This window comes from Finegoldia sp. BIOML-A1, assembly GCF_009678325.1.
Taxonomy (GTDB): domain Bacteria; phylum Bacillota; class Clostridia; order Tissierellales; family Peptoniphilaceae; genus Finegoldia; species Finegoldia magna.
In genome coordinates, this window is record NZ_WKZF01000010.1 from 1 (window position 1) to 51,953 (window position 51,953).

A 51,953-nucleotide genomic window follows, 5' to 3' on the forward strand; every position below is an offset into this window, starting at 1 on the left:
GCATTAGAAGAAGGCGTAGAAATGGTAATGCCAGGAGATAACGCAAAATTCATAATCGAATTAATCACTCCAATCGCAATCGAAGAAGGATTAAGATTTGCCATCAGAGAAGGCGGAAGAACAGTAGGAGCAGGCGTTGTTTCTAAAATTATAGAATAATATTTAACTAGATTAATTTGACAAGCTGAGCATCCGTTTTTAATGGATGCTCTCATTTTTTAAAGGAGGATTTTATGAACGATTTAACAAAAATATTATTTGACTATTTTAAGGATAACGATATAGACCCAAATAAAGTTGCAAATATGATTGAAGATGCAAAAATCAATGTACTTGATGAAATGTTCGGAGAAGAAGGAGAATGGGTGCTTAAAAAACTTGGCAGCGTTGAAAGCTTTGATAAGGAAAAAATCTTCCATTCAATAGCCCAAACATCCGATTCTGCAGAAGCAAAGATGAATACTTCTGATGTGAACATTATCGTTGAAGATGTGTTGAAGAAAATGAAATCTATCAAAAGAAATGTATATCCAACAATAGAAATCAGAAAATATGTTGAAGAAGCATTGGAAGAAGAAGGCTACAAAAAAGTATTAGAAGCATACAAGAACAACTAATTTGAGGTAAAAATGAACACGAAATTATTGAAAAAAGTCTTGGCATCTACGCTTGCGCTTTCCATGGTACTACCAATTGGAGTTGTCAATGCTGACAAACAAAATACACAACAACAAGAAAAATCACAACAAGTTACAAGAATTTCAGGCAAGGATAGAATCACAACATCTGTAGAAATATCCAAATCAGCATATACTACATCAGAAAATGTCGTACTTGCAAGTGGATTCAACTTCGCAGATGCATTATCAGCAGGTCAACTTGCATCAGCACTTAACGCACCACTTTTATTATCATCACAAAATAAACTTGACTCACAAACAAAAAACGAAATCGAACGTTTGAAAGCAAAAAAAGTCTACGTAGTAGGTGGAGACAATGCGATCAGCAAAACTGGAGTTGACAAAAACTTACAATCATCAAACATAAATGTAACAAGACTCGAAGGACAAGACAGATACTCTACATCCCAAAAAGTAATGGAAAAAACAAAAGAAATCATCAACCCAGAATATTTGTTGATAGCAAGTGGAAAGAACTTCCCAGATGCACTAGCAGCGACATCTTTCTTTGTCAATCACAAATCAGTAATGGTTTTAAGTGATGGAGTAACTTATCCACAATCAAATCTACAAGAAATCGCAATCGGTGGAGTTAACCAACTACCACTAAAAGGCTTCACAGGAAGAAGAGTTTCCGGAAAAGACAGATACGAAACAGCACTAGAAATCGCAAAGCTTTCATTTGACAAGAACAACAACGCAATCCTTGCAAGTGGACAAGTATCCGCAGACAGCTTGTCAGCAGTAAGCTTAACTAAAAAACACAGCGCGCCAATCATACTTACACAATCAGATAACTTGACAGAAAATGCTAAGAAGTATTTGAATGGCAAGAATGTGTTTATAGTTGGTGGAGAAAAGACTGTTGTTAAGGATATAATGACTAGAAAAAAACCTGTTGTTAAAAAAGAAGATAAGAATTTGCACACAAAAACTGGTCAATATTATTCAAGTTTAATAAGTTCAAAGCTATCATCATCACAAGCTAAGGAGTCTAGTCAAGCATACAATGTAGGTATAAATGGAGATTACTTGGTGGTTTCTGGATATGTTTCATATAATAATGATCCTAATTCTCCTTCTTCTGGGAAAAACATCGGTCACAGCAAAAATCATACTTTCAAGATCACAGACAAAACAGTGTTCAGAGCAGTGAGTGGACTTGCAAGGCCAAGTTATTTTAACAGAGCAGAGTTTTTGAATTACTATAAGTTATGCAAGAACACTGGACTTGGTTTGGTAATTACTGTGGAAAACGGAGTTGCCATAAGCGTTGAAATAATTTCATAAAAATATAATTCAAACACACAAGGGTGTAGATTGTTCTACACTCTTTTTTGATGAAATAATATATCAAATAATTCTCAAATAGGATATAATGATATTAAATATAGGAGGGAGTTTATGAACAAAACGAAGAACAAAAGCTTGTGGACACTTATCATTGGCGTGGTGTGTCTTGTGGTTAGTTTTATATTGAAGGATTTTCAGTTCGATTTCTTAGGGAATCTGAGACCTATTGGATTAGTGACGGTATATATTTGCCCGATTTTAGGAATAATTGGAATTGTTTTTTCTTTGATTGAAAAAAGTGTAGTGAGGGCTATTTTGAATTTTTTGTTAGTATTAGCATTTCCAATAGTTATGTTCGTGGGAAATATGCTAATTAGGTAGTATTTGATAATAAAATTTTTTATAAATTTATTAGTTATTATGGTATCATAGTAGTATATTAAATTAATGGAGGAGAAAATGTTTATTAAAAATTTGAAAAAACTTACACTAGCCGCATTGGTTATTTCTTTTATGATTCCAGCTGGTGTGTCTAGCGCGAATGTTGAAAATGTGTCGAGAATTGCAGGAGAAGATAGGATTGCAACTTCTATTGAAATCTCAAAAGAAATGTTCAGTGAATCGGACAATGTTGTACTTGCTAGTGGGTTTAACTTTGCTGATGCTTTATCAGCTGGTCAACTTGCTGCGGCGTTAAATGCGCCACTTATTTTGTCAAAAGATCAATTGGACAGTAGAACTAGCGATGAAATTGCTAAGCTAAAACCAAAAAATATCTACATTGTTGGCGGAGAAACGGCGTTGAGTTCAAATATTGAAGAATCCGTAAAATCTGTTGTAAATGATATTAACATTGAAAGACTTAAGGGAAACGATAGATACGAAACTTCAGTGAAGGTTATGGAAAAAACCAAAGAGTTTGTCGATGCAGAATACTTATTGATAGCAAGCGGCAAAAACTTCCCTGACGCTCTTAGCGCTACTAGTTTCATGGCAGATCACAAGGCGTTGATGGTTCTTAGTGATGGTAATTCTTATCCGAAATCCGATTTACAAGAAATCGCAATTGGTGGAGTTAACCAACTTCCGTTGAACGGTTTTACTGGGGAAAGAATAGCAGGAAATGACAGATATCAAACAGCATTGGCTATAGCAAGACGTTCATTTGAAAATAATGAAAATGCTATATTGGCAAATTCAAAAGTTTTTGCAGATAGTTTGTCTGCGGTAAGCGTTGCGAAAAATTACAAGGCGCCTATTATTTTGACTGACAATGAAAATTTGACACAATTAACTAAGAGTTATCTAGAAAATATGAATTCTGTAACTATTATTGGTGGAGAAAAGTCTGTAGCTAGCAATATATTTTCTAATCCTACTGCTGAAGAAGTAAATGAGATGAAAAGACTTGAAAATGAAAGAAAAGCTAGGGAAGAACAAGCTAGAAAGCAAAGGGAATTAGAACTTAAAAAGCAAGAACAAGCCAAAAAAGAAGCTTCCAAACCAACCAAACCTAACTACATCTACCAAGATGGATATGGTCCTGTTGGAGAAGGAAGAATTAAAGGAAATATGAATTCGATGATTTATCATCTTCCTGGACAAAGAGACTACAACAAGATTAAACCAAGTCATATAAGATATTTTAGAACAGAAAAAGAAGCTCGTGCTGCTGGTTTCAGAAGAGCTTTAAGATAATATAGAATGCTTCGTCATAGACGGGGCATTTTTTATTGTGTAAGTTTTTTCAAAAGGGAGATAAATTATAATTATCAAATTATATGATTGCAGAATTTTGATGGAGTATGAGTCAATATGAGATTTCAAAAAATCTGAATAATATGTTATAATCAATGAAGAATATATATAGATATATGAACATAGAGGAGTATTTATGAGAGTTAATTATAATGGTTTATGGAAAATACTTATAGATAATAATATGAAAAAAACAGACTTACAAGAAATAGCTAATATTGCACCAGCAACAATAGCAAAAATGGGTAAAGGAGAATTTGTAAGTATGGAAACATTGTATAAGGTTTGCAAAGCATTTAATGTTGATTTTGGAGATATTGTATCAATTTGTTAAGTATTTTTGTTTCTATATGAGTCATAGTAAATATATTACTTAGGAGAGTTTATGAAAAATAATATAAAATTACTTATTGTTGAAGATAACGAAGAAATAATTGATTTAATTAAATTGTATAAACCAGATAATTTTTATATAAAAGAGGCTAAGGATGGTAAGGAAGGATTAAAAGAATTTTCAAAAGAAATATTTGATATCATAGTATTAGATTTAATGTTACCGATAGCAGATGGTTATGAAGTTTTAGAAAAAATACGAGAAAAAAGTAATATTCCAGTTATAATATTGTCTTCTAAAAACTTAGATTTTGAAATTATTTTAGGACTCGATAAAGGTGCTGACGATTATATTGTAAAACCATTTAATCCGATGGAGCTTTTTGCTCGAGTTAATGCTTTGTTAAGGAGACTAAGTTTTTCAGAAAAAGATAATAAAATAATTACTTGTGACAATTTAGAATTAAATAGGGACTCTTGTGAAGTTTTTAAAAATGGAAAAAAGATAGATTTAACGGGTCAAGAATTTAAATTACTCGAGTTTTTTATGATAAATAAAAATATAGTTTTCACGAAAAATATAATAATGGAAAGAGTTTGGGAAAATGACTATTATGATGAAAATGTTGTGTCAGTTTATATAAGTCGTATTCGAGAAAAAATAGGAAAAAATTCAGATGGAGAAAACTATATTGTAACAATTCGAGGATTGGGGTATAAATTCGATGATTAAGTTTAGAAGAGAAATTAAGTTTAATAGGTTTTTATTTTTAAACTTAATAATAATAGTGTCGATTGTATATGTATACTACATTATTTCTTCAATTACCTTGGATTCAATAGGAAGTAATATGTTTTCAAAAGTAGCAAATCAATATTCAGCAGACTATATTTTTGATAATAATAGAGTAGACAAAGAGAATCTTAATAGAATAATAGGTATAGATGGATGGATTTTTATTATTAACGAAGACTTAAGTTTAGATTATACCTCTAATGATGCAACTCCAAATAATTATAATTTTAAAGATATTATAAACTTAAACAAAGGTATTTATGAATACAATGGGAAAAAGTATTTTGGATCTGTTAAAAGTCTAGCCGATAATAAATACGGAGTTGTGGTAGTACCTTCTAAATATATTAAGAATCAAATTTTACTTACCCCTCAAAAACAAAATCTTAATCTTTTTATTTTATTTTTTGTAATAAGAATTTTGATTTTTATATTAGGAACTTTTATTGTATTATTTTTGTTTTCAAGATTACTATTCGATAGATTGCATAAACCATTAGAAGAATTAGAATGTGGATTTTCAAAACTAAAAGAAGAGAAATATTCTTTTATTGAAGATTCGAAAAATAGAATAAAAATCATTGAATTTTCTTATATTAGAGATACATTTAATTCAACGGTTGAATCTTTAAGAGAACTGAAAAATGAAAGGATAGAAAATAAAGCTAGAAGAATGCAATTATTTATAGACATAAGGCATGATTTAAAAACTCCTATAACAGTGATCAAGGGGTTTTCCGAAGCGCTTATTAGCAAGAAAATATCAGAAAATGACTTAAATAAATACTTAACAGCTATAAATAAAAATGCAATTATTATTGATTCATTATTAAATCAGATGTCAGAAATAATTGAGTATGAAGACTATAAGTATAAATTAAATCTTGAAATCATAGATGTTTGTGAATATATGAGACAATTAATTATAGATTTTCTACCCGTTTTTGAACAACATAATATAGAGATAGAAATAGAAATCCCAGAAGAACAATTATTTGTAGAAATTGATAAGAATATATTTAATAGAGCTATAAAAAATCTAATGCAGAATTTAGTGGATCATAATTCTGAGGGTATAAAAGCATACTTTGAAATAAAGTGTTGTAGTAATAAAATATTAGTGATAATTGGAGATACAGGATATAAAATAAACGAAAACATAGCTCAAAGTATATTTGATCCATTTGTAACCGATGATAGTTCTAGAAACAGTGCGAATAAAAACAAAGGCTTAGGGTTAGCTATTACAAAGAAGATTGTCGATTTACATCATGGAAGAATATACTTAACTCAACAGAATTCAAAAAGTTATACTAAATACTTTACAATTGAGCTAACATCGTATAATTATAATTAAATAAAACGCTTAAAGACGAGAGCTAGTAACCATCTAGGATATGTCTCTTCCTTACTGAGGATTCAATAAAGGAGGGGCTTATCAGGTTGCTAGCTCTATATTTTTATTTAAGATATTTATGTTAGAGTAAAGCAGATTTAATTTTATGTAAGGTTGTTGTTATATAAGAGAAATAATTACCTGATATTATGTAAATATAAAAGACAAGGAGGTGAATTAAATGCTATTTAGAAGCAAAAAAGCTTTAGCACCAGGTTGTATTAGCGTTGGTCCTTTTGGTGTATGTATAAGCTATGGAAAGAATTGGTAAACATTATAACTAAGCAATTATTTAACATTGAATAATAATTGCAAAAAATTACTTAATGGTTGCTATATAGATAATAAATCGTTTCGATTATCAGGTATTAAATATTAAGGTACAAGGTTAATCTTCATTTATGATTTGAGACGTAGAGATCATAGAGTGATTTCTAACTTTATAGTTAATTCGTGATTATTGAGTTCGATTTATTATTTGTAGCAACCAGTTTAATTTATTTATGGGGGGAAATATGAATAAAAATATAAAAATATTTAATGTTAATGGAATTAATATTATTGGTAACTTCAATAATGGTGCGGTTATAGGGCTTGAAGAGGATGCACTAAATTACTTAGAAAAAGGTTCTCCATATAATAAAGATAAAGCATTAGAATTAGAAAGAGCATTAATAGAATTAGGTTATTATGATGAGGACTATTTTCGAGTGGACTCTGCTTACTTACATGTTAATGATAGATGCAATCTACATTGTATCGGATGTTATTCTTATGTCGAAAATAGGAATAACAAGAAGGAGTTGTCCTATGAAGAAATCTGCAATATTCTAAAAAAATTAAAGGAATCAGGGGTTAAAGGGATTGTAATATCTGGGGGAGAACCATTTTTAAGGGATGACATGGGCAAGATTTGTAGATATATAAAAGAAGAACTAAGAATAGAGAAACTGTGTACCATAACAAATGGAACTTTAGATATTGATAGGTATGCTTCAGCGATAGACTATATAGATGAGTTTAATATTTCTATTGATGGATATAATGAACAAGTTCAATATATTAGAGATAAGGGGATAATGCCTTTAGTTCTCTCAAATATAAAGAGAATAAAAGAATTAACACCAAATATTAATTTGATAGTAACTTTACATAAGAAAAACTATAAAGACATGGGGAAATACAATGAACTTGCAGAAGGATTAGGAGTAAGTTATTCTTTCAGTATTTTTACAAATGAATTTGGAGATGAAGTGTATAAAGATTATATTCTAGAGGATGATGATTTAATAAAAATAGAAAAGATACTTATGGATTTAAATGTAAATACTAAAATATCGGATACACCAATAGGGTCTTTTGGCATTAACTGTAGAAAAAGCTGTGAAGCTGGTAAGAAACTTATAAGCATAGATTCAAAAGGAGATATTTATCCATGTCATATGTTGCATTATAGCAGATTCAAATTGGGAAATGCTTTAGAGACAGAAGATATTAAAGAATTATTAAAAAGTCCAAACAATATGTTCTTAGGAATTGAAGTTAGCGAAATCAATAAATGTAAAGAGTGTGAGTACAAATATCTGTGTGGTGGTGGATGTAGAGGAAGAAGTTTTCTTAAGTATGATAGTTTGCAAGAAAAAGACGCATATTGTGCATTAAATTATAGATATTTTAAAAATATATTCGAAAATATAATTTAACTAGAGGGGTTAGGAATGTGTTTATTAAAGATAGATTCTCTTACTAAAAATTATGGGGATAAAAAAGGTTTATTTAATTTTTCAATGGAATTAAATAGTGGAGATATTGTTGGTCTAATTGGAGTTAATGGAGCGGGTAAGACTACTTTATTAAATATGATATCAGGAAATACACTACCAGATTCTGGAGAACTCTTTTATAAAGAGAATAAGATGGAAATAGACTCTTCATATAGAAAAAATTTTGGAATTTCAGTTAATCCAGGATTCTATGATTATATGAATACTTATGAGAATTTAAGTTCAATATTATTTCTAGGCGAAGAGAAAGATAAAAATGAAATAGACGAAAAGATAAGAAATGTTTTGAATGTAGTTGGTCTTAATAATGTAGAAGGGAAAAAGATAAAGGAATTTTCCTTCGGAATGAAACAAAGACTTGGTTTTGCACAAGCGATTTTGAATACAAAATCTATAATGCTTTTAGATGAGCCATTTGTTGGACTTGATATTAATGGAAGATCAATGGTTAAGGAATACATAAAAAAAATGGTTAAAAACAAAAATTTAGCTGTTATTTTTTCAGACCATAATTTAGATGAAGTTAAATCACTTTGCAATAGACTTATAGTAATAAGAGGAGGAGAAAAAATATATGATGGGGATTTAGACATTAAGAGTTCAGTATTGATTAAGGTTAAAAGTACAATTGATTTGGATGAAAACTATGTAGAGATTCTAGATGATTTTACTGTAAAAATATCAAACCAAAATTTAAATAAAAAACTTGAATATATAGCTAAATTGACTGAAATTACAAAAATAGAAAGAATAATAAATCCGTTAGAAAAAATGTTAGAGGTGAGAACAGATGCTAAAAATAATAAAATTTGAATTAATTAAACAGTTAAAAAGAAAAGAAAACTTTATTCTTCTTTTTATGTTTTTAATTCCACTACTTTATTCTATTGGTGTTTATAACAACTCAAGTGTTATAACTTACAATAGCAATGAAGCAGTGAATGGGTTAGCTTTTGCAAATAGTATGTATGTTTTCGTTTATATGGTGTTTGTGTTTTATTTGATTATAGCTATAAATAGTTCTAACATATTGAGAGGAGAGATAGACAACGGTAGTACTTCAATTATGTTAACAAGAATAAATAATAGAAAGAAGATTTATAATGCAAAACTATATGAACAAATTATTTATTGGGCGATAGTGACAATTCTGTTCATTCTATTTTCAATAATTTGCTACTATATTTTTGTTTCAAGATTAGATATATCTGATGGTAGACTAATAGGAACAAATTGGGCTAACGAGTTATTAGCAATTATCGCTATTTATTCATCATATATTTTCGTGATAAGCATGGTTCAAAGTATGAGTATGTATTTTAAATCTTATGTTTCCATAGGGATATTTATTGTAGTTTGGATAATATTGTTATATTTTAAAGAGTTTCCTGGTGTTAAAATCATTTCGCCAATATACTATCTTGAAAGTCTAATAGATTCTGGGAGATTTTTAGATTTTATTAAGTTTATGATTATAAACTGGGGTCTGGTTATTATTTTTTCATTTATCGGAAGTAGAAAATTCACAAGGAGTGACATATAAATGCTTGAAAAAATTAAAAAACTTGATTTAAGTCGTTTTATATTTTTGAGTATTTTACCACAAATTTTAGTGTTTGCAATTAGCTTAGTTTTTATAGCTTTAGATTTGCAGTTAGATAAGTATGGCGTTGTACAAACTTTTCTAATATTACCATTATCTTTTGTAATACTACCATACTTATTTTTGGTAAAATCAGGAGAAGAAATAAACTTGAAGAACATCGGAATTAGAAATTTTACTTCTAAAACAATATGTATTTTTTCTTTATTAATAATACTGATAACCGCTGTCATATATAGTTTAGGAAAATGGGATTACTCGATTATATTTTTTGCATTGCAAACATTAGTGGTATCAATATCTGAAGAATTATGGGCTAGGGGTATGCTTATTAATGAGTTAAAAAAAAGTAAGTTTTCTCAAATTATTTGTGTTTTAGTCTCAAGCCTAATATTTGCATTTATAACACATCAAAATCGACCTGTATATGAAAATCTAACTAATAGATTTCCTTTTGCCATTATTATGGGTCTAATATATTACAGGACTCAAAAAATTGAATTGCCAATTCTAATACATTTTGCGAACAATATGATAGGAGGTATTTAATGTCAAAGATTATTAGGAAAAATCTGATTGGATCTTTATTTGTAAATGTTACAATGATAATTGCTCTATCACTGTTAAAAGAAAAGTTAGAAGTAATAAGTTTTATGCTTATTGTGATAAGTCCGGTTTTACTTAGTGTTATAATGTGTTATTTTCTAAATAAGGGCTATAACATTAATCAAAAAGATAAGGCTAAGATAAATGTACTCTATTTTTCTATGAACTTTATATTTTATGTATTCCTTTTTATAATATTACGAGATGGCACAATAATTAATGACATAGTATTAAAAGCACAAACATTACAAACAGAATATATAACAGTTTCGAAAAATTCAAACTTTTCACTGTCATTTGTTATATTTCTTGTATTATCATATGTTGGTCATAAATTAGTGCTTGATAGAATTAGAGAAAAGTAACTATGAAATTATATAAAGGTAAAGGAAAAATAATAATTCTGATTATATTCCAGATTATTTATTCCTTATTAAATTCTGGATTTGCTATCTCAATAAAAAATATTACAGATTCAATAACGATAGGAAATTATGATGTATTTAAACATAATATTATTAAAACAACTACTTTAGTTGTGCTGTTAATATTTGTATTGTTGATATCTATAGTGCTAAAAAATAGTATTTCATCAGGATATATGAAGACGATTAGATTTAACGCATTAAAATATTTTTACAATACTGATACTATAGAGGTTAAAGAAGATGATAAATCTGAATTTTTTAGTTTTTTAACAAATCAATTAGACATATTAGAAGAATCATACATTAAAATAAGATTAGAAATCATTAGTGACTTAATATTGCTGGTAATTTCTACAATAACGATAATCTATTTTAATGTATTATTTTTACCCCTTGTATTAATAATAGGACTAGTTTTATGTATTGCGCCAATGATCTTAAAAAAATGGATAAATACAGAAAGTGAATATAGAATTAAAAACTATGAAAAATACATGTCTATTAGCAAAAATTATATAGATTTGTTTTATTTAATAAAATCTTTTAATATCATGGATAAAATATTGACTAATTTTAAATTTGTAGTTGATAATTCTACGGAATCAAAAAAACGTTTAGAAAGTAAGATAGGCATAGCTAATGGAGTTATATCATTCTTGAATTTAATTGTAACATTAATTATATATATACTAGGAGGGTATTTAGTTTTTGAAAAAACTATAAGTATTGGGATGTTGATAGCAGTAGCTCAACTTATGGCGAATGTAACTTTTCCCTTAACTAATATTATTTCGGCAATAAATGAAATAAATTCATCTAAGCCTATTATAGAGCGTTATAACGCTTTGTTGAATAATGGTAATAATGCAAAATCAAATACAAAAAAAGATATATTTCCAATAAAACTACAAAATATATCATTTTCTAGCGAAGATAAAAACATATTAGATAAAGTGAATTTAAAGATAGATAGGGGTAAAAATTATTTGCTTTTAGGAACTAATGGATCAGGAAAAAGTACATTAGCTAAGATTATATCTGGAATTATAGATAACTATGAAGGAGAAATAATTAGTGGAGACAGTTACCATTTGTCAGAAATAATATATATATCTAAAGATAATCAGATATTTGATGATACAGTTAAAAATAATTTAGGATTATATGGGCATTTTAAAATTGATGAGTCATACATAAAACTATTTAATTTAAAAGATGACTTTTTAAAGAAAAATGCTAATGATTTATCGGATGGTGAAAAACAAAAATTGATATATCTCAGAAGTTTAAAAGCAAATAAACAATTAATGATATATGATGAACCTGATTCATCCTTGGATGAACAATCAAGAAAATGTATCATAAATGATATATTAGATAATGGATTGACAAATATAGTGATATCACATCATCCATTTAGAATTATAGATAAATTTGATGAAATTTGGTCTGTAGAAAATGGCAGTATAAGGATATACAATAGTAGCTCTGAATATCTGAATAAACAAAGTAATCTATAAATATATCGGTGATAATTGACTTCCGTTAATTGGAAGTCTTTTTTCTTTGCAAACTAATCTCATTTGGGTATATATATGTAAGGAAGTGATTAAATGAGAATTTTTTATGCGATTAAAAATATGGAAATTTGCATCAACAGTGTTGGTGCTGGTATCGAATATTTCAGGATAAATGGTGCGGATGCGATTGATGATTTGAAAATCTGTATTCCAAATTATGGTGTGGACAAGACTTTTCGTTATCCGACTGATGGGCTTTTCGTAGATGAAGAATACGATGTTGTGAGCAAATCTGAGGATATGTGCGTTCTAAGATGTGTCAGTGAGGGGATTGAAAGTTTTGTTGTGTATCAATTCACAAATGACAGTGTGAGTGTTAATGTGAATGTGATTAACAATTCCGACCACACAATTAAGATGAATCCAGCAGTTGTGATTGATTGGAAAAATAATTTGGAAAGTCAAAATATTGTAAGTGAGATTTCTGGATACAAATTAGAATCTGCAAGTGATTTTGTGGACGGAAATTGTTCTTATTATGTGTCTAATTTGAACAGGGATTCAGTTGGTTCAAAGTTTGCTTTGAAAAGCGGTCAGAAATGTTCTATTTCTGCTAAGATTAGGATAGTTTCGTGATTTATGAGAGTTGCAGCTCATAAATTTCTTCAAGATTTATGATATAATAATATGATAACGGAGGTGGGATTATTAATACGATTGATTATAAATCTTTAATGAAAATTTCATTAAAAGCTCTGATGGTTTATGTTGTGAGCTTATTTTTATTTCCATTTGGATTTATTGTGTTGCCTTCTTATTTTATTAAGTTAGGATTGGAAAAAGATAACAGATTGGCTCTGATATCTTTCGGGATATTTTTTGTGTTGAGTTTGGTTGTGTCGACTCCTTTGATTGCTATTCCTGTCGGATTGTACATAATTTTGGTATTTTATTCGATTTTGAATTTGCTAAGTTCTGGATTTTCTGACACACAGGCTATAACGATTAGTTTCGTTGGAATTTGTGTTTTTGTTTTGTTGACGAATTTGCTTTTGAAACTAAATGCAGATATGTCGATTGCAGATGTGATTAACGTAAAGTTGAATGATTTCATGAAGGTTTTGAGTTCTGTGAAGATGGACGAGGAAATGATGAAGTCTGTTAAAATTATGTTTGAACAATCATCTAAGCTTATTGTAAGAGCTGTGTATGCAATTTTGGGACTTATCGCTTTTTATACAAGTGTGTTGAATGTGTATATTCCACAAAAATCTAAGGAACATCAGTTTCACGATTTCAGAATAGATACGAAATTCACAATCACAATTGTTGGCTTGGTGTTGATTTCGGGAATTGTTTATTTTGTGAATAAGGATTTGGGAAATTATTTGTTGTATAATTTGTCGGTTTTCGGAATTAGTTCGTACTTATTGGGAGGAATTGCTTTGATGTTTTCGTATTTGAAATCATTATCGACTCCTTTTAAGGTGTTGACTGTGCTGGTTTCTGTTACAATTCAACCATTTATTTATATTTTGGCATTCTTAGGGGCTTTGAATAGCTTTAAAGATTTGAGAAAGAAGGAAAACAATGAAAGAGCTTAAATATTCGCTGAAACATTTGATTGTACAAGCAGTTTTGTTGGTGATACTTTCTGCGATTTTGTTTTATTTTCAAAATATCATAGGAACTTTGGCCTTTATTGCTTCGGCTTTTATGATTGTGGATCAATACACATACATCAATAATAAGAATAAAAAGGTTGAGGAGAAGATTATTAATCTTAATAATGAGTTTACAGATATTACAAAAAATGCTGTATTCAAGGTTCCTTTTCCACTTTTGATTCTCAATGATAAGAATAAAATTAGTTGGTTTAACACTTATTTTAAGAATTTGGCTGATGATGAGATTGAGATTTTCAACAATGAAGTCGAAAAAATTCTGGATTTGAAGACTGTAAAAGACGATGAAGATAACTTGGATTATTATGAAACTCAAGTTGATGGTAAATATTACAGATTTTATCCTGTTACTATAAAAGATAGTGAAGACAAGGATTTGACTTTGCTTTATGGAATCGACAACACTGCTTTCATGGATGTTGTGACGCTTTTGGATGAAAAAAGACTGGGACTTGTCGATATTTTCATAGATAATTACGACGAAGCACGTAACAGCATTAAGGAAGAAGAAAGAACAAGAGTGTTCTCAGATGTTGAAAATATTTTGCAAGATTTTGCGAGAGAACACAATGCGTATATCAGAAAATACGAATCGGATAAGTTCTCAATGATTGTCGAAAAGCACGAGCTTGAAAATATTATGCAACAAAAATTCTCTGTGTTAGATATGATTAAGGAAATTCAAAACACTAATAATGTTCCTGTTACTTTGAGTATTGGAGCATCAATTATTGGAGATAATCCTTATGAAATTCACGAGAAATCCAGATCTTGTTTGGATGTTGCATTAGGCCGTGGTGGTGACCAAGCAGTGGTTGACACAGGTGAATTAAAATATTTCGGTGGCAAGAACAAGGCCGTTGAAAAACGTAACAAGGTTAAGGCAAGAGTTGTGTCACACGCATTGAAGCAACTTATAGTACAAAGCTCCAATGTGTTTATTATGGGACACAGAAATCCAGACATGGACTCTATTGGATCTAGTTTGGGAATGTTGGAAGCGTGCAGGATTAACAACAAGGAATGCTACATTATTTTGAATGAGGTTGGCCCTCAAATCGAAAATATTTATAATTCAGTTCTTGAAGAAAAACCGGATTACAAGAAATATTTTGTGAAGAATGCATTTGCTAAGGAAAATTGCAACAGCAATAGTTTGGTGATTATTTGCGATAATCACAGAAGAAACTCTGTTGAATGCCAAGAAATTATGGATATTGCGAAAAATATCGTGGTCATCGATCACCATAGAAGAAGTTCCGATTATATTAAAGAAACGTCGTTGACTTATTTGGAACCTTACGCATCTAGTGCATCTGAAATGGTGACAGAAGTGTTATTCTATATGACAGAAAAGCTAGAGATTCCAAAAATTGTTGCAGAGGCATTACTTGCAGGAATAACTGTGGATACGAAGAATTTCTTCTATCAAACAGGCGTTAGAACTTTTGAAGCGGCGTCTATCTTGAAAAGACAAGGTGCAGATAGTGTCAAGGTTAAGAAACTTTTCAAGGACGATGAGAGAACTATCAAGCTAAAATCAGATGTTATCGCTTCATCGAAAATGTATAAAGATAATATCGCCATCGGAAGATTGGAAGAAGAAGTGGACGAATCCATTTTGGTTGCGGCACAATCAGCAGATGATTTGCTCAACATTTTGGGAGTGGAAGCTTCGTTTGTGTTGGCGAAGATAAAGGATAAAATCCATGTTAGTGCGAGAAGTTTGGGCAAAATCTCCGTACAATTGATTTTGGAAAAAGTCGGGGGCGGAGGTCACCTTACAAGTGCAGGTGCGCAATTAGAATGCAGCATGGATGAAGCAGAAGAAAAGATAAAACAAGCAATTGATGAATATATCAAGGAGGATACGGATGAAAGTTATATTGACTAGTGATGTAGAAAAACTTGGAAAAGCTGGAGAAATGGTTAATGCAAAGACTGGTTTTGCGAGAAATTTTCTACTACCAAATAAATTAGCAGTACAAGCGACAAAAGAAAACATCAAAATTTGGGAAGAAAAACAAGCAGAACTAAGAGCGATTGAAAGAGAAAACATCAAAAACGCTAATGAATTAAAAGAAAAAATCGAAAACACAAAAGTTAAGATTATCGCCAAAACAGGTGAAGGCGACAGACTTTTCGGTTCAATCACTTCAATGGATATCGAAAAAGCATTGAAGGAGCAACACGGTTTGGATGTTGATAAGAAAAAAATTGAAATGAAAGACAACATCAAATCTTTGGGAACATTTAACGTTATAGTTAAGGTATACCCAGATATTAACGCTAACTTGGAAGTAATTGTAGACAAAGAATAATTTTAGAATACACGACAGAAAGGCGGTGAGGTAATGGAAAATCAACAAAATATTATGCCGTGCGATTTGGAAGCTGAGAGAAGTGTAATCGGTGCGATGATAATCGACGAGAGAGCTGTGGATGATGCGGCAGAAATTGTGGAGCCAGTGGATTTTTATTCTACGAAATACCAAGAAATCTACAAGGCGATTTTGCAAGTAATTGACGAGAAAAAGCCTGTGGATTATATTACATTGGAAGACAAATTAAAATCCAATAATATGTACGAAATTATCGGCGGGATTGATGAACTTATAAGCATTTCAGAAGCTGTAGGAAGTGCTGTGAATGTAAAATACTATGCAGATATTATCAAAAGCAAGGCGATTATCAGAAATTTGATGCGCGTGTCACAAGATGTGATTGATATGTCCATTGCCAACAATTCCGTTGGCGAAGTTTTAGAATACGCTGAAAGCAATATTTTCAAAATCAGTCAGAACAGAAACCACCAAGATTTGGTTAAAATTCAAGAAATGTTGGAACCAACTCTTGCAAAGATCGGCGAAATGAGTATGAGCCAAGGACAATTAACTGGCGTTACTACTGGGTTGATTGACTTGGATAGACAACTTTCGGGGTTACAAAACTCGGATTTGATTTTACTTGCAGCGCGTCCTGCGATGGGTAAAACATCACTTGCACTTAACATTGCATACAAGGCGAGTGTCAAACACCACGTCGCGATTTTTTCTCTTGAAATGAGCAAGATGCAATTGACTCAAAGATTATTGTCCGCACTTAGCAACATTAACTTGTCAGAACTTGTGTCTGGTAGAGTTACTGAGTGGACAAATTTGGGACAAGCAGCACAATTATTAGCAGAAACAAATATGCATGTCGATGATACTTCGTCGATTTCATTGAATGAGCTTCGTTCCAAATGCAGAAAATTAAAAGCGCGTGGCGAATTGGATTTGGTGATTATAGATTATTTGCAACTTATGACGACAAACTCCAGAAGTGAGAACAGACAACAAGAAATTTCCACGATTTCAAGAGGACTCAAAGGATTGGCGAAGGAATTAAATTGTCCGATTCTAGCGTTGAGTCAGTTGTCACGTGCGCCTGACCAAAGACCAAACCACAGACCGGTCATGAGTGACCTTCGTGAATCTGGGGCGATCGAACAAGATGCGGATGTTGTGTTGATGTTGTATCGTGATGATTATTACGATCCTGAAACTGACAAGCCAAACATCGCAGAAATTATCGTCGCAAAACACAGAAATGGTCCAACGGGAACTGTGGATACTTTGTTCGACAAGGAACACACGAAGTTTATGGATTTGGACAAGCAAATGCCCGATGTAGGAGCGTTTGACAAATGATAACTACTGAGAGGTTAACGTTAGAAGATTTTACATTGGACGATGCATTTGAGATCAAACAATGGGGAAAACACACAGACGAACGACTAATCGATTACAACTTGTCCGATTTGGACGATTTTGAAATAAAAATGTGGTATCGCCAAAAAAGAGAAATGAAAACTCAGAAATATTTTGCGATTAGAGATAAATCCCGAAAATTGGTGGGATATGTGGGGCTGAAACAATACGACAAGTTCACCAAAACGGCGTTTTTGGGTATCGTTTTGGATCCAAATGAAATGGACAAATCATACGGCGAAGAATCCATAAAGGCTTTGATTAACATGGGATTTACAGTTTACGGGCTGGACAGGATTTTCTTAAATGTGAATAATTTCAACAAAAGAGCGATAAAATGTTACGAAAAATGTGGATTCAGGAAGTTTTGTAGTTACGAAGAAGTGTTCGAAAATCAAAGATTGGACACGCACGACGAAGAATTCGATGAGTTTTTCACGGTGAAAGACGGTACGATTTTTTCGAAGAACACTACGATGGCGATTGATAATAAGAGGTGATTTTATGAAATATAGTGTAGAAAAATTTAAAATAGATTTGGGCGAAACACCTATTGAAAATATATTTTTGAATCAATATCTTCAAGTGGCCACAGGAAATCAACTAAAAGTGTATTTGTACGCGTACAAGCTTGCCAAGGATACTTCGGCAAACGTGGATATTTCAGACGAAGAAATCGCGAAGGCGTTGGATTTGACTGAAAGCGAAGTATCTGAGTGTTGGAATTATTGGTTGGACGAGGGAATTATCAAGCGATACACTGACGCAGAGACTCAAACTAATCACACGGTTTTTTTGAGTTTGAGACAATTGTATCTTGGAATTACAAATCCTGAGCCAGAAGAATCTCAGAAGACTTATATTCCACAAAATAGTCAAGAAATCAAAGAAATGTTCAGAGACATTGAAGACATCAGAGATATGGAATTATCCAAATCAGAAATGGAGAGAATTTTGGAACACATTTCCACTTATCATCAAACACCAGAGTTGGTGGTGACGGCTTTTCATTATTGCACGACTAATCCGAACACGAAAAACAACACGAATTACGTTTTGCAAGTTCTCAGAAATTGGAAGCTTGACGGTATCATGACGTTGGAACAATGGCAAGAAGAAAACAACAAAAAGCAACAAAGAAAAACGAAGAAGAGAACTTACTACAGACCGAAAACTAACGATATTGAAAACAAGGCTACAAATATTAACTCAAAATTTTTGAACGATTTTATCAAGAAATCGAAAGAACAAAAGGATAAGGAATAATGAGCTACGCAAAAGAAGCCAACAGAATATTGGAAGATTACAGAAATCAATCCAAAAAAGAATTGGATATGAGATTTGAGGAAGTTTTTCGAAATGTTAATGGATATGAGGATTTGCTCCAACATAGAAATGAGCTTGGATACGAGTATTTGAAAAAAAGCATCGGCGGTGACAAGGAAGAATTAAAAAACTTGGAAGATGAAATCAAATCCATTGAAGAAAAAATGCACAAAATGCTCATACTAAGTGGATATCCAAGTGATTATTTGGAATTGAAGCATCACTGCGACAAGTGCGAGGATACTGGAGTTTACAACGGCAAAATGTGTTCTTGTAAGAAGACCATTATGGTCAACATTGCACGTGAGAAAAGTTCACTTAATGAGCAAATGAAACAACAAAACTTTGATAGATTTGACATCAACGTGTTTGACACGAAAAAAGACAGCTCACAAGGAATGACCCAACGTGAAAACATGGAAGCAATCAGCGAGAATTTGAAATACTATTCCAAAAATTACACGAAAAACGCGAAGTCGCTGTTATTGTACGGACAAGTTGGGACTGGAAAAACATATTTGTTATCGTGTATGGCGAAAGAAATCATTGAAAACGGATATTCTGTGATTTATTTGTCCGCGATGCAATTGTTGAAGCAACTTTTTTCGATAAGATATCAGAATTTCAACGAAAAACCACAACCAGAAGTTGAGGATATTATTTACAACTGTGATGTGCTTATGATTGACGATTTGGGAACGGAAAATTCCACAGAAACCAACATCAGTTTATTGTTTGATCTGTTAAATTACAGAATTCAAAACCAAAAAACTACGATAATTTCGACAAATATCGACCTTGATGATTTGACAACACAATACGATCAGAGAATTTCATCCAGAATCAAGGGCGAGTTTATACCGATACAATTTTTCGGCAGGGATATAAGAGAAGAGAGGTTCAAAAACGGACTATGATTTATGTAACAGCTGAACAAATGAGACAAATCGACCATTACACGATAAATGAAATCGGAATTCCATCGATTGTGTTGATGGAAAATGCCAAGGCACAAATCTCCAAACATATTTTGGATAAAAAGTTTGCCAAAGCGTACGTGTTCGCATCTGTTGGAAACAACGGTGGAGATGGCTTGGCAGTTGCAAGAGACATTTACAACGCAGAAAAGTATGTGAAAGTGTATGTGATTGGAAAACTAGAAAAAGCGTCGACGGATTTTAAAATCAACTACGATATTTTGAAAAAATTAGAAGTGGAGATAGAATTTGTAGACGAAAACACGAAATTCGACATAACAGAAAATGATTTGATAGTCGACAGCATTTTTGGAACGGGACTCAAAAGAGATATCGAAGGAATTTACAAAGATGTAATCGATATGATTAACGACACACAAGCATTTGTTGTGAGCGTGGACATGCCATCGGGACTGGATTCTGACGAAAATATAATCCACAACGTAGCAGTGAAGGCTGACCTTATGGTGACATTGCAATTACCGAAAAAGTCGTTACAAGAGTATGAGGGAGAATATGTTGTGGAAAATATAGGCATACCAGAAAAATCAATTAAACATGTATTAAATAACGCTTCGTAAGAGGCGTTTTTTATGTTTTATGGCAAACTCTTGCCGTCGAATATCTGTCTACAAAAACAAAGAAATTCAAAACTTGTGAACCTAAAATCTCAAGCGCAAGCTCCGCTTTGGCGCGAGTGAGATTTTTTAACGGTTCCCTTCGTTAGAATTTCTAATTGTTTTTTCCGAATGATATTCTCAGGCAAAGATGTTTGCCCATGGTGCCAACAACGCCTCACGAAGCTTTACGCAGCACATGTTTAATTGATAGAGAAAAAAAGGGGAGAAAAGAAGAAAATAAAAGTTGCAAAACGTTTAATCGACTACGAAAATTGGTAAATTCTAATCTTGAAATCCTAAAATTTGAAGCACGCTTCGCTTACGCGGTCAAATTTTAGCCGGATTTCTTCGATTGAATTTACTGCAATTTTCTCCGTATGATACGCTTATTTGCAATCTTTTATTTGCTCACAAGTGAAAACGCCTCACGAAGCTTTGCGTAGTACATTTTTAATTGATTATTTTCTACTCTGATGAGCGATTTACGAGTTTTTGAGGTTAACTTTTTTTACCGACAAACAAATCGGTTTCTACTTTTTTGCAATTACTTTTTTGTAACAAACTAATTTGCAATGAGTTTAATTATTTGGTAAAATTACTGTTGCCTAGTTAAAGCTGAAATTTATTTCAGGACTTGTTTGAGAGCTCCAAGTATAAAAAAACAAGGCGTTATTTTTGAGTTCTCCTATATTTTATTAGGAGGTTTTTTTATTGAGAAAAACGAATACGAAATTGTTGACTACTATAGCGATTTGCATTGCAATCAACTGCCTTGGTGCTTTTATCGCTGTTAGTACGAAGGTTCCTTTGTTATTGGATCACATAGGATCTTTATTGGTGTGTATGTTATTTGGATGGAAATACGGTGTTGTGACTGCGCTTTTATCGTCTGTTATGAACCAAATTCTTTTCGATCCATTTGCACTTCCATTTGCACCTACGGGTATGCTTATGGTGTTTATGGTTGGTATTTTATATGAAAAGGGATACTTCAAGAAGTTGCACACTATTCCTGCACTATTATTGGCTGTACTTCCGGGTGCTATTTTAGGTGCTATTATTCAAGGTTATATTTTTGGCGGGGTTACAAGCTCAGGAAGTGATGTTATCGTAAGATTTATGATTAACAAGGGAGTAAATCCTGCTGCGGCATCTTTTATCAATCAATATTTTATGGAATTTGTGGACAGACTTATTTCATTTACTGTTGTGATGACTGCTGTTAAGAGGATTAAGCTTGAATCGATACGCTAAGATTGAGGAAAAATTAAAACGCGAGATTGTGCTATTAAAAGGCAGACCATGTTTTTGTGGCAAATGCACTTTTTGCGATTACATTGAAGACAATACGGTGGATATAGATGATGCTGTTCGTGAAAATCTTGAGATTCTTCAAAATGTGACTGGTGAATTCGGTGTTTTGGAATGTATAAATTCTGGAAATGTGTTCGAACTTCCAGAACAGACGAAAATCGACATCAGAAATTTAATTCACGAGAAGAATATTCACACTTTGGTATTCGAAGCACATTATATTTTCAAGAATAGACTTCACGAAATCAGGGAATTTTTCGGATGCGAGGTTTTGTTTAAGACTGGAATTGAAACGTTCGATTACGATTTTAGAGAAAATGTCTTAAACAAAAATGCAAAATTCACTGATGTAAAAGAGGTGTCCGATTATTTTGATTCGGCGTGTTTGATGGTTGGAATCAAGGGTCAAACGAAGGAAATGATTAAGCGCGATATTGAGATTGGCCTTTCGAATTTCAAATGGATTACTATTAATATTTTCATAAATAATTCCACGCCGATTAAGAGAGATGATGAGCTTGTGAAGTGGTTTTTGGAAAATCACTACGATTTGAAAGACCATCCGAAGGTTGAAATGTTAGTTGAAAACACTGATTTGGGAGTTGGTTAAACTTCCGTCAGTGTTTTTTTGTTGGGTTTTAATATATAATAAGATTGGAGGGGTTATGAAGGATAAATTATTTAAAATCGTACTTGTGGTTTTGAGTGTCGTATTTGTTGCGTCTTGTTCGAAGAAAATACCAGAAATGCCTGAAGAAAAAAAGGCGTATGTGGCAGATTATTTGAACGATGGGTTCAAGGGTGTGGACATTTCAAAAGACGGTAGATTGGAAAAATCCGATGTCGAAAAAATCTCGGCGAACTTTAACAAGCCGTACGATTATAATGGCGAAGAGGTTGTAAATTCGTTGGATACATTTTTCTACGGGGAGAGCTTCGCATCACCACAAGATATTACGCTGAAAAATTTCGTCGCGAATTTTCCAAGCAAAGCGCTGGATCCAGAAAAGGATAAATCCCAAATAGATGAACTTAAAAAACAAAATCCAAATGCACTCAAACAAACAAGAGATGATGCTAAGATTTTGAAAGTTGACAAGAATTTGGTGGATGCGGTTTTATTGGAATACGCAAATATTTCATCAGATGATGTTACAAACAAAGAAAGTGTCGTGTATTCTAAGGATGACAATTCGTATTATGTAATGGAAAATGATGAAGAATGGGCGTTTGAGCCAGTGGTGTGTAAAGTCAATTCTAAGGAAATTATCTTGGAAGATGATATCAAATCAGAACTTAAACTGATACAAAAAGGTGGCAAGTTTTTTATAAAATCTTTTGAATTATCTCCTAATGCTTGTTGTGAATAAGGGATTATTGTGCTATAATGTAATAAAAGGTACTATACAAAGCAAAGGGAGGCAGTTATGATTACTTTAGCATTCGTAACGTTGATAGTTATTCTATCAATAGTTTTCGCAGCTATTTTGGGAACTTTTGGTTTGATATTGGGATTAGGCGGCGCAATTGTAGGAATTTTGGTAGCGATTGGAGCTGTTGCCTACTCATTTTTGAAAGTTTTCATTAAAATAGCGTTAGCAGTGTTGGTAATTAGATTTATTTACAGAAGATTTTTCGCAAAAGAAGAAGTATAAAGGAAGTGGAGTATGGATAACAAATATTTAAAATACATTTTGTACATATTCTTGGCTATTTTAGCTTTGAATATTTTGATGGGAATTATGGGAATAACTGTTAGTATTTTGAAATTCTTGATGAAAGTATTCTTGGTTTTAGTTGTAATAGGATATGTGGCAAAATTTTTCCAAAATGCAGACAAAGATATTTAACTAATAACACTGAGCAAATCTTGTGAGATGAGCTTGGTGTTTTTTGTTTTCTTGGAAGGTTAGTAATAGTGTTGCTTGGGTTTGGAATAGACATAAAAAACAGATTAGCATTTTGCACGAACATCCGACTACAAAAACAAAGAAATTCATCGCTTGTGAACCTAAAATCTCAAGCGCAAGCTTCGCTTTGGCGCGAGTGAGATTTTTTGACGGTTCACTTCGCTTGAATTTCTGATTGTTTTTTCCGTATGATGTTCTTAACAAAAAAGCTAATCTTATTATGAATCTATGAACAAATTTCTAAATGCAAAATGCTAATTTGCAAATTAAATGCCAATCTGTATAAAAAAATCTAAAAAACGTTGTAATTACGCTATACATTGACACAACAAGATTGTTTGTGGTAAAATATACATTAATATAGTTGAATATTGCAGTTGATGAAGAAATAGTAATTATTGGAGTAATTCAGAGAGCTTATGTGTGGTGAGAATAAGTATATGAAAATAATGAATCTAACTTCTATGCGTTATTAGTTGAGAGAGCTTATGCTAATTAGGGTGGCAGTCGCGGAAACGTAATTTTCGTCCCTTGGTATGAGTTTTTTTATTGTTTTATAAGGAGAAAGTTATGTTAGATATTAAAAGAATTAGAAACAATCCAGAAGAAATTGTTGAGGCGCTTAAAAAAAGAAGAGGAGAATATCCTATTCAAAAACTTTTGGATACTGATGAAAAAAGACGTGAAGTTATTCAAAAAGTAGAATCAATGAAGGCGGAACAAAACAAGCTTTCTAAACAAGTTCCACAAATGAAGAAAAACGGAGAAGATACTACAGAACTTTTCAAAAACTTGAAGAAGTTGTCTGATGATATCAAATCTATGGATGATGATTTGAAAAACATCGACGAAGAAATCAGAGAATATTTGATGGAAATCCCAAACACTCCTAACAAAGATGTTCCGGTTGGTTTGGATGATACTGAAAACTTGGAAATGAGAAAATGGGGAGAACCTCGTAAATTTGATTTTGATATAAAAGCTCACTGGGATTTGGGCGTTGATTTGGATATATTAGATTTCGAAAGAGCAACTAAGATTTCTAAATCAAGATTTAGTGTATTCAAAGGAAAAGGCGCACGACTTGAAAGAGCTTTGATGAATTTCATGGTTGATCTTCACACTGACAAGCAAGGTTACACTGAAATGAATACTCCAGTGCTTATGAGTCCAAGTGCGATGATGGGTACAGGTCAAATTCCAAAATTCAAAGAAGATATGTTTTATTGCGAAAAAGACGATATGTATCTTGCTCCTACTGCAGAAGTTCCTGTAACTAATTTATTGGGAGGAGAAATTTTGGAACAAGGAAGCTTGCCAATTTACTACACAGCATTTACTCAATGTTTTAGAAGAGAAGCCGGAAGTGCTGGACGTGACACAAGAGGTTTGATTAGAAATCACCAATTTGAAAAAGTTGAAATGGTAAAATTCGTTGAACCAGCTACAAGTTATGATGAATTAGAAAAACTTACAAATAACGCAGAAGAAATCTTGCAATTATTGGAAATTCCATACAGAGTTGTTAGACTTTGCTCTGGGGATTTGGGATTCTCATCAGCAATGACTTACGACATTGAAGTGTGGATGCCAAGTTATAATAGATACGTTGAAATCTCAAGCTGTTCTAACTTTGAAGATTTCCAAGCAAGACGTGCAAATATTAGATATCGTGACGAAAATAATAAGCCACAATACGTTCACACATTAAACGGTTCAGGACTTGCTATTGGACGTTGCTTTGCAGCTGTAATCGAAAACTATCAACAAGCTGACGGAAGTATAAAAATTCCTGAAGTGCTACAAAAATACACAGGATTTGATATAATAGACTAGTAAACTAAAATTAAGATAGGAAAAGAAATGAAGGCTTATATAATCGCTAGAGGATATCCGACGGATAAATACAAAATGAACGGAATATTTGAATTGGATCAGGCAATTGCACTAGCCAAAAAAGGCGTCGAAGTTGTGTTGATTGCACTTGATTTCAGATCACTTAGACGTTTTCGCAAATATAAAAGTGAATATTTTATAAAAGATAATGTCAAAGTGTATTCCTTTCATTTTCCGATTGGAAGATATATCTTCAAAAGCCTTTATGACTTTTCTTATTTGGTACTTAGACATTTCTATAAAAAAGTGGAGCGAATCGAAGGAAGACCGGATGTAATTCACACTTATTTTACAGACCAGGGATATTACACATCCAAACTTGCAAAAGAGTTGAACATTCCATTCGTACTAACTGAATGCAATTCCGTTGTAAACCAAGACACTATCAAGCCTTCTTACAGAAGAATCGCCGAAGAAACTTACGATAGGACAGACGGACTTATAACTGTAAGCCCCAAATTCAAAGAGAAAATCAAAGAAGAATTTGGGAAAGATTCTACAGAAATTGCAATTATTCCAAATCTTACGATTTTCAAAAATAATGAGAATTTCAAAAGGGGAGATATTTTCAACATAGTTTCCACTGGAAATGTAATAACGACAAAAGGTCCGAAAGAATTGATCGAAGCGTTTAACATAGCTTTTTCAAACGATAAAAATGTGAAGCTTACGATTTACGGGGATGGATTTTTGAGAAAACCGCTACTTAAAATGGTCGAAGAGTTGAATTTGACAGACCAAGTATTTCTTCCTGGACTTACTAAAAGAGAAAAAATCGTTGAGGGCTACAATAATGCGGATATGTTTTGCTTGTATTCGTATTCAGAAACTTTTGGGTTGGCGTATTTGGAAGCACTATCTGCAGGACTTCCTGTAGTTGCGAGCAAATGCGGTGGGCCAGAACATTTAATAAATGAAGAAAATGGAATATTGGTTGATAGATTTAACGTTGAGAAGTTAGCCGAAGCGTTAAGATATATGCACGATAATATTGAAAAATACGACAGGGAAAAAATATCACACGATATCAAAAAAGTATATTCCGAAGAAAAAATTACAGATGATGTAATAAAAGTGTACGAAGAAGTTATATCGAAAAGATGAGGTGAGAAATGAAGAGTATTAAAAAAATAATACCCTTAATGTTAATACTTGCTATTGTATTTCAACCTGCATTATCTAAAGCGGACTCGAAGTTGGGATTTGAAGACAAAGTAAACTCGTATTACACAATTGAACAGGATTATTCCCAAGAGTTGTTGAATTACAACGAAAACAAACCTTTTGCTATAGCATCCTTAACTAAAATCATGACTTATGTTTTGGTTATGGAAGACATCAACGCAAACAAATACAAACTCGACGATAAAATCAAAATCCAAACACAATACAATAAGCCTGAAGCGAGTACTATACAACTTAAAAAAGGCGAAGAATTAACTGTAAATGATTTGATAAGAGGAATGATGATAGTCAGTGGGAATGATGCCGCAGACGAATTAGCTGTGAAATCAGAAGGATCTGTGGAGAAATTTGTCCAAAGAATGAACAAAAAAGCAGCCGAATTGGAATTGAAATCTGCGAAGTTTTATTCTGCATCAGGTTATCCTGAAAACGACAAGGAAAATATGATGAGCGCAAAAGATTTGGCGAAATTAACCACATATACAATAAACAATTACCCACAAGTTTTGAATTACACAAAAACACAAAAACTTGTAATGCCGACTAGAAAATACGAAGGCGTGACTACAGTTCCATTTTTAGGAAAAATAGAAGGGGTCGATGGATTTAAAACAGGAACAACTGAAAAAGCAGGATACTGTTTGATAACTACGATGAGTTTGAAACCAAACGATCCTAAAAACAAAATAGTATCTGTTTTGATGGGAGCTCCCACAAAATACGACAGAAATACTTACCAAAAAATAATACTGGAATACGTCAGAAATTCATTTGAACCAATGAATATATTAAACAGCGAAAAACCAATCGAAACGAAATCAGTCAACAGCGTTGTGGACAAAAACGTTGAGATTTATCCGACAGAAGACGTATCCATTTTGTATAATACAAAAACTGGTCTGCAACAAAAAGTCGACATCAAAAAAGATTTGAAAGCTCCTTTGAAAAAAGGACAAATCGTAGGGAAAGTTGTAATCGATACTGGAAAAGGCGACAAAAGAGAAGTAAGCCTTGTTGTCAAAAAACCTTACGAAAAAGCAGACACATTAACTAGAATAAAAAGAAGTGCCAAATACACTTACGAGTTGTTGGAATCACTTCTTGCATCATAAGCCGATTTGAGTCGGTTTTATGTGCTCCCATAATTAAGCTGGATATAATCCTCCCCTCCTAAGGGAGATTCCTCGGTTCGAATCCGGGTGGGAGTACCATACAAAAAGCCTAGAATTTACATGTTCTAGGCTTATTTTTATTTTATTAAATTTTACATATGTCACTCACAATTCTTTAAGATTTTTGACAACTGGCAACAAAAGGGCAACAAAAGGGCAACAAATATAAAAAGCATCACTAATGAATTTTTTCGAATTCACATTGTTGCATATACACTGATTATTTCAAAAATATTAAGTGTAAATGCAACAATTATTTTCGTTATCGTAAATTTTATTTTTCTCTGGTAAATATTTCCAGTATCTTTTCGGCATATTATTCTGCATAAGTTTGAGGTTGTGGCGTTCTTTTATCCCGACTGAATTGTAGAATTCTATCCAGCAATCTTCAAACATTTTCTCATCATCAGATTCTTCTTTAAAGATTTCTTGTACATCGTAAAACGCCAAATCTTTGTCCACATAAATCGCACACTTATTTCTTTTTTTGTCGTAAATCACGAATTTTTCATTTCTCAATCTGTTTTTGAAGTGATATGTGAGTAATTCCAAAATGTCGTTGTTAGGTTCAAATTCTGCGAACAAGAAATTGTCTTGGATTTCTTTGAATCTGAGAAGACCTTTGTATGCGTGGAGTTCTCTTGTTGAATATTTGCACAGACTGTTGAATGCTACAGCAATTTTGTCAGAAGAGTTTATGAAGTTGTAGCCGTATTTGTACATATTTTTGATTGTCTTAGCGATAATGGTTGATTTGTCGGGATTTTCTGAGACGAATGCGTAGTTGATGCTACGATAAAAGTTGAATCCGAATGTGTCTATTATCGATTTTTTCACACGTGATGATTTGTCAGTATTTGTTTCAATGTATATGTCATCATTCAAAAAATCCAATTGCTCTGATTTCACAACGATAATTGAATTTTCAATGTGTTTGTAATGCTCAAAAATCACCGTGAACAAGCCGTCTAAGCTGTTATCATAACTGTATCTCATATCTACTCCAAAAAACTTAGTTGTGTGACGTTTTTTCCTTCTTGCATTCTTAAAATGTCCAGTAAATCGTCTTGTGTGCTGTATTTTTGTCCGCGATAAACTCCGTTTACGACTATGAAGTTCTTCGCTTTTTTCAGTGAGATTTTAAGAGAGGTCAAATCGTCGTAGTTGAGATTAGCAAATTTTCTCGCATTTATTATTCTCATCGCATATGTTGGACCGAATCCTGGAACACGAAGAAGTTCTTCATAAGATGCGCGATTTATTTCTATTGGAAAGTTCGCTACGTTTTGCACTGCCCAGAATGCTTTGGGATCTAACGTCAAATCAAAAAACGGATTTTGTTCGTTCAAAATTTCGTTTGATTTGAATTTGTAAAATCGCATCAGCCAATCTGCTTGATACAACCTATGTTCGCGTAGCATGGGAACTTTTTTGATACCGTCTGTGTATTTCGATTTGATTACAGGAACAAATCCAGAATAGAAAACTCTTTTGAGTTTGTAATCTTCATAAAGGCTACTTGCTTTGTTGATAATTGTAAGATCCGATTCACGACCTGCCCCGACAATCATTTGTGTGGATTGACCAGCTGGTAGAAACAAAGGAGTTTTTCTGATTGTTTTCCTGTCGATTTTGTACTGAGTTATGGATTCGTTAATAAAATCCATAGGTTTTTCGATGGACTCATACGTTTTCTGAGGAGCGAGCATCTTCAAGCTGGATTTTGTTGGAAGTTCGATGTTGATACTCATACGATCGATAAGCCTTCCTAGTCGTTCGATTAATTCTTCACTTGCACCGGGGATTGCCTTCATGTGAATGTATCCATTGAATTTTTTCTCATTGCGAAGAATTTCAGCCACTCTAATAAGTTGTATCATCGTGTGGTCGGGACTTTTTACAACTCCACTGGATAGAAATAATCCTTCTATGTAATTTCTTTTGTAAAAATTTATAGTCAAATCAGCTACTTCTTCTGGAGTGAATTCTGCTCTTTCGATGTTGTTTTCTTTTCTGTTGACGCAGTATTCGCAACTGTAAATGCATTTATTTGTGAGTAAAATTTTGAGTAGAGAAATGCACCTTCCGTCTTCAGACCAACTGTGACATATTCCAGAATTGTGCGCTGCGCCGATTCCGTCAGAGGTATTTTTCCTTTTTGAACCGCTAGAAGAACAACTGACATCGTACTTGGCAGCGTCTGATAATATTGATAATTTGCGTTTTAATTCCATAATATCACCTATTCGTATTTTATAATAAAACAAACATTCGCACAAGTTTGTTTTTTAGAAAAAAGTTGTTATCTGGAAGAAATTGTGGTAGAATTGTAAGAACTAATAAAAATTTAAAATATTTATACAGAGGTAATTATGAAAAACAAGAAATTAATATTTGTTAGTGGATTCGCACTATTTTCGATGTTTTTTGGAGCGGGGAATTTGATATTTCCACCGTTTTTGGGTAATAAAGTAGGAGATCAGTATTTGATTGCGACATTAGGATTTTTGCTAAGCGCAGTAGGACTGGTTTTCTTGGGATTACTAGCAGCGACAAAAAGCGGCGGAACAATCGAAAAAATCGGCAACACTATAAGTCCGCGATTCTCACTAATATTCTCAACTATAATTATGCTTGCGATAGGACCGGGACTTGCAATTCCAAGGACTGCAGCAACAACAGTAGAAATAATTCAAAAAGGATTTTTCAAAGGAGCAAATTCTGTTTTGCTTACGGTAGTATTTTTTGCTTGTGTGTATTTATTCGTCAGAAAACCTAGCAGCATAATAGATAATTTGGGGAAAATTTTGACGCCGTTGTTGATTGCAACTCTTGTCGTGATTATTTTCAAAGGAATAATATCTCCCGTTGCAACGCCTGTGAATACATATCAAATTCAAGTCTTCCAATCAAGCTTTGAAGAAGGATATCAAACAATGGATGCGCTGGCATCATTAGTATTTGCAATTGTAGTTACCAAAGGATTTATGGGAAACGGAATTACAGATGACAAAACTATCAAACAATACACAATAAAAGCGTCAATCATAGCAGCTATAGGACTTTGCTTTGTATACGGAGGATTGATTTATATCGGAGCTGCCACATCCAAGTTCAACCTAGGAAATGTCGAAAGAGTTGATTTGTTGTTATACATTTGCTACCAACATTTGGGGATTTTGGGAAAAGTATTAATCTGCGTTGCAATGGCATTGGCATGCCTCACAACAGCGATTGGACTTACAACAACAGTCGGACAGTTCTTCAGCGATATGCTAAAAGACAAAACAAACGGAGTTATCTCATACGATTTAATCATAATAATTTCCACAGTTTTTAGTGCGTTCTTCGCAGTAGTTGGCGTCGAAAAAATATTAAAAATTTCCGCACCGTTTTTGACAGCGATCTATCCTGTGGCAATAGTTTTGATTTTCTTGAATTTGTTCAAACAAAATACATTTTCACGAAACGTAAAGCTAGGTTCCATAATCGGAGTGTCGATTTATGCAATTATAGTATTACTAAACGGATTCAAATTGGATTTCGGTTTGTTGAAAACAATCGAATCAGTATTTCCAATGCAAGTCAAAAGCTTTATCTGGATAATCCCAGCAGTCATCGGAGGATTAATAGGAAAAATCAAAAAATAAGACAAATTGTAACTATTGTGTAATACGATATATCGTGCAATGTATGGTATAATATCGTTGAGGTGAGTAAATGATTAAAAAATTATTTGGCTTGAAGAACGAAATACCAACATTGTGGTATGCATTTTTTAATAAACAAACACCATTATTGTCGAAAATCGTATTGGCATTGTCAGTACTTTATGTAGTAAGCCCAGTGGATTTCGTGCCGGATTTCGTCGCAGGACTAGGAATCTTGGATGATTTAATCCTCGCTCCATCACTAATGATGGTAGCAAAGAAATTCATCCCCGAAGAAATCATCGACACCAGTGAAGAAAAAGCAGAGCAACTAAACTCCAAACTAAAAATAGTTGGAATTGTCGTAGGCGTGGGGATACTACTTTTAATAAGCTTTCTGATTTACAAAAATGTGGTGAAATAGTTATTGAAATTTTAAATAAATAAAGCATAATTTGAAACAAAAATAGATTCATAAGTTATTTTAAGCTGCAGATATTCATTATCTGTGGCTTTTTTTCATGTTTTTATGTTATTATGAACATAATATACAAAAAAAGAATAAAATATTTATTAGAGATTTCAATAAATGAAAAGTAAATAAAAAATCAATTTACTGATATATGTTAAAATAGTTTATGATTAAAAGGAGAAACTATGAGTTTTATTCAGACGATTTTAGATAAATTAGGAAACATTCAAGTCAATAATAGTTTGTGTGTCGATTTAATCAGTCCAAAAGGATATTGCAATTTCTGTGTGGACAGTTGTCCAATTGATGCGATAAGTTTTGAGAATGAAAATATAATTATAAAAGACAATTGCAATGGATGTGGAATTTGTACTTCTAATTGCAAACCAAAGGCATTGACGAAGATTAATCCAACTGAGAAAGGTTTGATTAATGCGATTAAAAGCCGATATATCGACAAGTTTGACTGCAATATTGATAGTGAAGATGAGAGAATGTGTGTAGGTGCACTGTCCAAAGAAATTATTACATATATTTATCTTAACGATAATGAGTTTTTCTCAAACATAAATGATGACAAGTGTGCTAACTGCAAATTTAATGTAGGATACAAGCTTTTTAATAAAAGAATTACAGAGATTGAAAACAGCATTAAAGATTATGATAGTTCACATTTGATAAAAGAAAAATCTGATGTGGATTTGAATAAGAGGGAATTTTTGAAGAATATTTTCACGTTGCCATCGAAAAGATTAGACAATTCTATCAAAAATTACCACGAATATTATTCTGAGTTAGTTAATGAAAATCCTGAAATAATGCAGCATATTGATTTTTTACTTCCAGCCAAGTCTGATAATAAATGTTCAAAGTGCCAAGCTTGTGTGAAGTTGTGTCCAACAGATGCGTTGGATATGAAACAAGATAACATGTATTTGAACAAGAGTTTATGTTGTGGGTGTGGGTTGTGTGCTAATGTTTGCTTTGAAAAAGCATTAACAATGCAAAAAAACGACGGCGTTATTGATGGAATTATACCTATTTTTGAGGAGTTTGAATGATGAAAAATGACAATGGCAGTATGAGCATAATTGGTCATTTAGGAGAATTGAGAAAAAGAATTATCGTTGTTTTGTTATTTCTTATAGTTTTCTTCGTAATCTCCTACAAATTTACTGACCAACTTTTCAAAATTTTATTGAAACCCTCAAATGGGTTGGAATTTATATATACAAAGCCAGAAGAATTGTTGATGACTTATTTAAAGGTGGACTTGATGTTTGCAATTTTGTTTACAAGTCCTGTGTTTTTGATAAATTTGTGGAAATTCGTAAAACCTGCACTTAAAGCTGAAGAAAGAGTTTATGTTAGACGATTGATTTTCATGATATTGGTGTTTTTTATCATAGGAATTACATTTGCATATTTCGTATTTTTGCCGTTATCAATAAAATTTTTGTTGAGTTTTTCAAATAGAATGGTACGAGATATGATATCGATAGGCAATTACATGAGTTTTGTAATAAGTTTGGTGCTTAGTTTTGGGGGATTGTTCGAACTTCCAATAGTGGTTATATTTTTACACAAAATTAGAATTGTAAATGTAGACAAACTTAAGAAGTTAAGAAAATTCGTAATAATTATAATACTTGCCGTTGCAGCGGTACTAACACCTCCAGATGTTGTTAGTCAGTTGATACTATCGGCTCCGGTATTTTTATTATATGAATTTTCGATATTATTATGTTCATTAATGGAGAAGAAAAATGGAATTAAGAAATGATTTTGATGCAGATAAGAGTTTACTATACGAATTTTTGTTGAATGTATTCATTGTAAGTCCTAATGAAGAATTCACAAAAATTGTAAAGGAAATGTTCGACAATGATTTCGTGAAATATTTAAAAATAGATTCAATTAAACAAAAATATTACGGAATCAGAGATAAGATTAGTCAATACAGTGATGTTGATTTGTTAAATTTTATGAAGAAAGATTTTTACGAATTGTTTGTGAGTCCAGTGAGTTTGAAGGCGCCATTGTGGCAGTCTTTTTATGAAAATGAGGAAGGACTTTTGTATCAGGATGCTCATATAGAATGCAAGAAATTGTATCACAAATACGGATATGATATCGAAAAGAAATCCCATCCGTATGATCATTTGAGTATACAGTTGCAGTTTTTGATTAAACTGTCAGAGATTAGAAATGATAATGACGATGCTAAAAAAGATTATGATAATTTTATCCAAAATATTTTATCTTGGATTTCAAAATTAAAGAAAAGTATCGAACAATACAACGAAGATTCACTTTTCGTTGATTTTGTCGATTTACTTGAAATTATATTAAATATTGATTTACAAAGGGGTGTGTGATTTGGGAAATATTAAAAAATTGATTGAAGAAAAAGAAATCAGCAGAAGAAGTTTCATCAAAGGTTTAACGGCTATTACGGCAGTTAGTTTACTGGAAGGTTGTAGTAACCAACTTGTTGAATTTTCTAACAACGAAGAAAATATTCTTAAAGCTGAAGATTTGGTGTGGAAAAATGCGCCATGTTGGCACAATTGCGGGGGTAAATGCATTCTAAAAGCAGGAGTAAAAGATGGAGTAATCACTAGGTTAAAAACAGATGATTCACATGAAGATACATACGATTATCCACAAATTAGAGCTTGTGTTAGAGGATTATCACAAAAAGCGCAAATAATTGGAAAAGAAAGATTGAAATATCCAATGAAGAGAACTCATTTTGACCCAGAAGGAAAAACTGGAAAAGATTTGAGAGGACGAGATACTTGGGAAAGAATTTCATGGGACGAAGCGTTGGATATATTGGCTGATCAATTACAAAAAGCTAAGAAAAATTACGGCAATGAATCCATCTATCTAATTAATGGTGGAGAAATGAAGAGAACTATGTCGTTGTTCGGTGGATATGTAAAAAAATATGGAAGTAGATCCAGAGGTGCGTGGAAACAAGGAATGGAACCTATTTTAGGAATTAATCAAAAACGCCATGCATTAAATGATAGATATGAGCTTTTGAATTCAAAACTTATAATTTTGTGGGGATGTAACCCTGCACAAAATGCAATGGGAATGCCTTTTATGAACTTGAGAAGAGCAAAAGAAAAAGGAGTCAAGATTATATCTATTGACCCAATGTACAGTAGAACTGCTGCATTAATTGCAGATGATTATTTCCCAATCAGACCAGCAACAGATACTCCACTAATACTTGCAATTTGCTATTTAATTTTGAAAGAAGATGAAAAGAAAGACCATAAGGTAATAGACTGGGATTTCTTGGATAAATGCGTACAAGGCTTTGACGAAAAAACTATGCCCAAAGGTAGCGACAAAAAAGAAAACTTCAAAGATTATGTTTTGGGAACATACGATAATCTTCCAAAAACACCAGAATGGGCATCTAAGATTTGTGGACTAGAAGTCAAAAGAATTGAAGAGTTGGCAAATCTACTAATGGACAATCATCCTACAACAGCACTTTTTGGATGGAACAGTGCCAGAGTTGAAAAAGCACAACACGTTTGCTTGGCACAAACAGCACTTGGTGCCATGACTGGTAACATCGGAGTAAAAGGTGGATGCTTTGCTGTAAGTGCACAAGAATGCTCAACAAATGGTGGACCAGCTTTGGTTAAAAAGGGAAAAGATGGAATTGAAGAAATAAAAAATCCACTCAAGAAACCAAAATTGTGTACGACAGAACACTGGGAAGATATTTTATCCAATACTTATACGGACGGAGACAAGGGCAAAAAACCATTGGATATTCACGTGATATACCACAGTCACTGTGCAGCTCTTAATCAATCAAACAACACAAACAAAGGAATCGAAGCTCACAGGAAAGTCGATTTTGTAGTTACAAATCATTTTACATTTACTCCAGAAGCGCAATTTTCTGATTTGGTACTTCCTGTAACAACTCCTTGGGAAAAAGAAGGAGAAGTATTGCAAGAAAGTAGAGAGCTATTGATATGGTCACAAAAAGTAATGGATCCATACTTTGAATCAAAAGACGATGCTTGGATTGCAAGAGAACTTGCAAAAAGATTGGGACTGGATCCTGAAAAAGCAGACCCAATTTCTAACGCTCAAAGATGTTTCAATATTATTGCATCATCTAAAGTTGTAAAAGAAGACGGCAAAACATTTGAAAACTTAGTAAGCATTACAAATGAAGACTTGAAAAAGCTAAATGTAGAAGGTAAACCACAACAAGGAAGAGTACCAATTCTACAACTTCAAAAAGATGGAAAGTACCAAGTCAAAAGAAATCCAGATGATAAATTAGGCTTTATTCACAACAAAAAATTCAGAGAAGATCCTGTTAAAAACAAATTGAAGACAGAGAGCGGCAAAATCGAAATCTACAGTCCTGCACTTAAGAAAAAAGTCGACAAGGCGGGATGGAACGAAGGCTACGCTTATGCAAAATACGTTCCAGCTACTGAAGGATACGAAGCGACTTTTTCTGATTTTGAAAAAGGAGTCAAAGGAAAATATCCATATCAAGTGTTGACTGTTCACGATTTAAGAGGAACTCACACAGTATTCAATCAAGTAGACTGGCTAAGAGAAGCATTTGAATACGATGTTGTTATGAATCCTAAAGATGCAAATGAAAAAGGCTTCAAACAAAAAGATACGATTAGAATTTACAATGATAGAGGCTCTATCCTAAGAACTTTGAAATTAAGTGAAAGAGTTATGCCTGGAGTTGTAGTGATTCACGAAGGAGCGTGGGTCAACATTGAAGGAGAAGATTGTATCGCAGGCTCACCTAATGTATTGTCAGGTGATTTTCCATCGGGACCAGATGTTGAATCATGGGGTACAATAATTGCAAACGTAGAAAAAGTTTCTAAAGATTTGAAAAAAGATTGGGAAGTAGATTTAGGAGTGAAATTGTAAAATGAAATTAGGATTTTTTGTTGATAAAAATAAATGTTCAGGATGCAAAGCTTGCGTAGTAACGTGCAAGGACAAGTGCAAAGTTGAAGTTGGAAATAATTTTAGAAAAGTAGAAGAAAAAGAAGAAGGACAATTTCCTAATGTAAAATTAACTTATTCAACTATGTCATGCAATAACTGTGAAAAAGCTCCTTGTATTGAAAACTGTCCAACAGGAGCGATGAATAGAGAGAATAAATTCAAAGTAGTATTGGTTAACAAACAAAAATGCATCGGCTGTGGTGTGTGCGCAAAAGTGTGCCCATACAACGCACCATTTATTGATCAAAAAACACACAAATCAAGAAAATGCGATTTCTGTGTAGATTTATTAGAAGAAAATCAACTTCCAGCATGCATTACAGTTTGCAATACAAGAGCATTGGATTTTGGAGATGTAAAACACTTGTTATCTAAGGATAAAAAGTGTAAGATGGAAGAGTCAAAGGTCGAAGCTAACTTAGTTGTTATAGATAAGAGGTGATAAGATGTTTTCAAGAATAGGACCTACAGAATTAATATTAATATTAGTAATAGCGCTTGTAATATTTGGACCTGCAAAATTACCAGAAATTGGAAAAGCAATTGGCAGCGCTATAAACGAATTTAAAAATAGTGTTAACACATCATCAAAAGATGATGATAAAAAAGAAAATAAATAAATCAAAGCGCGCTGTGTGGCGTGCTTTTTTTATGGTATGATAGTTTTGAGGTGAGATATGGAAAAGTTTAATGTGAACAAAGACGATATGATAATTTTGTTGATTGATTTGCAAGAAAAATTGGTGCCTGTTCTTCACGATAATGAATACGTGCTTAATCACACGAAGGCTGTGTTGGAGATGGCAAGAATTTACGACATTCCTGTGATTACGACACGTCAATATCCGAAAGGACTTGGAGATACTGTAGAATGTTTGAAAGAATACGAAACGAAGGTGTTCGACAAGGTAGATTTTACTGCAAAGCTTGATGATGTTATGAATGAAATCGAAAAAACTAGCAGGAAACAAATCGTAGTTGTCGGAGCGGAAACTCACATTTGTGTCTACCAAACGATACGTGATTTGATTGACGAATATAAAATGATTGTGCTTGAAGATTGCGTTACAAGCAGACGTGTGGAAAACAAAATGAATGCTATAGCAAATTTTAGAGAAATGAATTGCTTGGTTATCAATTCTGAAACGTTGATTTTCGATATTTTGAAGAGGGCGGGAAGTCCTGAATTTAAAACACTGTCCAAATTAATCAAATAAAAAATCCAACTTTACTTTTATTGTAAAGTTGGATTTTTTTATCCTAATAATAAGTACAAGAAATGTGCGCTGATTCCAGCTGCAAGTCCTCCGATTGTGTGAGAAAGGATAGCTTTTGGGGCTAGTTTTCTGGCGTTTAATGTGTCCATCATTCCAACATGTGTGGACAAATATCCTGACCAACACATTCCAAGCGCTGTGAAAACAGCGATATCATTTCCGGTGATTAAATTTTTCTCCAATAATTTTGGAACGAGTCCAAGCGCTGCTCCGACACTTCCCAAAGCTGTAAGTGGAAATGCAATGCATTCTGATGAGGTGAATCCAAACAATGGTTTCAAAATGGGATTTAGCAATGCTCCAAGTTTTGGAATCAAACCGACTCCTTCGTAGGCTGCTCCAGTGTAGATTACGGTTCCGTTTTCAACAGTTCCAGTTGATGTGAGTATCATAACCAACGTACAAATCACAACAACACCAGGAATAATATCCATTCCTGCTTGCACACCGGATTTTCCTCCTTCGAGTATAGAATTTAAAATTCTCTCCATCAAAGTTAAATCTTCTTTTTCATCTAAGATTTGTTTTTCTTCAAATTCCACTTGTTCATCAGTATCGGCGTAGAATTTTTTCGTGAAATGCATCATAATTCTTACGGACACCACAGATCCCACGACTGCTCCCAAAACTCCAAGGGATGCCGCCTTGAAAAATTCCGTACCATTTCCAAGTGAAGACATAAAAGTCCACACGATAAATCCCATTCCGAACGATGTTCCCAAATTGCACAACGTAGGAAGCTGATAATTCTTAAAATATTTGGCAAATCCTTTGTCCTTTGCAAGTCCAATGATTGCCGGATTATCCGACAAAAAAGTCGTCAATATACCAAGCGCCGAAGCTCCAGGTAAATTGTAAAGTGGTTTCATAATAGGGCTGATGATCTTGTTGATTAGCGCAATAACCCCAAATTCGCTTAGAAGCTTGGACAACGCACCTGTTAAAACTGCGATTGCCATTATGAAAAACACAGTGTTAAGCAGCAAATCGTGCGCCGTTTTCATCAAAGTATTAAACATATTGCCAAGACCCATAACTTTTGCAATGTAGCCGAAAAGTCCGAAAACGACAGCGATTGTCACAAAAGATTCCAGCGAAATTTCACTTTGTTTTTTAGTTTTCTCCATAAAATTCTCCATTAAAAGTATAATATATAATTCTAATGTATTTTAGATTAAAATTCAAACTATAAAATGAAATCACGAACGAAACTTATCAATAACAAATGAGCTGGATAGAAAATGTAGAATGCCCATTTGTTGATATTGCCTTTTTTGCCGTTGTAAAAGTGAATGATGGGAATCGACAGATACACGAACAAATACATATACGCTTCGAAAAAATACCCGAACAATATCGCTATGTAAGTGTTTCTTCTGGAAGATGAGCCCAAATACAACAAAAACACCGCTAAAATTCCAAGCATAGAATAATCTGTATGGTAGTAATTGGCGATTACACAGAATATGGCTACGGAAATTAGCTTGAAAATCGCCTTTATTAAATTTGATTGATCGAACTTATCGATTTTTTCAACGATAAATATAAGACACGCAGAAAGTGCCAACGTGAAGAACACATTTTGGTGATAAAAATCGAACATTTCACCACTAATCGCCAAATCAAAAGGAATTTCTGAAATAATCGCAAACGAAAACAACCTTACTATGTATTTTTCTACGCTTCTAGTTAGGAACATTCCATTTACGATTAAAAATGCGAAAATCGGAAACGCAATTCTTCCGATAAAAAGCATTAACGCTCCTACTGTGACTCTCCAGTCAGATGATGTGAGTGTCATCGTAGGATAAATGTTGAATTTTTGAAGCATGTTGCATTGCACAATGTGACTGATAAGCATGGATATGCAGGCAATTACTTTAAGACCAGAACTTGATATTCCCTTGTCTCTGTGCCAAATATCCAAATAATTTTTCCTTTGGGTTTCGTTTAAAAGTTGCATGATAATCTCCTTGAATTTGTTACAACTATTTTATCACAAATAAAGCACATTATTATCTGATATAATTATAATAGGTGATAGTATGAAAATGATGATTTTTGAGAACAAAGTAGACGAGAATAATTTGTTCGAAAATGAAATGGATAATAGAAATTCTGTTATGTTGTCATTTTTCTTGGAGAAATTAAAAACAAAGAATGTCGTTGTCGACAGGTTCAAATTAAACAAGAATCCCGAAATATTCGAACAACAGGGAATTGCACAGAAAATTGATGACGGGATGAAACTTCCAATCACAGTTGTAGATGGAAAAGTTGTGCTTTCGGGAAGATATCCAAAAAGCTACGAAATATTGGATTTCCTTCACATCGACAGAAATATTTTCAACCAAGCTTATGTCAACGATAAGCGTAAATTCTGATAAGATTTATTCCTAAGTTTTAGGAAAATAAAAAAACCTGTGACAATCACAGGTTTACATAATTTATTGAATCTATTTTATTGAATCCAAAAACATTTTGACAATTTCGTGTCCTTGAGCCAAAGTATCCAACGCCATTTCGGGATGGTATTGCACTCCCAAGAAGAACTTCTTGTCCTTAACGTATGCCGCTTCCACTATATCATCAGAAGATTTTTGTAACACATCAAGATTTTCTGCAACATCTTTGATAGCTTGATGATGAAGGCTATTCACATAAAATCTGTCGCCAAATTTTTCTTTGAACATTCCGTAATTTGTAACCTCGTGAACCAAATCATTGTAAGGTTTGTCTTGAGAGTGAATGATGGAGATGTTCTTTTGTTTTTTCAAATCCTGATACAAAGTTCCGCCCAAATACACATTCATTATTTGCAATCCACGACAAATTCCCAAAGTGGGAATGTCCTTTTTGTAGCAAATATCCATCAGATTAAATTCCAATTCATCGCGTACATTTGATGAAATTCCACATTCCAAAATCTTGTCTTCATTGTAATATGATGGAGCCACATCAAGTCCTCCTGTAAACACGATTCCGTCCAACCTGTCGACGATTTCTTCTAAGAATTTCCTATCGGAATTGAACGGAAGAATCACTGCGTAAGCTCCGTTTCTTTCGATAAGTTCAATGTATTTTCTAAGCATAAAAAGTCTGTTTTCTGCCACGTTATAAAGTGGTGTAAGTCCTATTATTTTCATATTTCCTCCAATTATATTTCAATATTATTATATCAAAGATAAAACAAAAATACATTTTTTGATTAAATCAACAAAAGTGCTATAATATTATTATATTTGGAGAAATATCGAAGTGGTCATAACGGGGCGCACTCGAAATGCGTTTGGGATTATTTCCCACGTGGGTTCGAATCCCACTTTCTCCGCCAAAACAAAGACAGATAGCTGTAATTAGCTATCTGTTTTTTAATTGGTACTTAAAAAGTACTATTTATTGTGCTGTTATTGTGTTCTTTTTCAAGAACGAAAGTTTTGTCTCGCTGACAAGAATCGCTGCGAATATGAATACAAAACCGATTACTGAGAAAACTGTCAATGATTCGATTCCGATAAGTACAGGAATTAAAATTCCAAATATTGACTCGAATCCCAAAATAATTGCAGCAGTGGATGGGTTTGTGTATTTTTGTCCGATGTTTTGAAGTAAAAGTGCAACGGCAGTACACATCACAGCTAAGTACAATAATTCCATCACAGATCTTGAAGTTACGACAAGATTTGAATTGTCTTCTACTACAATTGTAGTTATCCAAGATAACACAGCCGCCATTATAAATTGCAATATCGTCATGACGATAGGGTCACGGTCTCTTGCAAGGGCGCTTACTGCGATGATGTGCGATGCGAACAACAATCCGCTAAGTAAAGCTAGTAAATCTCCAAGCCATGCCAACGGATTATCCACGTGAGCGCTCGATCCCGAAAGCGATATGAAAAATATTCCCGTTATACACAAAGCTGCCGCCGACAAATTGTATCGGTCTGGTCTTTGCTTGAATACAATCCAACCCAAAAACGGCACGATTACGCAATAAGATGCAGATAAGAATCCGCTTCTACCAGGATCTGCGAATTTTACCCCCAAAGTTTGTGATGAATACGCCATGAACAAAAATATTCCTATCAAAAGTCCGTTTTTTATGTCGTCATATTTTGCTTGGCGAAGCCTCTTCCAGAAAATAATTGATAATAAAATGGCTGCCAACGTAAATCTTATAGCCAAGATAAAGTTGGGATTGAATGTTTTGGAAGATTGCTTAACTACAGTCAAAGAGCTTCCCCAAAGGATAGCTACTATTAATAACGCTAATTTAGCAAGTAAATTTGCTTTCTTTTTATCCATTTTTTCCTCCTCTTATTTAATTTCAGATATATTATCCCAGTTTTCGTGCGATTTGTAAACACCTAAAAAGCCCAATAAATAAATTTGCACACAAAAAAAGGAGGAACGAAATCCTCCTTGTGATTTTCCAATTTATACGAATGGAATATATTGTGAATATCCTTCTTCTTCCATTTTTTCTAATGGGACAAATCTCAAACTTGCACCGTTGATGCAATACCTAAGACCGCCTTTTTCACTAGGACCATCGTCGAACACATGACCCAAATGACTGTCAGCGTGTTTGCTTCTAACTTCAGTTCTAACTCTGGATAATTTGTGATCATCAGAATAATTTACAGAACTCGACGTAATAGTTTTCGTAAATGATGGCCAACCACAGCCCGCATCGTATTTGTCCTTTGAAGAAAATAACGGCTCACCACTTACGATGTCGACATAGATTCCTCTTTCATCAAAATCATTATAAGAAGATGTGTGAGGGCGTTCAGTCGCTTCGTTTTGAGTAACCCTGTAGCTCACATCGGATAGATTTTGTTTCAATTCTTCATCGGACATTTTCTTGTATTCAGTCGTATCCAAATCCTCATCAAAAGCATTCAAATTGATGTGACAATATCCACCAGGATTTTTGTCCAAATAATCTTGGTGATAATCTTCTGCCAACACAAAATTTTCTAATCTTTCAACCAAAACAGTTAGCTTTTCATCGTATTTTGATTGAATGTAATTCACAACAGAATTGATTATTTCCAAATCTTTTTCATCTTCGTAGAAAATTCCCGTTCTGTATTGTTCGCCAACATCGTTTCCTTGCCTATTCACAGAAATTGGATTGATAATTCTGAAATAATGAAGTAAAATTTCAGCCAAATCCAACCTGTTTTTATCATAGACAATTCTCACCGTCTCTGCGTGATGAGTTTGTTTTACTCTTCTATAATCAGTGTCTGTTCCTTCGCCATTTGCATAGCCTGTGTCAGTGTCAATGACGCCTTGTAATTTTTTGAAATAAGCTTCCACTCCCCAAAAACATCCACCAGCCAAATAAATCGTACTTTTTTCAATAAATCTCATATTACACCTCTTACAAAATTATACCCAGTTAAATATTTTTTATTCAACAGAAAATTTTGCATACAAAAAGCAGCTTATTAAAAGCTGCTCATTGAAATTATTTTGATTTCATTGTTTCTTGGCGATTCATTGTGTGATATGAACCTTTGAATCTTTCCTTCTTAGGACTCTTGTCCCAGATTTCTTCTGCTTCAACTTCCCAGTTTTTCGCATATTCATCGCAGTTACCACAAAGTGAATCTACAGTTTGCTTAGATTCCAAATCAGTAGATTTTGCATCAGTGATATGAACCATTTCTCTGAGTTCGTTTGGATTTTCAAGCATTGGGCAAGGCATCAACATATTATCGTTGAATGGTTGACCGTCGTGATATTTTGTAAATAGGGGAGCTCTCAAACAATCCAACAAAGATTTTTCCCTGATATTAGAATCGCTGTAGTGAATGAAAACACAAGGTTCTACATCGCCGGATGCATTAATGTGAAGATATCTTCTTCCACCGGCAATACAGCCACCAACATATTCAGCATCGTTTTGGAAATCCAATGCGAATAATGGTTTTTCAGATCTGTATTTTCTAAGACGTTCGATAGTTTGTTTTCTTTGTTCAGGAGTAGGTAGTAAATCAGTTACAGCAGCATTTCCAACTGGCATATAGTGGAAGTACCACACGAAATACGCCCCTAACTCTATTAGGTAATCGTAGTATTCTTCGCTTGTAATTGAATCAAAGTTTTGTGAAGTGTAGCAGCAAGAAATACCGTAAATCAAATGACGTTCTTGTAGCATCTTCATTGCTTTGATTACTTTTTTATAAACGCCATCTCCACGTCTACCGTCAGTTGCTTCTTCAAAACCTTCAAGTGAAATCGCAGGAATGAAATTACCAACTCTTTGCATTTCGTCTACGAAATCTTCGTCAATTAAAGTTGCATTAGTAAATGATAAGAATACACAGTCGTTGTGTTTTTCACACAATTTAATCAAATCATCTTTACGCACAAGAGGTTCACCGCCTGTGTATATGTACATGTAAGTTCCCAATTCTTTTCCTTGAGTGATGATAGAATCAATCTCATCATAGCTTAAGTTTTGTTTGTAGCCGTATTCAGCAGCCCAACATCCAGTACATTTTAAGTTGCACGCAGATGTAGGATCCAACAAAATCGCCCATGGGATATTACAATTGTATTCTTCTCTGTATTTTTGTTGAGTTTGCCATCCCAAAACAGACGCATTCATAAAAAAGTTATACGCTACTTTTTTAATTTGTTTTTTGTCAACTTCTTGGAAAATTTTCATCACAAAACTATGGTAAGGGTGATTTTCGTCTTCAAAAACGTCCATTATAATTTTAATTTGAGGCGAAAAATCTCCGTGAGAAAGGTTTTCTGCCCATTCGACTAATTGTACCCCTCGTTTTTGAGGATCCTTCGCAACATAATCGAATACCTTATCAAATCCATATCTTTTTCCAGCTTCTATAATTTTCATATAACCACCTTTTCATATATTAAAATTTTTTAGAATCAGTTCAATAGATATATATCTTAACTTCATTGTATCTCAAACGCTAATCAAAGTCTTTGGACAAAATTACGTATTTGCCTAAAAATCTAACAAAAACGACTTAAAATCCAATAATTAATTCATTTTACTCCTAGTTAATGAAGATTTAACAGTATCTTTTAATAAAAATCCAATCCTTTTAATCTTCTCTTCGATATCCTCATCCATTCCCGAATTCAGCCATCTGATAATTAAATCCGTAATCGCACTTTGGAAGAATTTAATAATAATCTCCTTGTCATCATTTTTAGCGTGAATTTCCTTGTTCACATTTTCTATGTAGTTTCTCATAATTTGTCCCGATTTATTGTACAAATAATCAGACAGTGTTTTTCTAGAAATAGAATTGTAAATGTGATAAATTGCAGTTTTGTTATCAATAGCAAACTGAAACTCTTCGATAAAATTATCCTCCCAAGAAATATTTTCCGACTCATTCAAAACTCTCTTAAGTCTTATCTCAAAAATCGTGTCTATGATTTGATTCAAATCTTTGAAATGATAATAAATAGTATTTCTGTTGATTCCACATTCTTCAGCTAGTTTTCTCACTGTAATTTTATTCAGAGGCATCCTGTTTAGAAGATTGATTAAATTTTCCATTATCATTTTCTTCGTATAATCCGCGTTCATAAACTCCCCCTTTTAACATAATCATATTCCAAAACTAGAAAAATTTCCACCAAAAAAACTAGCTACTAAAACAAATTAGTAGCCAGCTTTGCACACTTATTTTAATAATTCTTCAGCAATTCTCAAAGATTTTCCAGCGTAAACTGTAGCAGGGCCACCACCCATAGCAACGCAAACTTCCATCATTTCTGAGATTTCTTCGATTGTACAACCTGCATCAATACATCCTTTAGTGTGATGAACTATACATCCGTCGCATTTTACAGTAATTCCGATTGCAAGAGCTATCAATTCTTTTTCCTTCAAAGATAATTTTCCGTCTTTAAAAATTTCTCCACACATACCAGAGAAATTCTTAGCTACATCTGGTAAATGTTCTCCAAATAATTTTGAGTTTTCAGCCAATACTTCTTTACTATCCATAAATTACCTCCTATTTTTTAGACAATTTGCATTGCCTTTGTAATATAATCTTATCAAATACAACAAGAGAAATCTTAATTATAGAATAATTCAATAAATGAGGGGGGATTTATAGTGTTATCATATAAATAAAAATAAAATATATGTGATATAATATAACTATAAAAATTAGGTGGTTAATATGAAAAAACCTTACAAGTTACTAGTTTTAATGATGGTTATGGCGATCGGATTTACAGGATGCGCCAATAATTCTAACAAAACTAATTCAAACGAAAAGACACTTGAAAATGAACGCCAACAAACTATCTGGAGGACAAAAACAAAGACTTTGCATAGCCAGAATGCTCACAACAAATCCCAAAATACTGATATTTGATGAACCTTGCTCATCTTTGGATTTGCAAAACACATTGGCGATAGAAAACTTGCTTAATAATTTGTCACATAAATACATCATAATAATTTCTAAACATAACATGGACCAAGCAAAAAGAATTTCGGATAGGATTTTGTTTATTGAAGATAAAAAACTGGTTTAACACGATGAAATATAATAATATAAGATTTAAGGACGAGAGAAAATATGAAAATTATGGTAGTTGAAGATGATATTGATTTATCAGAATTAATTAAGATGTATTTGATTCCAGAAGGATGGGAGATAGATATTTTTCATACAGGTAAAAAAGCAGTAGAAAGTTTCCATCAAAATCACTATGATTTAATATTATTGGACTTATTGCTTCCAGATATTAATGGATTTGAGATATGCAAACAAATACGAGAAAAATCTACAATTCCAATAATTATGCTGACGGCTTTGGAAGATTCGATTCATAAAGTGCAAGGATTAAACATGGGTGCAGATGACTATATCATAAAACCATTTGATCCAACAGAATTAGTCGCTAGGATTAAATCCAATCTTAGAAGAAGTTATGAATTTTCTGCTGTAAAATCTGTAAACTATGAAGAATACGAACCTGACGAACTAGTTGTAGGAAATTTGCGTTTAAACAGAAAAACTCATAAAAGCTTTTACAATGAAATAGAAATAACTTTAACGCCGAAAGAATTCGAAATTTTGTGGCTGTTGATGGAAAAACCTGATGATGTTCATAATATGGACGAAATACATTATAGAATATGGAAAGATGAAGTGCTATCAACAGAGGTAAATCCTGTTATGGTGCATATAAGAAGAATACGAAGTAAATTTGAAAAACATGGAATAAGTTCAATAATAAAGACAATTTGGGGAGTGGGGTATAAGATTAATGCGTAAAGAAAATTCATATATTAAAAGAATTATTCTGTATCAATGTTTATGGATAGCTGTTGGAATTTTTATTACATTTGCTTTTCATCAATTGATAGATAGTTTGATAATTTATAATATCGATACAGAAGCCGAGTTAAGTCCAATATATAAGATTTATTTTGGATTTGGTAATTACTTTTTCATTATGCTAGGGGTAATCTTCATAATCATCGGATGCTTTTATATTCAGAATAAAGAATTCGAAAAATATCGCGAGTATTTTGAATCTGGAATTAAATATATTAAAGGCGAAGTACCTACTATTGGAGAATTCCACGAATCTTTATCTAACGAAAGATTGGATTTCATTAATATTAGAAAACTCATTTTAGAGATGGAAAATAATTATGAACTAGCATATAAGGAAAAAACAGATTTGCTGACGTATTTGGCACACGATATCAAAACTCCACTATCAAATTTATTGGGTTATTCTACTTTGCTTTACGATGAAGATAATTTAACTGATGAACAGCAACGAAAGTTTATAAAAGTTATCTACGAAAATGTGAAATCATTAAATAGTTTGAGTGAAAATTTCTTTTCTTATTTGAAATTCAATTTGAATGAAATCCCTATTAATATCAAAAAGTTTGATGTCGAACTATTCTTAAAACAATGGGAAGAAGAAAGAAAAACATTAGTAAACGATAATGTTTTGGATATTAGATTTGCAAATACTTCTGGTAAAGAAATTAATACAGACCCTGAATTACTCGTGAGAATTTTGGATAATTTGGTATCGAACGCGACCAAATACTCAAAAAAGGGTACAACCATAATTGTTGAAGTTGAGATAAAGGATAAATCATTAAATTTGACGGTTAAAAATGAAGTCGAAAATGATTTGAACGTAGATTGGAAATTGGTGAAAAATAAATTTTATCGCGGAGATATGTCACGAAATCGCATAAAAAACAATGGATCTGGAGTTGGACTTACAATTGTGAATGATATTGTGACACATTTGAATGGAGAATTTGAAGTGTGCAATAAAGATAATTGGGTAATTGCAAATGTAAACATTCCGGTTTATTAAAAAAGAAAGAAAAAAGCAATATTTTATACAAAAAAACTTAATCTCTTATTTTGAAGACTAACCTATAATGAATTTATAAGGTTAGTTTTTTATTGGCAAGTCATAAGGGGGGATAGTTTATGAAAAAAATAATACGCTTATTAACATTTTTATTGGTTTTTGTTGTAGGATTAGGATTTTTCTATAGTAACGATTCACGTTTTATGGAGTTTTTTATAAGAGAATTTAATACTACTGTAAATATAACTACCAAGCCACAAAATATTGGAAATAATATCATTGAAATTCAAAAAATTGCGAAGAAAAATAAAATTAGTTTCATAAAAGAAGTCTACATACCCAAAAATTCATTAAAAGAAAAACAAAAAATAAATATATTTATTTACCTTGATGATGCTAAGTGGTTTAAAAAATCATTTAAGAATATTGATATCGATGAAAATAATAACGGGATTAATAAGTTTGAAAATGTAGATAAAAGAAGCATTTTGACAAGCAAAGAGGTTGATTTTTTCGAATATTCTAAGATTGAAAATCATACTTTTAATGGGGATTATCATATTAAAGCATCACCTTCTAATATTAAGAAATTTATCGACGAATTAAATGGTAGAAAAGAATTGAAAATTGATGCTACAATTGACCAATCTTTTTCAGTTGCCAGTGAAATCACTCAAAAACAAGCCATATTATACGCAATGCTTATTTTAGTAATTATTTTTGCTTTATTATTTAGTGTTGTAATTTATAATTCATCACTTTCTAAAGAAATATCAATAATTTCTTTATTAGGTCATGATAAATTGAGTTTTTGCTATAAAAAGGCTATGAATTTATTAGCAATTCCTATATTAATTTCATGGTTAGGAATGTTTAGCTTTTTATTTTATTTGACAAACCCAGACTCAATAATCGGATTTTTAATATCCATCAAACCAATATTATTATTACTTGGATTAATAGGATTTACATTGATACTATTCTATTTTCTTATGCTTTACTTTAGAGTTAAGAATGTTAGCACTATTTCGTGGTTAAAAGGCTACAAAAAAAGATATAAAATAAGTCCTGTGATTTTTAAAGTTATTTCATTTTCTGTTGTCCTGTATCTATTTGTTGTAACTGTGTTTGGATTAAGCGATTATGTTACTTCTACTTCATATTTTGATGCATGGGAGAAATCGAAGAATTATGCAAATATAGCTTGTGCATGGCCGTGGACTTATGTTGAAAATGATGATAAATTTGAAAAAATAGTAGTACCTAAATTAAATAATTTATGGGATGAATTAGATTCTAAAGGCGCAATACTATTTTTCACACCAAATATCCAACATGAAAATGATGATGAATATTTAAACAATCAGTTTTTTAGAGGAAGGTATGCTTATATCAACAAAAATTATCTTGAACTAAATAATTTGGTTGATGAAAAAGACAGACCATTAGCTAAATATACGTCTAATTCTAATGAATGGATTATATTTGTACCTGAAAACATTTCAATAACTGATAATGATAGGCAAAATATAAGAAAATCACATGTGTTTAATTGTACAACTAAACAAGAAAATGTCAGTGAGAAGTATATTAAAATTAAGGGAAATCAACAAGTTTTTACATTTGATAGTCAGCAAAAAATAAATAGTCCAGATATATTGAATTATGCTTTGATTATGGTTAATGGCAAAGAATTAGTTCCTACTGGAGAGATTAAACTACCATCATTGGTTAACGGGAAGTTTCATCCTTATATTTCAAATCCTAATAAGTGCTATGAATATTTAAAACCAGTTATTCAAAAAACAGAATCGTCTCCTTATATACTTTACGTTACAAGCATTTATGATGAAGTCATTGAAAAAATAGAAATGTATAAGACGGAAACTATTATTTATCTTTTAGGATTTTTATTATCGGTTTTAGTATTGTTTGTAACGATAAAAATAGATGAAGAATCATATTTTTATAATTACGGACAAAAAATCTACGTTTCTAGATTACTGGGATATGATTTTAAATCTATCCATAAATCTAAAATAATTCAGATTATAGTTGGGTTTATCGTAAGTGTTATTATTTGTTTTATGATAATACTCTTTACGATATATTTTAGAAGTTTTGGGTTTTTTGAACCAAGAGATGGGTGGAATTTAAGAAAATTAGTAATTTGTCTAATTATGTCAATTATTAGTATTATTATTTGTTTCATATATGAAATTATTAACGTAAAAAAGAACGAAAAAAGTTTAGTGAGAAAGATAAAGGAAGGTAATTAAATGAATATTGATAAACCTCAAATATCATTGAAAAATATATCGAAAAAATATGGGAACCATAAAATATTAGAAAATATTAATCTTGACATTTATGAAGGAGATTTTATTTGCATTTTTGGTAAAAGTGGTGGTGGCAAGACAACGCTATTAAATATAATAGGAACGCTTGAAGAATATGATGAAGGGGAATTGATTTGCTTTTCTGAACATAATCCAATTAGAAATAGAAAAGAATCTGAACTTTTACGAAGGTATAAAATAGCATATCTTTTTCAAAACTTTGCATTGGTGGATAATATGACAGTTCAAGAAAATTTAAATTTGGCAGTAAAATACAGCAGAAGTACAGATAAAAAATCAATCATCCAAAAAGCTCTTATGGACATGGGAATAGAAGACAAGATTAAATCAAAAATATATGAACTATCGGGTGGAGAACAACAAAGAGTAGCTCTCGCGAGAAATATGGTTAAGCCGTATGAAATAATGCTAGCAGATGAACCGACAGGATCGTTAGATAGTGAAAATAAAAAGATAGTAATTGATACACTTGTAAAACTAAACAAATTGGGTAAAACTATAATTGTAGTAAGCCATGATAAAGAATTTGAAAAAATTGCACATAAAAATTTTATTATCGAAAACGGCAAACTGAAACAGCTAGAATTTGCTGTGGAGAAATAATAGAATTAATCGGGTTAAAAATTTAAGATCTCAAATATTAGAGGTAAATGACATACAAAATTTTATAAAATGCAAATTGGGTATGTGAAAAGTTTTGTGTATCAGCTCCTCCTGATAGGTTGTGAGCTGATATTTTTTTAAAATATACTTTTATT

At 32.4% G+C, this 51,953-nt stretch carries 55 protein-coding genes, 2 tRNA genes and 1 pseudogene; 48 read left to right on the plus strand and 10 right to left on the minus strand.

Translation table 11 applies throughout. The features are described from left to right. The 32 genes and pseudogenes from tuf to GKG00_RS07800 form a co-directional block, all read left to right on the plus strand. A pseudogene (tuf, locus tag GKG00_RS07645) lies at window positions 1-159 on the plus strand (elongation factor Tu); the annotation flags it as partial. A gap of 74 nt (window positions 160-233) precedes the next feature. Continuing rightward, window positions 234-617: an ATP cone domain-containing protein gene (locus tag GKG00_RS07650; protein ID WP_094223012.1), complete on the plus strand. Its 384-nt coding sequence runs from the start codon at window positions 234-236 to the stop codon at window positions 615-617. A 12-nt stretch (window positions 618-629) separates the two neighbouring features. Next, window positions 630-1,970, plus strand: coding sequence for a cell wall-binding repeat-containing protein (locus GKG00_RS07655; protein WP_154254950.1), 1,341 nt, complete (start codon window positions 630-632; stop codon window positions 1,968-1,970). 114 nt (window positions 1,971-2,084) lie between these two features. After that, window positions 2,085-2,354, plus strand: coding sequence for a hypothetical protein (locus GKG00_RS07660; RefSeq protein ID WP_094207937.1), 270 nt, complete (start codon window positions 2,085-2,087; stop codon window positions 2,352-2,354). A 78-nt stretch (window positions 2,355-2,432) separates the two neighbouring features. Next, complete coding sequence (locus GKG00_RS07665; RefSeq protein ID WP_154254951.1) at window positions 2,433-3,671, plus strand: cell wall-binding repeat-containing protein; 1,239 nt, start codon at window positions 2,433-2,435, stop codon at window positions 3,669-3,671. 196 nt (window positions 3,672-3,867) lie between these two features. Next, window positions 3,868-4,065: a helix-turn-helix transcriptional regulator gene (locus GKG00_RS07670; protein WP_094207939.1), complete on the plus strand. Its 198-nt coding sequence runs from the start codon at window positions 3,868-3,870 to the stop codon at window positions 4,063-4,065. Window positions 4,066-4,116: 51 nt separating this feature from the next. Then, a complete protein-coding gene (locus GKG00_RS07675; RefSeq protein ID WP_094207940.1) occupies window positions 4,117-4,797 on the plus strand; it encodes a response regulator transcription factor in 681 nt (226 codons plus the stop codon). A gap of 118 nt (window positions 4,798-4,915) precedes the next feature. Then, window positions 4,916-6,217, plus strand: coding sequence for a HAMP domain-containing sensor histidine kinase (locus GKG00_RS07680; protein ID WP_158521242.1), 1,302 nt, complete (start codon window positions 4,916-4,918; stop codon window positions 6,215-6,217). Window positions 6,218-6,771: 554 nt separating this feature from the next. Continuing rightward, the gene (locus GKG00_RS07685) at window positions 6,772-7,959 is read left to right on the plus strand and encodes a radical SAM protein (RefSeq protein ID WP_172976424.1); all 1,188 of its coding nucleotides are present in this window, start codon (window positions 6,772-6,774) and stop codon (window positions 7,957-7,959) included. Between the two features lie 15 nt (window positions 7,960-7,974). Further along, window positions 7,975-8,853 (plus strand): ABC transporter ATP-binding protein, encoded by an 879-nt coding sequence (locus GKG00_RS07690; RefSeq protein WP_094207943.1) that lies wholly within the window; start codon window positions 7,975-7,977, stop codon window positions 8,851-8,853. Next, a complete protein-coding gene (locus tag GKG00_RS07695) occupies window positions 8,831-9,583 on the plus strand; it encodes a hypothetical protein (protein ID WP_094207944.1) in 753 nt (250 codons plus the stop codon). Before GKG00_RS07690 ends, GKG00_RS07695 begins: the two co-directional genes overlap by 23 nt. After that, complete coding sequence (locus GKG00_RS07700; protein WP_094207945.1) at window positions 9,584-10,192, plus strand: type II CAAX endopeptidase family protein; 609 nt, start codon at window positions 9,584-9,586, stop codon at window positions 10,190-10,192. Beyond that, window positions 10,192-10,614: a hypothetical protein gene (locus GKG00_RS07705; protein WP_094207946.1), complete on the plus strand. Its 423-nt coding sequence runs from the start codon at window positions 10,192-10,194 to the stop codon at window positions 10,612-10,614. The genes GKG00_RS07700 and GKG00_RS07705 overlap by 1 nt, the downstream gene beginning before the upstream one ends. A gap of 2 nt (window positions 10,615-10,616) precedes the next feature. Beyond that, entirely contained in the window at window positions 10,617-12,197 is a 1,581-nt protein-coding gene (locus GKG00_RS07710) for an ABC transporter ATP-binding protein (protein ID WP_094207947.1), read from the plus strand. A gap of 93 nt (window positions 12,198-12,290) precedes the next feature. After that, complete coding sequence (locus tag GKG00_RS07715; protein WP_154254953.1) at window positions 12,291-12,833, plus strand: hypothetical protein; 543 nt, start codon at window positions 12,291-12,293, stop codon at window positions 12,831-12,833. A 98-nt stretch (window positions 12,834-12,931) separates the two neighbouring features. Then, window positions 12,932-13,801 (plus strand): DUF2232 domain-containing protein, encoded by an 870-nt coding sequence (locus GKG00_RS07720; RefSeq protein ID WP_154254954.1) that lies wholly within the window; start codon window positions 12,932-12,934, stop codon window positions 13,799-13,801. Then, window positions 13,788-15,776 carry a DHH family phosphoesterase gene (locus tag GKG00_RS07725; RefSeq protein ID WP_154254955.1) on the plus strand — a complete coding sequence of 663 codons (1,989 nt, stop codon included), beginning with the start codon at window positions 13,788-13,790 and terminating at the stop codon, window positions 15,774-15,776. The genes GKG00_RS07720 and GKG00_RS07725 overlap by 14 nt, the downstream gene beginning before the upstream one ends. Next, window positions 15,757-16,203, plus strand: a complete 447-nt coding sequence (rplI, locus tag GKG00_RS07730) for a 50S ribosomal protein L9 (RefSeq protein WP_094205050.1) — start codon at window positions 15,757-15,759, stop codon at window positions 16,201-16,203. The genes GKG00_RS07725 and rplI overlap by 20 nt, the downstream gene beginning before the upstream one ends. 33 nt (window positions 16,204-16,236) lie before the next feature. Beyond that, window positions 16,237-17,574 (plus strand): replicative DNA helicase, encoded by a 1,338-nt coding sequence (gene dnaB, locus GKG00_RS07735; protein WP_094203188.1) that lies wholly within the window; start codon window positions 16,237-16,239, stop codon window positions 17,572-17,574. Continuing rightward, complete coding sequence (locus GKG00_RS07740; protein ID WP_154254956.1) at window positions 17,571-18,134, plus strand: GNAT family N-acetyltransferase; 564 nt, start codon at window positions 17,571-17,573, stop codon at window positions 18,132-18,134. The genes dnaB and GKG00_RS07740 overlap by 4 nt, the downstream gene beginning before the upstream one ends. A gap of 4 nt (window positions 18,135-18,138) precedes the next feature. Next, window positions 18,139-18,900, plus strand: coding sequence for a DnaD domain protein (locus GKG00_RS07745; protein WP_154254957.1), 762 nt, complete (start codon window positions 18,139-18,141; stop codon window positions 18,898-18,900). After that, window positions 18,900-19,877, plus strand: a complete 978-nt coding sequence (locus tag GKG00_RS07750) for an ATP-binding protein (RefSeq protein WP_154254958.1) — start codon at window positions 18,900-18,902, stop codon at window positions 19,875-19,877. Before GKG00_RS07745 ends, GKG00_RS07750 begins: the two co-directional genes overlap by 1 nt. Next, window positions 19,874-20,518 carry an NAD(P)H-hydrate epimerase gene (locus GKG00_RS07755; RefSeq protein WP_154254959.1) on the plus strand — a complete coding sequence of 215 codons (645 nt, stop codon included), beginning with the start codon at window positions 19,874-19,876 and terminating at the stop codon, window positions 20,516-20,518. The genes GKG00_RS07750 and GKG00_RS07755 overlap by 4 nt, the downstream gene beginning before the upstream one ends. A 750-nt stretch (window positions 20,519-21,268) precedes the next feature. Then, window positions 21,269-21,811 carry an ECF transporter S component gene (locus tag GKG00_RS07760; protein WP_094203193.1) on the plus strand — a complete coding sequence of 181 codons (543 nt, stop codon included), beginning with the start codon at window positions 21,269-21,271 and terminating at the stop codon, window positions 21,809-21,811. Next, window positions 21,795-22,481, plus strand: coding sequence for a radical SAM protein (locus tag GKG00_RS07765; protein WP_154254960.1), 687 nt, complete (start codon window positions 21,795-21,797; stop codon window positions 22,479-22,481). Before GKG00_RS07760 ends, GKG00_RS07765 begins: the two co-directional genes overlap by 17 nt. Window positions 22,482-22,536: 55 nt before the next feature. After that, window positions 22,537-23,241: a hypothetical protein gene (locus GKG00_RS07770; RefSeq protein WP_154254961.1), complete on the plus strand. Its 705-nt coding sequence runs from the start codon at window positions 22,537-22,539 to the stop codon at window positions 23,239-23,241. Between the two features lie 57 nt (window positions 23,242-23,298). Next, window positions 23,299-23,526, plus strand: coding sequence for a hypothetical protein (locus tag GKG00_RS07775; RefSeq protein ID WP_094203196.1), 228 nt, complete (start codon window positions 23,299-23,301; stop codon window positions 23,524-23,526). Window positions 23,527-23,538: 12 nt separating this feature from the next. Beyond that, window positions 23,539-23,721: a hypothetical protein gene (locus tag GKG00_RS07780; RefSeq protein WP_094203197.1), complete on the plus strand. Its 183-nt coding sequence runs from the start codon at window positions 23,539-23,541 to the stop codon at window positions 23,719-23,721. Window positions 23,722-24,351: 630 nt separating this feature from the next. Then, the gene (gene serS / locus GKG00_RS07785) at window positions 24,352-25,617 is read left to right on the plus strand and encodes a serine--tRNA ligase (RefSeq protein WP_094203198.1); all 1,266 of its coding nucleotides are present in this window, start codon (window positions 24,352-24,354) and stop codon (window positions 25,615-25,617) included. 27 nt (window positions 25,618-25,644) lie between these two features. Next, window positions 25,645-26,781, plus strand: coding sequence for a glycosyltransferase (locus tag GKG00_RS07790; protein ID WP_154254962.1), 1,137 nt, complete (start codon window positions 25,645-25,647; stop codon window positions 26,779-26,781). Between the two features lie 8 nt (window positions 26,782-26,789). Continuing rightward, window positions 26,790-27,974, plus strand: a complete 1,185-nt coding sequence (locus tag GKG00_RS07795) for a D-alanyl-D-alanine carboxypeptidase family protein (RefSeq protein ID WP_154254963.1) — start codon at window positions 26,790-26,792, stop codon at window positions 27,972-27,974. 23 nt (window positions 27,975-27,997) lie between these two features. Next, window positions 27,998-28,073 (plus strand) — tRNA-Arg (locus tag GKG00_RS07800). A gap of 195 nt (window positions 28,074-28,268) precedes the next feature. On the opposite strand, the gene GKG00_RS07805 is transcribed toward GKG00_RS07800, so the two are convergent. Together GKG00_RS07805 and GKG00_RS07810 are read right to left on the minus strand one after the other, a co-directional pair. Next, a complete protein-coding gene (locus GKG00_RS07805; protein ID WP_154254964.1) occupies window positions 28,269-29,030 on the minus strand; it encodes a TIGR03915 family putative DNA repair protein in 762 nt (253 codons plus the stop codon). Between the two features lie 2 nt (window positions 29,031-29,032). After that, a complete protein-coding gene (locus GKG00_RS07810; protein ID WP_154254965.1) occupies window positions 29,033-30,268 on the minus strand; it encodes a putative DNA modification/repair radical SAM protein in 1,236 nt (411 codons plus the stop codon). A gap of 138 nt (window positions 30,269-30,406) precedes the next feature. On the opposite strand from GKG00_RS07810, the gene brnQ reads away from it, so the two are divergent. From brnQ to GKG00_RS07855, 9 genes are all read left to right on the plus strand, one after another. Then, a complete protein-coding gene (gene brnQ, locus GKG00_RS07815) occupies window positions 30,407-31,684 on the plus strand; it encodes a branched-chain amino acid transport system II carrier protein (RefSeq protein WP_154254966.1) in 1,278 nt (425 codons plus the stop codon). Window positions 31,685-31,754: 70 nt separating this feature from the next. After that, window positions 31,755-32,108, plus strand: coding sequence for a DUF1232 domain-containing protein (locus GKG00_RS07820; RefSeq protein WP_002835824.1), 354 nt, complete (start codon window positions 31,755-31,757; stop codon window positions 32,106-32,108). A gap of 233 nt (window positions 32,109-32,341) precedes the next feature. Beyond that, window positions 32,342-33,217, plus strand: coding sequence for a 4Fe-4S binding protein (locus GKG00_RS07825; RefSeq protein ID WP_154254967.1), 876 nt, complete (start codon window positions 32,342-32,344; stop codon window positions 33,215-33,217). Next, window positions 33,214-33,939, plus strand: a complete 726-nt coding sequence (tatC, locus tag GKG00_RS07830) for a twin-arginine translocase subunit TatC (protein ID WP_154254968.1) — start codon at window positions 33,214-33,216, stop codon at window positions 33,937-33,939. The genes GKG00_RS07825 and tatC overlap by 4 nt, the downstream gene beginning before the upstream one ends. Beyond that, entirely contained in the window at window positions 33,923-34,534 is a 612-nt protein-coding gene (locus tag GKG00_RS07835; protein WP_154254969.1) for a molecular chaperone TorD family protein, read from the plus strand. Before tatC ends, GKG00_RS07835 begins: the two co-directional genes overlap by 17 nt. A gap of 1 nt (window position 34,535) precedes the next feature. Then, window positions 34,536-37,103 (plus strand): molybdopterin-dependent oxidoreductase, encoded by a 2,568-nt coding sequence (locus GKG00_RS07840; protein WP_154254970.1) that lies wholly within the window; start codon window positions 34,536-34,538, stop codon window positions 37,101-37,103. A 1-nt stretch (window position 37,104) separates the two neighbouring features. Next, window positions 37,105-37,626: a 4Fe-4S dicluster domain-containing protein gene (locus tag GKG00_RS07845; RefSeq protein WP_154254971.1), complete on the plus strand. Its 522-nt coding sequence runs from the start codon at window positions 37,105-37,107 to the stop codon at window positions 37,624-37,626. Between the two features lie 4 nt (window positions 37,627-37,630). After that, a complete protein-coding gene (locus tag GKG00_RS07850; protein WP_154254972.1) occupies window positions 37,631-37,804 on the plus strand; it encodes a twin-arginine translocase TatA/TatE family subunit in 174 nt (57 codons plus the stop codon). Window positions 37,805-37,861: 57 nt separating this feature from the next. Next, entirely contained in the window at window positions 37,862-38,401 is a 540-nt protein-coding gene (locus GKG00_RS07855; RefSeq protein ID WP_154254973.1) for an isochorismatase family protein, read from the plus strand. 38 nt (window positions 38,402-38,439) lie between these two features. Here the strand turns inward: GKG00_RS07855 and GKG00_RS07860 are convergent, their stop codons facing one another. Together GKG00_RS07860 and GKG00_RS07865 are read right to left on the minus strand one after the other, a co-directional pair. Further along, window positions 38,440-39,588: a hypothetical protein gene (locus GKG00_RS07860; RefSeq protein WP_154254974.1), complete on the minus strand. Its 1,149-nt coding sequence runs from the start codon at window positions 39,586-39,588 to the stop codon at window positions 38,440-38,442. A 59-nt stretch (window positions 39,589-39,647) separates the two neighbouring features. Then, window positions 39,648-40,424, minus strand: coding sequence for a TraX family protein (locus GKG00_RS07865; RefSeq protein ID WP_154254975.1), 777 nt, complete (start codon window positions 40,422-40,424; stop codon window positions 39,648-39,650). Window positions 40,425-40,506: 82 nt separating this feature from the next. Between GKG00_RS07865 and GKG00_RS07870 the strand changes: the two genes are divergently transcribed. Continuing rightward, a complete protein-coding gene (locus GKG00_RS07870) occupies window positions 40,507-40,845 on the plus strand; it encodes an arsenic metallochaperone ArsD family protein (RefSeq protein WP_154254976.1) in 339 nt (112 codons plus the stop codon). Window positions 40,846-40,917: 72 nt separating this feature from the next. Here the strand turns inward: GKG00_RS07870 and GKG00_RS07875 are convergent, their stop codons facing one another. Further along, window positions 40,918-41,607 (minus strand): gamma-glutamyl-gamma-aminobutyrate hydrolase family protein, encoded by a 690-nt coding sequence (locus GKG00_RS07875; protein ID WP_154254977.1) that lies wholly within the window; start codon window positions 41,605-41,607, stop codon window positions 40,918-40,920. A 98-nt stretch (window positions 41,608-41,705) separates the two neighbouring features. On the opposite strand from GKG00_RS07875, the gene GKG00_RS07880 reads away from it, so the two are divergent. After that, a tRNA-Ser gene (locus GKG00_RS07880) sits at window positions 41,706-41,795 on the plus strand. 62 nt (window positions 41,796-41,857) lie between these two features. On the opposite strand, the gene GKG00_RS07885 is transcribed toward GKG00_RS07880, so the two are convergent. The 5 genes from GKG00_RS07885 to GKG00_RS07905 form a co-directional block, all read right to left on the minus strand. Beyond that, window positions 41,858-42,769 (minus strand): DMT family transporter, encoded by a 912-nt coding sequence (locus tag GKG00_RS07885; RefSeq protein WP_154254978.1) that lies wholly within the window; start codon window positions 42,767-42,769, stop codon window positions 41,858-41,860. Between the two features lie 132 nt (window positions 42,770-42,901). Continuing rightward, window positions 42,902-43,846, minus strand: a complete 945-nt coding sequence (gene msrB, locus GKG00_RS07890) for a peptide-methionine (R)-S-oxide reductase MsrB (RefSeq protein WP_154254979.1) — start codon at window positions 43,844-43,846, stop codon at window positions 42,902-42,904. Window positions 43,847-43,943: 97 nt separating this feature from the next. Further along, window positions 43,944-45,341 (minus strand): radical SAM protein, encoded by a 1,398-nt coding sequence (locus GKG00_RS07895; RefSeq protein WP_154254980.1) that lies wholly within the window; start codon window positions 45,339-45,341, stop codon window positions 43,944-43,946. Window positions 45,342-45,491: 150 nt separating this feature from the next. After that, window positions 45,492-46,049, minus strand: coding sequence for a TetR/AcrR family transcriptional regulator C-terminal domain-containing protein (locus GKG00_RS07900; protein ID WP_154254981.1), 558 nt, complete (start codon window positions 46,047-46,049; stop codon window positions 45,492-45,494). Window positions 46,050-46,145: 96 nt separating this feature from the next. Further along, complete coding sequence (locus tag GKG00_RS07905) at window positions 46,146-46,472, minus strand: carboxymuconolactone decarboxylase family protein (RefSeq protein ID WP_002835813.1); 327 nt, start codon at window positions 46,470-46,472, stop codon at window positions 46,146-46,148. Window positions 46,473-46,762: 290 nt separating this feature from the next. Between GKG00_RS07905 and GKG00_RS09070 the strand changes: the two genes are divergently transcribed. The 5 genes from GKG00_RS09070 (at window position 46,763) to GKG00_RS07935 (ending at window position 51,798) form a co-directional block, all read left to right on the plus strand. After that, complete coding sequence (locus tag GKG00_RS09070; RefSeq protein WP_277752825.1) at window positions 46,763-47,014, plus strand: ATP-binding cassette domain-containing protein; 252 nt, start codon at window positions 46,763-46,765, stop codon at window positions 47,012-47,014. A gap of 44 nt (window positions 47,015-47,058) precedes the next feature. After that, complete coding sequence (locus tag GKG00_RS07920) at window positions 47,059-47,760, plus strand: response regulator transcription factor (RefSeq protein ID WP_154254982.1); 702 nt, start codon at window positions 47,059-47,061, stop codon at window positions 47,758-47,760. Next, a complete protein-coding gene (locus GKG00_RS07925; RefSeq protein WP_154254983.1) occupies window positions 47,753-48,835 on the plus strand; it encodes a HAMP domain-containing sensor histidine kinase in 1,083 nt (360 codons plus the stop codon). Before GKG00_RS07920 ends, GKG00_RS07925 begins: the two co-directional genes overlap by 8 nt. Before the next feature lie 119 nt (window positions 48,836-48,954). Beyond that, the gene (locus GKG00_RS07930; RefSeq protein WP_154254984.1) at window positions 48,955-51,114 is read left to right on the plus strand and encodes a hypothetical protein; all 2,160 of its coding nucleotides are present in this window, start codon (window positions 48,955-48,957) and stop codon (window positions 51,112-51,114) included. Next, a complete protein-coding gene (locus tag GKG00_RS07935; RefSeq protein ID WP_154254985.1) occupies window positions 51,115-51,798 on the plus strand; it encodes an ATP-binding cassette domain-containing protein in 684 nt (227 codons plus the stop codon). It begins immediately after the preceding gene. Window positions 51,799-51,953 lie beyond the last annotated feature (155 nt).

Bases quoted from the DNA above. Each gene is read 5' to 3' on its own strand.
- GKG00_RS07650 (WP_094223012.1), top strand. From the start codon at position 234: ATGAACGATTTAACAAAAATATTATTTGACTATTTTAAGGATAACGAT.
- GKG00_RS07655 (WP_154254950.1), top strand. From the start codon at position 630: ATGAACACGAAATTATTGAAAAAAGTCTTGGCATCTACGCTTGCGCTT.
- GKG00_RS07660 (WP_094207937.1), top strand. From the start codon at position 2,085: ATGAACAAAACGAAGAACAAAAGCTTGTGGACACTTATCATTGGCGTG.
- GKG00_RS07665 (WP_154254951.1), top strand. From the start codon at position 2,433: ATGTTTATTAAAAATTTGAAAAAACTTACACTAGCCGCATTGGTTATT.
- GKG00_RS07670 (WP_094207939.1), top strand. From the start codon at position 3,868: ATGAGAGTTAATTATAATGGTTTATGGAAAATACTTATAGATAATAAT.
- GKG00_RS07675 (WP_094207940.1), top strand. From the start codon at position 4,117: ATGAAAAATAATATAAAATTACTTATTGTTGAAGATAACGAAGAAATA.
- GKG00_RS07680 (WP_158521242.1), top strand. From the start codon at position 4,916: ATGTTTTCAAAAGTAGCAAATCAATATTCAGCAGACTATATTTTTGAT.
- GKG00_RS07685 (WP_172976424.1), top strand. From the start codon at position 6,772: ATGAATAAAAATATAAAAATATTTAATGTTAATGGAATTAATATTATT.
- GKG00_RS07690 (WP_094207943.1), top strand. From the start codon at position 7,975: ATGTGTTTATTAAAGATAGATTCTCTTACTAAAAATTATGGGGATAAA.
- GKG00_RS07695 (WP_094207944.1), top strand. From the start codon at position 8,831: ATGCTAAAAATAATAAAATTTGAATTAATTAAACAGTTAAAAAGAAAA.
- GKG00_RS07700 (WP_094207945.1), top strand. From the start codon at position 9,584: ATGCTTGAAAAAATTAAAAAACTTGATTTAAGTCGTTTTATATTTTTG.
- GKG00_RS07705 (WP_094207946.1), top strand. From the start codon at position 10,192: ATGTCAAAGATTATTAGGAAAAATCTGATTGGATCTTTATTTGTAAAT.
- GKG00_RS07710 (WP_094207947.1), top strand. From the start codon at position 10,617: ATGAAATTATATAAAGGTAAAGGAAAAATAATAATTCTGATTATATTC.
- GKG00_RS07715 (WP_154254953.1), top strand. From the start codon at position 12,291: ATGAGAATTTTTTATGCGATTAAAAATATGGAAATTTGCATCAACAGT.
- GKG00_RS07720 (WP_154254954.1), top strand. From the start codon at position 12,932: ATGAAAATTTCATTAAAAGCTCTGATGGTTTATGTTGTGAGCTTATTT.
- GKG00_RS07725 (WP_154254955.1), top strand. From the start codon at position 13,788: ATGAAAGAGCTTAAATATTCGCTGAAACATTTGATTGTACAAGCAGTT.
- rplI (WP_094205050.1), top strand. From the start codon at position 15,757: ATGAAAGTTATATTGACTAGTGATGTAGAAAAACTTGGAAAAGCTGGA.
- dnaB (WP_094203188.1), top strand. From the start codon at position 16,237: ATGGAAAATCAACAAAATATTATGCCGTGCGATTTGGAAGCTGAGAGA.
- GKG00_RS07740 (WP_154254956.1), top strand. From the start codon at position 17,571: ATGATAACTACTGAGAGGTTAACGTTAGAAGATTTTACATTGGACGAT.
- GKG00_RS07745 (WP_154254957.1), top strand. From the start codon at position 18,139: ATGAAATATAGTGTAGAAAAATTTAAAATAGATTTGGGCGAAACACCT.
- GKG00_RS07750 (WP_154254958.1), top strand. From the start codon at position 18,900: ATGAGCTACGCAAAAGAAGCCAACAGAATATTGGAAGATTACAGAAAT.
- GKG00_RS07755 (WP_154254959.1), top strand. From the start codon at position 19,874: ATGATTTATGTAACAGCTGAACAAATGAGACAAATCGACCATTACACG.
- GKG00_RS07770 (WP_154254961.1), top strand. From the start codon at position 22,537: ATGAAGGATAAATTATTTAAAATCGTACTTGTGGTTTTGAGTGTCGTA.
- GKG00_RS07775 (WP_094203196.1), top strand. From the start codon at position 23,299: ATGATTACTTTAGCATTCGTAACGTTGATAGTTATTCTATCAATAGTT.
- GKG00_RS07780 (WP_094203197.1), top strand. From the start codon at position 23,539: ATGGATAACAAATATTTAAAATACATTTTGTACATATTCTTGGCTATT.
- serS (WP_094203198.1), top strand. From the start codon at position 24,352: ATGTTAGATATTAAAAGAATTAGAAACAATCCAGAAGAAATTGTTGAG.
- GKG00_RS07790 (WP_154254962.1), top strand. From the start codon at position 25,645: ATGAAGGCTTATATAATCGCTAGAGGATATCCGACGGATAAATACAAA.
- GKG00_RS07795 (WP_154254963.1), top strand. From the start codon at position 26,790: ATGAAGAGTATTAAAAAAATAATACCCTTAATGTTAATACTTGCTATT.
- GKG00_RS07805 (WP_154254964.1), bottom strand. From the start codon at position 29,030: ATGAGATACAGTTATGATAACAGCTTAGACGGCTTGTTCACGGTGATT.
- GKG00_RS07810 (WP_154254965.1), bottom strand. From the start codon at position 30,268: ATGGAATTAAAACGCAAATTATCAATATTATCAGACGCTGCCAAGTAC.
- brnQ (WP_154254966.1), top strand. From the start codon at position 30,407: ATGAAAAACAAGAAATTAATATTTGTTAGTGGATTCGCACTATTTTCG.
- GKG00_RS07820 (WP_002835824.1), top strand. From the start codon at position 31,755: ATGATTAAAAAATTATTTGGCTTGAAGAACGAAATACCAACATTGTGG.
- GKG00_RS07825 (WP_154254967.1), top strand. From the start codon at position 32,342: ATGAGTTTTATTCAGACGATTTTAGATAAATTAGGAAACATTCAAGTC.
- tatC (WP_154254968.1), top strand. From the start codon at position 33,214: ATGATGAAAAATGACAATGGCAGTATGAGCATAATTGGTCATTTAGGA.
- GKG00_RS07835 (WP_154254969.1), top strand. From the start codon at position 33,923: ATGGAATTAAGAAATGATTTTGATGCAGATAAGAGTTTACTATACGAA.
- GKG00_RS07845 (WP_154254971.1), top strand. From the start codon at position 37,105: ATGAAATTAGGATTTTTTGTTGATAAAAATAAATGTTCAGGATGCAAA.
- GKG00_RS07850 (WP_154254972.1), top strand. From the start codon at position 37,631: ATGTTTTCAAGAATAGGACCTACAGAATTAATATTAATATTAGTAATA.
- GKG00_RS07855 (WP_154254973.1), top strand. From the start codon at position 37,862: ATGGAAAAGTTTAATGTGAACAAAGACGATATGATAATTTTGTTGATT.
- GKG00_RS07860 (WP_154254974.1), bottom strand. From the start codon at position 39,588: ATGGAGAAAACTAAAAAACAAAGTGAAATTTCGCTGGAATCTTTTGTG.
- GKG00_RS07865 (WP_154254975.1), bottom strand. From the start codon at position 40,424: ATGCAACTTTTAAACGAAACCCAAAGGAAAAATTATTTGGATATTTGG.
- GKG00_RS07870 (WP_154254976.1), top strand. From the start codon at position 40,507: ATGAAAATGATGATTTTTGAGAACAAAGTAGACGAGAATAATTTGTTC.
- GKG00_RS07875 (WP_154254977.1), bottom strand. From the start codon at position 41,607: ATGAAAATAATAGGACTTACACCACTTTATAACGTGGCAGAAAACAGA.
- GKG00_RS07885 (WP_154254978.1), bottom strand. From the start codon at position 42,769: ATGGATAAAAAGAAAGCAAATTTACTTGCTAAATTAGCGTTATTAATA.
- msrB (WP_154254979.1), bottom strand. From the start codon at position 43,846: ATGAGATTTATTGAAAAAAGTACGATTTATTTGGCTGGTGGATGTTTT.
- GKG00_RS07895 (WP_154254980.1), bottom strand. From the start codon at position 45,341: ATGAAAATTATAGAAGCTGGAAAAAGATATGGATTTGATAAGGTATTC.
- GKG00_RS07900 (WP_154254981.1), bottom strand. From the start codon at position 46,049: ATGAACGCGGATTATACGAAGAAAATGATAATGGAAAATTTAATCAAT.
- GKG00_RS07905 (WP_002835813.1), bottom strand. From the start codon at position 46,472: ATGGATAGTAAAGAAGTATTGGCTGAAAACTCAAAATTATTTGGAGAA.
- GKG00_RS09070 (WP_277752825.1), top strand. From the start codon at position 46,763: ATGAACGCCAACAAACTATCTGGAGGACAAAAACAAAGACTTTGCATA.
- GKG00_RS07920 (WP_154254982.1), top strand. From the start codon at position 47,059: ATGAAAATTATGGTAGTTGAAGATGATATTGATTTATCAGAATTAATT.
- GKG00_RS07925 (WP_154254983.1), top strand. From the start codon at position 47,753: ATGCGTAAAGAAAATTCATATATTAAAAGAATTATTCTGTATCAATGT.
- GKG00_RS07930 (WP_154254984.1), top strand. From the start codon at position 48,955: ATGAAAAAAATAATACGCTTATTAACATTTTTATTGGTTTTTGTTGTA.
- GKG00_RS07935 (WP_154254985.1), top strand. From the start codon at position 51,115: ATGAATATTGATAAACCTCAAATATCATTGAAAAATATATCGAAAAAA.